The sequence below is a fragment of the Bifidobacterium asteroides genome, assembly GCF_030758775.1.
Taxonomy (GTDB): domain Bacteria; phylum Actinomycetota; class Actinomycetes; order Actinomycetales; family Bifidobacteriaceae; genus Bombiscardovia; species Bombiscardovia kimbladii.
On the sequence record NZ_CP132384.1, the window covers coordinates 1,840,095 to 1,897,765 of the forward strand.

Consider the following 57,671-nt stretch of genomic DNA (forward strand, 5'->3'; position numbering starts at 1 on the left):
ACAGGCCGGAAACAACGGCCAGCCAGAAAACGTCATTGGAAGCAGACAAAAGATGGGCTGGGAAGTCATCGATCTGCCGGTCCAGGCCAGCCAAGACCCTGGTCGCACGAGCCATCAGGCCGGTGCTCAACGGCTGCAGCAACGTGATGATCAACGGCAGGACCCAAGTCGATCGCAGGGAGAACATCTTGCGCAGCTCCCCTCGGACCGCCCCGGAAAGGGTCAACTGACCGGATGGACGACGCGAATCCAGGAAGGGCAGCCCCGAGGTTCGACGCAGCCGAGTGAAGTCGGAACCATGCCGTGGAGTTGCGTAATCAGTTCCTGCGGGTACCTCTCGCCGGCTCCGACGGGCTCGGCGACCGTTGTCGGCACTCATGGCCGTGCCTCCGGATCACTCTGCCGCGCATCCTTTCTGCCGTGGATGACGTCCTTGTAGGCCTGCTCCAGGGAAACCTCCTCCTGCTGAAACTCGTAGAGCACCACACCCTCCTGGGCCAGAATCGAGGCTGTGGAAGCCAGAGGCGCACCCTGGATGCGGAAGCGGACGGCATCCGGAGGACAGTTCTTGTCTGGGGGCAGACGGGTGATGCTGATTCCGGCAGCCGTGGCCAGGGCGGCCTTTAATCGGTCAGGCTGCGGCGTCACCGCATAAATGGAGTCACGGGAGTGCTCACCGATGAATCGGGCCACGGTCGTTCTCTCTAAGATCCGTCCCTTGGCGATGATGACCAGATCGTCAGCGATTTGAGCCACCTCGTCAATCTTACGGGAGCTTAGGAGGACTGCCTTGCCCTGTAAGGCGAGGCTGCGGCAGATATCTCTCACCCGGTCGGCTCCCTCCGGATCCAGACCGTCAAGGGGATCATCCAGAACCAGGTTGTGCGGCTCACCCAGCAGGGCAGCGGCCAGGGCCAACCGCTGACTCATCCCCAGAGAAAGGGATCCCGTCGGCCTGTCGGCGACCGATTGCAGACCGACCATCTCAAGCACTTGGTCCACCCGACGATGATCAATGCCATTGACCGCAGCCAAGGCCAGCAGGTGATCCCTGGCCTTGCAGGCAGGATGGGCGTTGCGTGGATTCAGTACCGCTCCCGCTGTCCGCATGGGCGATGAAAGCCGGACGAAGGGCTGGCCATCGAACAGGGCCCTGCCTGCATCAGGGCGAACCAGCCCCAGAGCGATGCGCAGGGTGGTCGACTTGCCAGCGCCTTTAGGCCCCACAAGCCCAGTCACCCGACCGTCCCTGGCCGTGAAAGAGACACGGTTCAGTGCCTTGTGGGAGCCGTAGCGCTTGGTCAGCGAGTCGACGACAATCATGAACCCGCCACCCCGGCATGCTGGCAGATCCATGAGTGCATAGCTACGGCAGCCGCAGCCCCGGCGTTGATGGAGCGCACCGATCCGAACTGGGAGATGTAAACCACATCGTCCGCCAGCTCCAAGGCCTTCTCGGACAGCCCCGGCCCCTCGGCGCCGAACATGAGCAGACAGCGACGGGGAAAGCGATAGGTCTCCATGGGGACGGCCCCGGGGACGTTGTCGATGGCGATCATGCGGGGGGTGGACTCCCCCTGCCCGGCCGCCTCTTCTCGCAGGGTGGCCGTCATGGTTGCTATGTCGGGGTCGTGGACCACATGCTGGTAGAGCTCGGTCATCAACGAGCCCTTGCGGTTCCATTTGTGAGGACCGACTATATGGACGCGGCGGGCGGCGAAGGCGTTGGCGGTTCGGACCATGGAGCCGATATTGAAGTCGTGGGTCCAGTTCTCCACAGCTACTTCGAAATCATGACGGCCCCGGCGATCCAAGTCGTCCCGGATGGCCTCTACCTTCCAGTAGCGGTATCTGTCCAGGACATTGCGGCGATCCCCTTGATCCAGCAGTTCGCAGTCATAGCGCGGGTCCGTCGGCAGGGGCTGCTCAGGATGCTCTTCCTGCCAGGGGCCGACCCCCACCTGGCGGAAGACCGGCTCATCTGAGGCCATGGCCGCTCTGGTCACTGGATCAGGCTCCCTCATGATCGCTCCAGGGAATCGTCAGCCGCGCCGACGAACTGATCCTCCTGGTAGGCGCAAATGAAAGGCAGCCGTTGCCGGGATCCGTCCACCGGATCGACCACCTGAATGCTGCCATCGGTCCGGCCACCCACCAGAGATGCGATGGCCAATGTCTTTGCACCCTGCCGCTGGATGATCCCGCAGTCAAGATTGAGCTCGTTGTTCTTGTCCAGGGTGACCAGGGATGAAGTCTGCACGTAGGATTTCCTGCCCAGCCAGGCATCCAGCAGGATGACCCGCCTGCCCTCGATGGATGGGCCCTTGATGGAGGGGTAGACGAAGTCCATGACGAAAGCGTCCAGATCCTGACCGCGTGAGGCTGCGGCATGGAGCATGGCATCGGCCAGCGGCACGGCAGCGGCGGTCAGGGCTCCGACTGCATCGAAATCATCGACTGAATAGCCCGCATCTTCCAAAGTATCCAAAAGAACATGCCCGGCCAGTTCAGCCCCGCGGTGGTGGAAGGTGACCCCGCTGAGCTCGGTGAAGGGACGCCCACCGATCTCCTGGGCCAGGAGTTCGCGCAGCTGATCGACCGGCTCAGGCAGGTCCGTTCCAGATTCGCGCCCAATCAGATCCGGCGACCCGGTGGGCCTGAAGGATGAGCCCTCTTGTCTCTTCGTTGCCTCATTCATGCTTATCACACTAGCGCCGGAGGCCCCTAAGCGGCACTCACTGCCCTTGGTCGGAAAGAACCTCCGGGGCAGTCAGCTCCCTGATGTTGCCCTTGTCCGAATCGATCATGTCGACCGAATCGATGACCTTGGCAGGATCCATCTGCTGCAGCTTGCGGGCAGTGACCAGAACCCGCGACTCCAAGGAGGAGGCGAACTTGTTGTAGGCAGTCACCGTGGCAGTGATGGAGCGCCCCAATTTATTGGCACGATCGCCCAGCACCACAAAGCGGTCATAGAGCTCGTGGGTGAGCGTGAAGAGGGTGCGGGCGTCCTCGGACAGGTTCTGCTGCTGCCAGGCGTAGGCCACCGACTTGAGCACAGCCCAGAGGGTCACCGGCGAGGTCAGGGCCACCTTTTGGGCAAAGGCGTCGTCCATCAGGGTGGGATCCACCTCCAGGGCGGCCTGCAGAAGGGAATCGTTGGGAATGAAGGCCACCACGAAGTCCGGGGCCGTTTCGAAGGCGTTCCAGTACTCCTTGTCGGCCAAGGCCTTGACGTGCTCGCGCAGGGCCCGGGCATGCGCCTTGAGCAGCTCGTCCCGGCGGTGCAACTCGTCATCCGAAGCGGTGTCGGGGATCTCCGCAGGCCCGCTGGTAGTCGGAATAGGGGGCCTTGGCATCAATGGGAATGGTCTTGCCGCCGGGCAGGTGGACCACCATGTCGGGACGCAGAACACGTCCATCCGAGGCGGTGACCACCACCTGGGTGTCAAAGTCCACATGCTCCAAGAGCCCTGCAGACTCGACGATATTCCTGAGCTGAGCCTCGCCCCAAGCGCCGCGCACCTTGTTGTTGCGCAGGGCCGAAGCCAGGGAGCTGGTCTCCTTGTCCAGCCTCCCCTGCTGCTCGCCCAGACTCTTCAGCTGCTGTCCCAGGGAGCCCATCTCCTGCTTGCGGCCCTCCTCGATCTGGGCCACCTTGTGCTGGAGGGCGTCCAGGTTCTTCTGTACAGGAGCCAGGGCCGAGAGCACCTTGCTCTGCTCCTCCAGATTCTGAGCCTGCCTGCGCCGTTTCTCCTCCTCCTGCGCCTGGGCACGGCGGCGCTCCTGCTCGATTCTGATCTGCTCGGCCTGCTGGGCCTGGGCCAGCTGGGATTTGACGAAGGAAAGCTCTCGGTTCAGGCCATCCACCTTGGTCCGCGCCTCCACCAACGCCGCCTCGGATCCATGGAGCCGATCCTGGGCCTGATCCAGCTGCGAGCGCAGCTCATCCACCTGGCTATCAGACCCCATGCCGACGGCCCTGCGGCCCTGGGTGCGACCCAGCGCATACCCGGCCAACCCTCCCAGGACCATACCGATCAGCAGGAGAAGCACCACCATGACCACTGATGACGTAGAATCGAACATATGTTCTAGTAAACCCCCAAGGCTGGACCCCGGGGCCCCCGGCCCGGCAGGCTGTCGACGGCAGTTCGAAAATTCGTTTTTTCCGCAAGGAATCGGCCTTGAAGCCAGTGCCAGGCCCCGATGACGGGCAGAATAGAGAATATCAAGGGGTTGGAGCAAGACCGAAGGAGATCCGTGGGTATCGATATCTTCCTGGCGATAGCCGATCTGGTCGTGGCCTGTGCGGTCACCTGGCTGATCATCTGGTACTTCCTCATGCCGTCGGCTCATGTCCGTGACCAGAATGCAGGCGCAGGCTCTCCTGCCAACCGTCCCTGGCACGATCCCGAGGATTGGGGCCGGTGGGGGGCCGATCTGGACTCGCGCAGCCACCGTCTGCTCAGGCCGACCATCGTCAGCGCCCTGCTCACCGCGCCCGTCCTGGTTCTGGATCTGTTCGATCGTTTCGGCCCCGATTTGATACCCTCTTGGCTGACCAGCCCCTGGGTGCAGGCTATTCTGATAACCCCAGTCATGTTTTACTGCGGCCGGGGAATACTCATGGACGGCTGGAAGGCCATGACCGAGCACCGCTGCAGCTCCGACCTCCTGGCCATGCTGGCCACAAGCCTGGCCTACCTGTACAGCCTGGTCACCTGCCTGGCCGGATCCCAGTTGCCGGAGGGCTCCCGATCCCCCTACTTCGATCTGGTCGGCGTGGTCATCACCCTCCTCTTGCTGGCTCGGGTCATCGGCACCAGAATGGAAGCCTCCCTGGTGGCCTCCTTGAACCACCTGACGGAGATCCGCCCAGATTCAGGCCTGGTGGCCGATCCCGGGCATCCGCAGTCAGTCCCCGCTCAGATCCTTGCACGTGACCGCATTCGCCCTGGCGATCTGCTTCTGGTCCGAACAGGTGAACGGCCTGCTGCTGACGGAGTTGTGGAATCCGGATCGGCCCTGGTGGACGACAGCGAGCTGACAGGTGGCGACAGACCCCGGTCATGCGGCCCCGGCGACCGGATTCTGGCCTCCAGCAAGATTCTGGAAGGTCGCCTGTCCATCCGCGTTGATGCCGTCGGCGACAACACCTACGCAGCCAGGCTCGCAAAGATCATTCCCCAGGCCCTGGTCGAGCGATCCCCCGACATGCGCAGGATGGATCGGATCGTCCACACAGCCATCGCCATGATCATGATCCTGGCTGTCTGGGCCTTCATGCTCTGGCTCATGCTGGGTCCGCAGCCCCACCTGGCCCACGCTGTAGGCAATGCCGTCTGCGTACTGACCATCGCCTGCCCTGCCGTCGCGGCCATGACCATCCCCATGGCCTTCCGAACCAGCCTGGAGACGGGCCTGGCCCACGGCCTGCTCTTCACCTCGCCACGAGCCATGAACCGTCTGGGCCGGGTGCGGACCCTGATCCTGGACGACTCCTCTCTGCTGGATCCCGATGACTCGGAGGGCCAAGGAGTGCATACGGAATCCCTGACCCGAACCGCCACCCATCTACGCGCCCTGCGGGTAAGTAGCCTGATCCTGGACGGGAGCCGCCAGCCGGACGACAGGATCGAGCGTGCAGCCCGTCAGGCAGGCGTGGATATGTTGATCACCCAGCTGACCCCCGAGCGCAAACGCGAGTGCATGGATAGGCTCAACCACGACCTGACCCGGACCAGCAGGGGGGTTCCGGCGGATCGGACTGGTCAAAACGCCACCTCCACCCTGGAACGGGGCCGAACAAGCCTAGTGGCTTTGGCAGCTGCGACAACCGCTGATCATGAGCTGACAGACAAGGCCCGAGTAAGCATCGCTCTGGGTCCCCAATTTCAAGCAGATGCGGAGGGTACAGACCCGATGCAACCGGATCTAATCCTGCACCAGGACGACCTGGACGGAACCGGCAGGGCCATAGAACTGAGCCGGGCCACGACCCAGGTCATCAGGCAGAACCTGATCTGGTCCACTGTCTACAACATCATCGCCCTGGTCGTTGCCACCGGAATTTGCCAGCCTTTCCTTGGCTGGATGCTCAACCCCATGATCGCGGCAGCAGCAGGGGCCCTGTCCACCATTCTGGCCATGCTCAACATTCGTCGTCTACACCGGCTGCGGCACCTGCGCCGTCGCTGGCTACACCTCGCCCTGATCGACACGGACCAACTTCCGACAGTCGCGGCACGACGCCCCCAGGTCATCGTCGACAGCCAGTGGGAGTCCATGCAAGAGGGCAAGGATCCGGCGGCCGCTCTGCACTGAATCCATAAGGGCACAGTCTGTAATACAGAAAGGGTCGGCACCCGGAATTATCCCCGTGTGCCGACCCTAATTGATCTCAGTGAGACTGGGCCTGATCCTGATCGTCGCCACGAGCGGCATGACGGCCACGGCCACCATCACGTCCGCCATCGCCGGCATCAGCATCGGCATCGCCATCAGTTGTCACATCGTCGACCGTGACCGAGTCATCGACCAGATTCTCGGTGGGCCAGGCAGTCAGCTCCAGGTGGTCGCCACCGGTCTGATCCACCAGAACCGTGTCGCCGTCGTGGACCTTGCCGGCCAGCAGCATCCTGGCCAGCTGATCGCCAACCTCGGTTTGCACCAGCCGACGCAGGGGACGAGCGCCGAAGGCCGGGTCATAGCCCATGTTGGCCAGCCACTCCCGGGCGGAGTCGGTGACATCCAGGGTGATGCGCCGATCAGTCAGCCGCTGGGCCACCTGCTTGACCTGAATGTCTACGATGGAACCCAGCTCGTCGCGGGTCAGCGGGTGGAAGATGACCAGGTCGTCCAGCCGGTTGATGAACTCGGGCTTGAAGTTGGCGTGTACGGCATCCATGACGGCCTTGCGCTTGCCCTCCTCGTCCAGGTCGTCCCGGACCAGGAACTGCGAGCCCAGGTTTGAGGTCATGATCAGGATGGTGTTCTTGAAGTCCACCGTCCTACCTTGGCCATCGGTCAGCCTGCCGTCGTCCAGAACCTGCAGGAGCAGGTCGAAGACCTCGGGGTTGGCCTTCTCCACCTCGTCGAAGAGGACCACCGAGTAGGGCCGCCTACGCACGGCCTCGGTCAGCTGACCACCCTCCTCGTAGCCTACGTAGCCGGGAGCAGCACCGATCAGACGAGAGACCGAGGCCTTCTCCATGTACTCTGACATGTCGATGCGGACCATGGCCTTCTCGTCGTCGAAGAGGAAGTCGGCCAGAGCCTTGGCCAGCTCCGTTTTGCCCACGCCGGTGGGGCCCAGGAACATGAAGGATCCGGTGGGCCTGTCAGGGTCGGCGATGCCGGCACGCGAGCGCCGGACCGCGTCGGATACTGCATGGATGGCCTCCTGCTGGCCGACCACCCGCTTGCCCAGGTAGTCCTCCATATGCAGGAGCTTCTCGTTCTCGCCCTCCATGAGCCGTCCTACGGGAATCCCGGTCCAGTCAGAGACGATCTCAGCCACGGAATCCGCATCAACGTGGTCGGGAACCATGGGCTCCTGGGCTGGGCCCCCGGCGATGTCAGCCCCATCGGGACCAGCATCATTGGCGGCGTTCTTGGCCTGCTCGGCCGCGTTCTCCGCCTGGGCCAGCTGCTTGCGAATGCCGGGGATCTCTCCATAGAGGATGCGGGAGGCCTTCTCCAGGTCGCCCTCACGGGTGGCCTTGTCGGCCTCGACCCTCTTGGCATCCAGCTGGGCGCGCAGGTCGCCGACCTTGTTATGGCCAGCCTTCTCATTCTCCCAACGGGCCTTGAGACCCCCCAGCTTCTCACGGGAGTCCGCCAGCTCGGCCTGCAGCTTGCTCAGCCGGTCCTTGGAGGCAGGATCATCGGCCTTCTTCAGCTGCATCTCCTCCATCTCCAGACGGGTGACGCGGCGTTGAAGCTCGTCGATCTCCTCAGGCTGGGAGTCCAGCTCCATCCTCAGGTGGGCAGCGGCCTCGTCAACCAGATCGATGGCCTTATCGGGCAGCTGACGACCAGAGATGTACCGGTTGGACAGCGTAGCTGCCGCGACCAGGGCATCATCCCCGATGGTCACCTTGTGGTGGGCCTCGTAACGCTGCTTGAGGCCACGCAGGATGGCCACGGTGTCCTCCACGGAGGGCTCGCCCACGAAGACCTGCTGGAAGCGGCGCTCCAGAGCCGGGTCCTTCTCGATGTTCTCACGGTACTCGTCCAGGGTGGTGGCGCCGATCAGGCGCAGTTCACCCCTGGCCAGCATGGGCTTGAGCATGTTGCCTGCGTCCATGGATCCTTCGGCCGCACCAGCTCCGACGATGGTGTGGATCTCGTCGATGAAGGTGATGACCTGACCGTTGGCGCTCTTGATCTCATTGAGGACGGCCTTGAGGCGCTCCTCAAATTCGCCGCGGTACTTGCTGCCAGCCACCATGGAGCTCAGATCCAGGGAGATCAGCCTCTTGCCCTGCAGGGTGGTGGGTACGTCGCCGGCCACGATGCGCTCGGCCAGACCCTCGACCACAGCGGTCTTGCCCACACCGGGCTCGCCGATAAGGACCGGGTTGTTCTTGGTCCGCCGGGACAGGATCTGCATGACACGACGAATCTCCTGGTCCCTGCCGATGACCGGGTCCAGCTTGCCCTCCTTGGCCTGGGCAGTCAGATCGGTGGAGTACTTCTCCAGGGCCTTGTAGGTGCCCTCGGCATCCGGGCTGGTCACCTTGGCGCCGCCGCGCACCTGGGGCACGGCCTTGCGCAGGGTATCGGCCTGCAGACCATTCCGGTTCAGAATATCGGCGGCCTGCGAGGGACCCTGAGCGATGGCAATGAGCAGATGCTCGGTAGAGACATACTCGTCCCCCATGGCCTGCATTTCCTTCTCCGCCTGGGCCAGGGCCATGCTGAGCTGACGGCTGGCATCGGGCTGCGAGGCCGTGGACCCGCTGGCGGACGGCAGAGCCACCAGGGCCTGACGGACCTCTGCTCCGACTCGTTGGCTGTCACCACCAGCGGCCTGGATCAGTCCAGGCACCACTCCGGACTGCTGACGCAGCAGAGAGTCCAACAGATGGAGCACATCCACCTGGGGGTTGCCAGCCGCCGAGGCCGACTGGATAGCATCGCCTATGGCCTGCTGGGCCATGGTGGTGAAGTTTTCGTTCATAGAGCATCCTCCAACATTCTTCGGCGGGGGCTGCCGAAACACTCGACCAGACCCCGTCACGGGTTCATCTGTCTTCTACAACAGCAGAAGGAGGACACCTATTCCCAAACTTGAGCCCATTCGACTCAAGTTTTTGACTTGCTTGTTGCTCCTCTTATTCGCTACTCGTCGATGACCACATTGCGCAGGTAGCCGATCCCCTCCACCTGGACCGTGGCCTCGTCCCGGTTTTTCAACGAACCTGTGGCGTTAGGGGTACCGGTCATGATGACATCGCCGGGCAGCAGGGTGGCGAAGCTGGAGATGAAGGCGATCTGCTCAGGAATGGAGTGGATCAGGTTCGCGGTGGTGCCGCTGGCCTCGGGCACCTCTTCCCCGTTGAGCTTGAAGGAGATCTTCGCATCCCGATAGTCCAGGTCGGTCTCGATCCAAGGCCCAAGGGGGCAGGCGGTGTCAAAGCCCTTGCAGCGGGTCCACATAGGATCATTCTTCTGCAGGTCGCGCAGGGTCACATCGTTGACGCATGTGTAGCCCAGCACATAGTCCATGGCCTCATTGACGCTCACTTTCCGTGCCATCCTGCCCATGACGACGGCCACCTCGGGCTCGTAATTCATGTCCTTGCTGTAGGAGGGCTTGACGATGGGGTCGTCAGGGCCAATGACCGAGGTGGAGGGCTTCATGAAGAGCATGAGCTTTTCCGGTGGTTCCGGGTTCGAGGACTGGCCATGCTCGGCCATGTAGGCGGCGTGGGCGCGGTAGTTCTTGGCTGCCCCGTAAATCTTGGAGGGGATGACCGGAGCCAGCAGCCGCACATCCTCGTCGTCCAATGGGTAACGCTGGCCGGTGGGTTCGACCTGCTGGCCGGTCAGGGGGTAGCCGCTCAGCTCGACCAGGTAGTCCTTGCCGTCCTGCTTGTCAGTTTGGACGAAGGCGTATCGTGGGGTGTCCTTGTAGGAAAAACGCGCGATTCTCATAGGGCACAGTCTAGCCCCAGGCCGGGCCTCTTGACAGGTTCGGGTCCTGAAACAGACAGCAGTTGGTCAGATAAAAGCCCGAGGGCCGAAGATGGCTGTGCCTACACGGACCTCGGTCGACCCCTCGGCCACCGCACACTCCATGTCTCCGGTCATGCCCATGGACAGCATGGTGCAGGTGTCCGTGCCCGGCTCCCCCGAATCCCTGATGCGGTCTCGCAGGCCGCGGAGATGGGCGAATCCGCTCCTGACGACGGCCTCATCATCCACATGGGCGCCGACGGTCATCAGACCCTTGAGCCTAATCCCCTCCATACTGGCCAGCTCATAGGCCAGATCCAGGGCCTGGTCGGGAGCGCAGCCCGACTTGGCCTGCTCGCCGGACTCGTTGACCTCCAAGAGGATGCCCACAGTTCTGCCCGCCGCCAGTGCCCGCGTGGCCAGCTTTCGAGCCAGCGAGGGCCCGTCGACCGACTCGACCGTGTCGACATATGGCAGGATCTTATTGATCTTGTTGGATTGGAGCTGCCCGATCAGATGGAAGCCCACGCTGGGTGAATCATTGTCTGCCGCATCGGTGCCAAGAGCCAGTCCCCTGTCCCGACAGAGCTCCAGCAAACCCTGGGCCTTGGCGGTGACCTCCTGGGGACGGTTCTCGCCGATCCGACGCACCCCGGCATCAATGGCTGCCATGATCTCGCCCACATCGCGGGTCTTGGTGGCCGCCAGCAGAGTCACCGAGCCTTCTTTTCGGCCGGCGGAGTCCTCCGCTTTGGCGATCCTGTCAGCCACGCGCTTGACCCCATCCGCGATCTGACCCGCTCGCTCCTGGCTGATCTGCCGATTGCCCAGATCCTTGTGGTCCATATAGGCGACCATGACCCGCTACCTCCTTAAAAATCCGGAAGCCTTGACTGAGGCCATGGTAGCCAGTGGCTCATACCGGCAAGCTCACAAGCCCGGGAGAAAGCTGATGCCAGAAACGAGCAAGGAAAGCAAGGAAATTCAAAATCGAAGAGCTCACAGATCCGGCCTTACGTCAGAAACGTTCAGCTTGCTCAGGTCAAGCTGCCGATCCTTGCGGTCAGCGGCCAGCGTGTTCCACGTGAAACCATCCAGCAGCTCCCGCGCACTTGCAGGTCTGGGACAGTCCAAGATTCCCAGGAGCCAGCCGCAGATCCCCAGCACCTGCTTGGCCGTCCATCCGTCTCTCCTAAGCAACCCCAGGTCCGGCGATCCGAAGCGTTTGGACATTCTCCTGCCGTCCACGCCATCGATCAGCGGCAGATGCGCATACTGAACACGAGGTGCCTGCGGCTGAAGGTGATTCCGGATCCACATCTGAATGGCCGTGGACCTTAGGAGGTCCCGTCCTCGAACGATCTGATTGACGCCCATGGCCAGGTCATCCACCGTCACCGCCAACTGATAGGAAACCAAGCCGTCCGAACGTCTGACGACCACATCGCCGACCTGCCTGGGCAAGTTGAAGGACTGCAGGCCAAAGATCAGATCCCTGAAGCGACAGGCGGCACCTGACTCATCGGGTTGATCAGGGACTGCGATTCGCAGGCTGTGCCGCTGCCCCCGAGCCAGCCTTTCACTGACTGTCTGATGGGAAAGTCCTCGGCAGGTGCCCGGATAGACGATGAATCCGTCGCCCTCATTCGGCGCCGATGCCGCACGGATGTCGGCACGGGAGCAGAGGCAGGGGTAGACCAGGGGCTGCCCGCCAATTAATTGCTGTGATTCAAGTAATTTCAATGCCTGGCTGTAGGCATCGGCGCGCTGGGACTGGTAGACCACCTCGCCGTCCCAGTCCAATCCCAGCCAGGCCAGGTCATCCATGATCCAACGATCAGCGTCCTTGACCACCCGCGGCGCATCTATGTCTTCGATGCGAAGCCGCAGAACCCCGCCAGATCCTTGCGACCTGACACCCAGCCAGGCCGCCAGACATGCATAGATATTGCCAAGGTGCATTCGCCCAGTCGGCGAAGGTGCCAACCTTCCTACGACCTTGGCTTGGTCGCCCTGATCCACTCTCGGTTCTCCCTTGTGCATACCGACATGCTTGCATACCATCCGGTCATCGGGAAACCATCAGGCAGCCAAACTACTACTTGCTCCTGAATGGTCGCACAAGGCAAATGCTCAGAAGCTGTCGAGCAAGCGATCGATTTCCTCGAAGTGCTTGACCTTAGGACGCCAGACCGGCTTGCCACGAACGATGACCAGCTTGGGATCAGCCAGTGTCCGCACATTCTTGGCAGGGTCCTCGTCAAGGACGATCAGATCCGCATCCTTGCCCGTATCGACCGAGCCAGTGACATTGTCGAAGCCCAGGTTTCGGGCATTGACCTGGGTAGCGGCGTGGAAGGCCTGCGCCGGAGTGAAGTCAGCGTACCGCACAAGATAGTCGAGTTCCCGCCAAGTGCTGTACTGAGGCACGAAGGTCATGCCGGTGTCGGTTCCGACGCCGACGGCAATGCCGTTCTCGTGAGCCTGCTTGGCGCTCTTGACCATGCCGTCAACGACCAGTTCGGAGTTGCCGCGTACTATGTCGCTGATTCCCAGCTCCTGCTGGCTGATCTTGACCAGCGGCAGTCCGGCGGACAGTGTGGGGTCCAGGGCCGAGAAACCACGAAGCGAGCGCGGATTGTCAAGGAAGAGCCCAATCATCTCGTCATCCAGAGCACTGCCGTGTTCTATGGTATCCACGCCTGCCTTGAGAGCGGCCTTGACCCCCTCGGGGCTTTGAGCGTGTGCTGCGACGAGCACGCCAAACTCATGGGCTTCATCGCATACGGCGGCCATTTCCTCCTCGGTCATCTGCGGGCTGCCGGCCTCGCCAAGCTTGGTGGCATCGGTGACGCCACCGGTCGCAGCCACCTTGATGGCATTGACGCCATGATCCAGGTTCTCCCGGGTCCGACGCCTGGCTTCTTCGGGAGAGGAGCAGGACAGGGCGATGAAGGGATCACCGTGCCCTCCTGGAATCGCCAGGAGCGGACCGGCAGCCAACATGCGCGGGCCGGTCAGCTCGTCGGCATCAATCTTGTCACGCAGACGAACCGCCTCATAACCCACATCACCCAGGGTACGGATGGTCGTCACTCCAGAATTCAGCAGAGTGGAAACGTTGCCTTTGATCCTGGCATCCATAAGGACTTTGCCGGCAGGGCTGTGCACCACTTTCAAAGCAGCGTCGACCACGCGCGGCGACAGGTCCGTACCGCCAGACAGGGGCTTGCCGTCGGCAAAAAGATGGGTATGGGCATTGATGAGTCCAGGCGCCACAAACTTGCCCGTAGCGTTGATCCGGTGATATCCGGAAGGCACGTAGGCCAGCGGGGTCGGGCAGACCTGCTCTATCCGGCCGTCCGCGGACACCAGAACAGACATATCCTTCTGGACCGTGCCTTGCTCATCTCCGGTCGCGATACTGGCATGCTCGAGCACAAACGGCTCGCGCTCTTTCCTGCCTTGAAGACGCCCCATGGTCGCACCTGCCTTCCCATCTCCGATACACTCATTGCGAGGAATCGGGCATATATGGTCAATCATATCCATGGCAGGACGAACCATTCAAGCGCGACAAACACGACACACAGACAGGAACCGGACCGAAATTTTCGAGCAGCGACATGAAAGGTCATCCAAGGGCCGACAAACATGCATGGTCATTGCCGGATGCCGTTGCCGGCCTCCCGGAGCAGACAACATTACCTGGAGATTACCTGGAGTCCGGCACGCCGTTGATGACGAACTCTATTTCGGAATATGCAGGCGGTTGGAGCGCCACACCGAATGCCACCACCGAGCCGAATCCGTCGAAGACGGTGGAGTCCATAGCCAGCACAGGTCGACCCTTGTCCACATGAAAGTACCCGGCGATCCGTGAATCGACATTCTCGATGCGAACTACAACCTCATTTCTGGCGAGTCTGACATCGTATCGACCTTCGATGAAGTCATAGAGGGATCCATCGGAGAAATCATGCTCAAGTATCTCCGGAAACTGGGCATTCGGCAGGTAGGTGCAGACATATTGCTGCAGGTCGCCATTGACATAGCGCAGTCGCTCCAGCTCGATCAGGTCCGCTTCAGCCTCCAGACCCAGCTTTGATGCAATATCAGCTTTCTTGACAATCCTGTTGCCCAGCACTCGGGTCTTGACCGTTCTGCCCAGGTCATGCTGCTGGCGCCAGAATCCCCTGATGCGGCCGTTGATCACCTCGCGGGAGGAAGCGGGCGACTTCAGCTTGAAGGTTCCCTTGCCCTGGCTACGAACGATCAGCCCCTCTCGAATCAGATCTTCTATGGCATGGCGAACTGTGATGCGACTGACCTTGTACCGTGCGCAGAGTTCAGACTCAGTAGGCAGCTGCGCACCCTCCTTCATACGTTTGATGCTTCCGCGCAAGTGGTCTCGCACGGACACATACTTGGGAATTCCATCTACCATTGCAGAACCGACCCCCCACCCGACTTCATTGCATTCATGAATTGCAATCCCGCCATACGCGCCAACCAAGGATTGTCATCTTCCACGATATAGTACAAGCTTCGCGTTTACGCACTGCTGCAGACCAAGATGAAAAATCCGGCTGTGGCAAAGGGGCCATGGTTTCGATTGCGGAAAGCCCATCGAGCACCATGGCCCTTCATGCTCATCTCTTCTCTGTCTACTTCAGACAGGATCAGGTTTCGTCCTTAGGCAGCTGCCTTGGCCTTGTCAGCCACATCAGCAGCGGCCGAAATGGCCTTCTTGCGCTTGTTCATGAAGTAGGAAACCACATAGACCAGGACCAGCACGACAATGATTCCCACAATCATGGCAATCTGTCCGCCTGCCTTATCGAGATACCCCAGGAAAAGACCTGCAACGCCGAAATCAGGACCGGAATACGTGGCGGCCCCCTTGCCCAAGGAGCCTAGCACCGGCAAGAGCAGGTAAGGCAGGAAGGTGATGGCCAGTCCGTTGACAAAGGAACCGAGAACGGCTCCACGTCGCCCGCCCGCGCCGTTACCGATCACACCTGTGGCGCCGCCGGTCATGAAGTGAGACACGACGCCGGGGATGATGACGGTCGTACCGGCCAAAGCCAGGATGGCCATGCCTACGATGCCACCGACGAAGCTGGACAGGAACCCAATCAGAACGGCATTGGGAGCAAAGGTGAAGGTGACGGGAACGTCCAGGGCAGGCTTGGCGTTCTTGACCAGGTGCTCGCTGATGCCCTTGAAGGCAGGAACGATCTCACCCAAGACCACACGAACACCCGCCAGGATGATATAGACGCCGGCTGAGAAAGTAGCTGCCTGAATGATCACATAGACGATGAAGTTCTGTCCACCGCTGAGCTTGCTCTCAATATAAGCAGAGCCTGCGAAGAGTGCCACAATCACATAGATCACGGCCATAGACAGGGCCACGATGACCGTGGTATCGCGCAGGAAGCCCAGATTCTTGGGGAAGTTGATCTCCTCAGTCGATTTGGATGGATGCTTCTTGCTGCGGGTGAGCGTTGCTACCAGACCACCCAGGGCGATGCCTGAGCCGCCGGTGTGCCCCAGGGCCACATCATCGGTGCCAGTGACTTTTTTCATGAAGGGCTGCACAATTGCAGGGGAAAGAGTCACGACCAGCCCTTGGGCGATGGATCCCCAGAGCAAAGTCTGCCAGGTGGGGAATCCGGCTGTGACGAAAATGACGGTTATCATCGTGGCCATATAGAAGGCTACGTGGCCCGACAAATACACATATTTGAAATATGAAGTAGCCGAAAGCAGGATGTTGACAATCATCCCGAAGAAGAAGATCAGAGCAGCGATAGAGCCGTATTTGACCAGGACCGTGCCAACGATGGCCTCATTGTTGGGGACGACGCCCTGAACATGGAAGGCATGCTGGAACATATCCCCAAAGGGAGTCAGTGCGTTGGTTACCACGCCTGCGCCTGCGGTCAGAACCAGAAAGCCTACGAATGTCCTGACAGTCCCCTTCATGACGTCCGTAGCAGACTTGCGCTGCAGGGCCAGACCGATCAGGGAGATCAGCGCGACGATGACGGCAGGCTGTCGGAAGATGTCCAAAAGTACTTTTAACGCACCGTTCATGCCGCCTGCCCTCCTTGGGGAACATCCACACCGTGACGCTTCAGGGCCTCGGCCAGCTTTTCTTTGATCTCATTCATATCAATCAGGCTGTTCAGAACAACCACGTCGCCCAGATCCTTGGCAGCATCAGCGATGTCACGCCCGACAAAAATAACATCGGCATCGCCCTTGTTGACAGAGCCCAAATCGCTATGGTCGGTCTCGACACCGGTCACACCAAGCTCTTTCAAGGCCTTGTCAATGTTGAGCTGGGTGATGAAGCTCGACCCCAGTCCAGTGCTGCAAACCGTCAGAATCTTCATATTGATTACCTTTCTTCCTTGAGGATCGTCCTCAATTCCTCAACGTTCGCGGCCTTGCCCAGCCGTTCCTGATTCTTGCCGTCACTCAGGAAGGTCGCCAGCGATTGCATCAGGCTTAAATGGCTGTTCGAGTCCTGCGCGGCCAGACAGAAGAACGTGCTGATTGGGTGGTCCTGTGAATCGGCCAGCAGAAAGGGCCTGCCAACCTTCAGCACCGATAGGGATGTGGTCACCACGCCTGCCTCTGGCCTGGCGTGGGCCATGGCGATGCCTTGTCCCAGATCAATATAGGTGCCACCTGGTTTGCGTATCGAAGCCTTGATGGCCTCGACATAAGAGGGCTTGATCCTTCCCAGGTCAACCAGCGGAGCAGTAACCACATCCACTGCTTCCACCCAATCGGCCACGCCGTCCCTGTACATGACAGTGCCTTCCGGGAAATACTCGTCCAGCAATTTGCCTCCTCGCATACGATGAAGCCCATCCGCTTCGTAGCGAATGATCGTGGGAGAATGCCTCCCTCCGGAATCTTCAACATCGAATTTCGCAAACATTATAACAACATGACAATATGATGTCTACACTTGCGTGTTCAACTGCCGAATCCCGGGCCTCCGAGAAGAAGCCCGGGACCTTGAAGCTACCTGTTGATCAGGCGGCGAAGAGGACCTTGAACATCACGGCTCCGACAATGGCACCAATGACGGGTGCCACCACTGGAATCCAAGCCTCGCCCCAGCGTGAGTCCCCCTTGTTGGGCACGGGCAGAATCCAGTGCAGGAAGCGCGGCACCAGGTCACGCGCAGGATTCAAGCCAGGACCGGTGGGACCACCCAGAGAGGTGACCAGCCCCCAGACGATCAAGCCAACAACGATGGAGGCAGCAGCCAACCCCTTAGACCCCCATGGGCCCTGCAGGCAGCAGAGGGCTCCCAAGACCAGCACCAGCGTGCCAAAGAACTCATTGATGAAGTAGTTGACCAGCGAACCCGAGGCATCAGTGGTGCAGAAGGTACCCAAAATCGGCAAAGGGTCTTTGGTCATGCGGTAGTGCGGGAAGTAGCAGGCATAGACGACCAGCTGGCCCAGTGCCGCTCCGACCAGCTGCGCCAGAATATAAGGAAGAACCAGGCTCCAGGGGAAGATGCCGATGACGGCTTGCCCCAGAGTCATGGCCGGGTTGATGTGAGCTCCTGACACCCCGCCGAACATGAGCACGGGAAACATGACTCCGAAGCCATATCCCATGGCGATAGTCAGCCAGCCTGAATGGTGGCCCTTGGTGCCCTCCAGATCCACGTCGGCAACTGCGCCGTTGCCGAAGATCATCAATATGGCGGTGCCGACACATTCTGCGGCCAGCTTGGTCATAAGCGAATATTCCATTCGACCCTTCACCCCTCTCTCAATGCCGCCGTGGCACCCCTTTCCCCAACCGGTCATACAGGGGCCAAGACATGGGCATCATTCAATAGAAACAGGTGATGGCACTAGGCCGAGAAGCGCTCATGATCTCCATTGATTCAGGTGATTCATTGAAATCCGATATAGCGCCAGCCCCAACCGCGTGTCACCATCAACACGACTGCACTTCAACCGGCATAAATATTCTATGCCAACTACCACTGATCATGACGCATTGAGAATCGCATGGAGTGCACTACCTCTAGGGGAAACGAGCAGAGCCCCCTCCACTCAACCAGGCACATAGACTTCATAAAACGCTGGAACCTTATCCAGTGGGGGGGGGGGCAGTGTCACTGATTTGTCAGTAATGATGTCTGGGGCAGGGCCGCCATGAAATCCTCAGAGGTGAGCACATCGTGGAAGCCCCAGGCCTGGGCCAACTGTGCCAGATAGGGACGGGCCAGATGAGCCTGTTCAAGCAGATCATCATCCCTGAAGATCCGAGCGATGGGCCCATCCATGAGGATCTGTCTGTCGGCCATGACAATGCCCCGCTGGAAATGACGAGTGACGAACTCCATGTCATGACTGATGGTGATGACCGTCTTGCCCATTGCCGTCACCTGCTGGATTATCCCTGCCAGCAGGTCCGTAGCGGCCCTGTCCTGACCAGCGGTAGGCTCGTCCAGAATCAGCACCTGAGGGTCCATGACCAAAGCCGAGGCTATGGTGACGAACTTGCGCTGCGAAAAGGGAAGGTCATAGGGATGAGAATCCAAGCTGTCATCTAAACCGCAGACTTCAGCGGCCCAGGCGACCCGCCCCCCGATACGGTCCCGGGCAACACGCTTTTTCACCAGCCCATAGGCTATTTCCCGACGGATGCTGTCCTGGAAGATCTGATCATCCGGATTCTGAAAGACATAGCCGACCTTGGCTGCCACATGGGCGGCATCCTCTTGATCGGTTGCGGTCCCGTCCACCATGACGCGACCATGAGTGGGCTTGAGCAGTCCGTTCATGAGCTTGACCATGGTGGTCTTTCCGGCCCCGTTGCGACCGATGATGGCAACAGCTTCCCCAAGTTCGCAGGACAGGCTGACCTCCCGCAGAGCCTGATATCCGTTTGGATAGGTATATCCGACCCTGTCCAACTCAAGATAGGCCATCTTCAGGCCCCTTTCCGTCCGTAACATTTTATGGCATCCTCAACCGAGAGCGGCACGGGATCATTCAACCCCAGCTTCTGGTTGCGTTCCAGGAAGAAGCGGGTGACCTCGGGCAACTGACCGCCGTGATCCAAGACCTGCGGATCGGTGAGCACACGACGCGCCGGCCCACTCATGGCCACCCCGCCATCTTCCATGAGGATGACCAGGTCACTGTAACGGGCCACCAGATCGATCTTGTGCTCAACCAGGATGACGGTCTTGCCCTGGCGCTTGAGCAGAGCGATGATGTTGAATACATCCTCTGTGCTCTGCGGATCCAGCTGAGAGGTCGGTTCATCCAAAACGACAATGGGTGGGTCCGTCACCAGCACCGCGGCAATGGCCACTCGCTGCCGTTGCCCTCCGGAAAGCTCCAGAGGATTGGCATCGGCGATGTCGTCCAGGTGAAGCAGATCAATCATGGCATCCACGCGCGCGACCATCGCCTCCCTCTCTATGCCGAGGTTCTCCAGCGCATAGGCGATCTCCTCCCGCACATTGTCTTTGACACCGGACATCTGCGTAAAAGGGTTCTGAAAGGAGTAGCCGACGGTTTCAGTCAGTTCCGCGTCATCGTATTGCTCCACAGGCCTTCCGGCCAGCTGAACCTGACCCGTCGGCTCTCCCCGGTAAAAGCGCGGTATGAAGCCGCGGATCAGATTGCAGATAGTGGTCTTCCCCGACCCATTGGCACCCAGAAGCGCGCAGACCTGCCCCTGCTCCACCTGGAAGGAGACATCATGCACGGCATCCTCATAGCCCAGAGGATAACGGTATCCCACATGTTCCAGACTGATGACACTCATTTCCAGACCCTCCAGACGATGAACAGAATCAACAGCAGCAGGCAGATCACCTGAATCCCCCGATCGATCGTGTGCTTGTCGAGGCGATAAAGGGAGGTCTTGGGAACAGGCGCCAGAAAGGCCCGTGACTGCAATGCCAGAGCGTGTTCCTCGGTCTGCTGAATTAGGGAGAAAATCAATGGTCCCAACATGGGCACGAAGGACTTCACCCGTGCCCAGGCGTTGCCCTCGGTCTCGATGCCGCGGGATTTCTGCGCATCCATAATGGTCCTGGAACGATTGATCACCTGAGGAACCATGCCAATGGTCGACATGATCACAAAGGTAACCTTCTTGGGCAAATGCGCTTGTTCCATGGCGTAGACCATGTCCTTGGGCGTGGTCACCTGGAAGTACCACATGATGGCCGAAGCGCTGGATACGATTCTGGAAGTGATTCCCAGGCTCTTGTCCAGACCGGTAGGAGACAAAGCAATGAACGCCCAGATATGCGCGCTGTCTGGATAGCGGACAATGAAGACCTGCACCAGGAAGATCACCAGGACGACCGTACCGACGGACGAGAGAAAGGCCTTGAAGAACCTCATGCCGTTACCGGCCATGATTGCCAGCAGCAGAAAGACTGGGAACATGGCATATTGCAGAATGTACCCAGGAGTGAAGATGCCGACAATGATGGCAAGCAGCACCATGGCTGCCTTGGAGGAGGGATACAGTCGATCTATGAAACCAGTCATGATGCCGTGGCGACCTTCCTGACATAAGGGGATCCGTAATTGAACTTGATCAGGAACCTGTCCGGCAATTTGCGCAGAATCACCCAACTGACCGAAACATCGATGGCTGTAGAGGCCACTGCGGTGAAGATGCTGGTCGAAAAAACCGACTTGATCAGGCTAGTCCCCGTCACCAGCAAGGCTGCCGTCAGCAGATCGCTACCGGCGCCAGTAACTCCGCCAAAAACAGCTATGGTGACCGGCGCCTTGACCACGGCCGCCGCAATGCTGATCACGAAGCAGGCGGCCACTGCGCCAATGATGTTCGTATACCACCGCCAGCGGGAGAGCAGTCCGGCCACAAACCCTGTAGTCATGGCAACCAAAGCATAGGGGAAGGCCACAGGATTGAGCATGCCGTTGATTACATTGCCCATGAGTCCCGTCACCAAGCCCACCCAGGGCCCGCCGAGCATTGACACAAAGAGAGTACCTATCTGATCGATGAAGATAGGGAATTTCAGAATCGAGGACAGCTGATAACCCACCACGTTGACCGAAACGCCTACTGGTATGAGCAGGAGGGCCAGCAGCGAGAAGTCATATCGCAAACCACGTTTCATCATGGTTCCTTCCCGCGCCAAGAGATACACTCCCAGCGCTACGGGTCCATGCCAGGTTCCCCACCAGTCCAAAGGACAGCAGGGAACCAGTCATGGAATGCCGATGAATTCGCAATATTCTCGTTAGGCCTGCTGCTTGTCCTCTTCCACGTTCTTGAAGACGAAGTAGTAGGACACCATGCCTATGACAATGACCACCGCAAAGATGAAGCAGACATTGGAATAGATGAATGATTTATCCGTGTGGCCCATGGTCGGCACCAACCGCTTGCCTAGGGCACACCCGGAAATGAGCACACCTGAGGCGGCGATCATAGCCGTAAGCACCAGTCGCTTTAGCAGATTGTTGACCGCCATACCACGTCCGACTACCTCATTGGGTAACGCATTAGGCAGGATTGAATTGTAGGCAGGATAAATGATGGTGTACCCAACACCGAAGAGCACCAACGCCACCCACATAAAGGCGATATTGCCACCCATGAAGAAACCGAACATTAGCTGCGAGAGCAGAATAACCGCGCACCCGATCTGGAAGCCTTTCTTGGCACCGACCTTATTGGTGATAAAACCTGAGGACATGCCTGACAAGAAGGCACAGATATTAGCCGGCAGATACATCATGCCGACTGTGGCGCTGCTGACATCATAATTGGCCTGCATCAGGAACGGGAAGACGAAGAAGAAAGCCGACTGCGTCCCATAGACGATGGCACCCACCAAAGAACCCGTTACCAGCTTGGGCACCTTGAACAGCGCAATATCAATAATGGGATTGGAAACGAGTTTCGAGCAAATCACGTAAACAACCACACCCAGCACGGCTATTCCCCACCATAGAAGAGTGTTCTTGTTAATGGCCAGCAAGATCAATGCGAACGCTGCAGAGAAAACAATGACCGATGGAATATTGATTCGCTGAGATGTATGTCCCTCATCAGCTTTGGCTGTGTCAGGCAAATATTTGCGCAAAGCAGGAAGTGCGACCAGCACCAGAACAGGGATGATCATCGTAACCTGCCAAGACATGTACTTGCTGATCATGCCGCCAAACACAGCGCCTAGAGCGGCTGAGAGCTGGAACATGGCTGTATTGAAGCCTAGATACTTCGCTTGTTTATCAGCAGACAGATACTTGCGCACAAAAACCACGAAGCAGCCCGGTATAACCGCTGCACCCACTACTTGGATGGACCTGGCGACGATAATCAGCCAGAAGGAGAACTGCAAGGCCACCATCAACAGAGACCCCAAGCCGAACATCACAGTTCCAAAAGTAAATAATTTCCGAGGTGACACATCATCTGACAGAGTCGAGTAAATTGCTCCTCCGACCCCGAAAACCAACGAGGCGATAGTCGTCAACCAACCTACCTGAGCCGGCGTCAGCGTAAAAGTTTTGGCGATATCAGGCGACACGATCCCAAACATCTGATCGCTGAACACCTGCATGAAGCAGAGAAAAATCATAAAAGGCATCGCTTTGAGAATCAGCGACTCCTCACGCTGCTTTTGAGTTGTCTCGTTCATTGCATTCCCTCTACTCACTGCAGGGCCGCGTTGACGTGGCCATAGAAATCCTTCATGAACCGGTCGGCATCGACCAGCAGTGCGACTTTGGTCGTCGGTTTTTCCGCGACCTTGTCGAGATTTTCAATAGTGTTCCCAATCGCCTCGCCGGTTGTGGTCACAGTCATATTCATGGGAATTGTGGTGACCAGACTCGGATCAATGGCCACGCCGACGGCCAGGGGATCATGCAATGCACATCCAGCCAGATACGGGTGATACTTCTTATACTCAGCTAGGTAGAACTCAACAGCCGTGCTCAGCACATGCGCCATGGGCGTATCGTAACCTTGCCAGACTTCCAGATTTTCCTTGGTCAGCAGAGTCTTCCTAGTGACATCCAAACCAACCATGGTGAGGTTTACACCAGACTCCAGCACGATTTTAGAAGCCTCCGGATCGGCCTTGGCGTTAGCCTCCCCATAGGGGCCGCTGTTACCGGGCGTAATAGCCGCACCCGCCATACTCACTAATGTAAAAGTTGGTATAGTGCCTTCGGGAAAGCGCATGAGCACCTTGGCCATATCAGTCATGGGACCTGTGGTGATAATCTGCAGATCATCACCATACTGTTTGATGCTGTTGATGATGAAGTCTATGGATTCTTCGGGCTGGGCGTCACCACTGATGTCGGGCAGATTTTGATTACCCAGACCATCCATGCCATGAAACATGCCGTTGTATTCACGGGTACGGCTCAAGGGCTTCTCACTACCCATATAGACTGGGATGTCTTCTCGACCCATCATGCTCACAATGTGCTTGGTGTTGGAGTAGGTCTTGGGGACAGTAGCCATGCCATAGGAGGCACAGATCCCGATCAGGTCAAGATCCTCGTGAGACAGGGCATAGCAAAGTGCGAGGGCATCGTCCACACCCGTGTCAACGCATAGAATTGATTTCTTCCGGCTCTCCATTGATTTCCTCGTTTCCGTTCCTCTCGGAACTTCCGTCAACCGGAATCAGACGAGCTGTCACGCGACATTCTCGTCAGCATCGATTCCCGCATCAGCGGTCATCCACCGCTCGGTCGCCGTGACCGTGAGGTTGATGGCCGGCATTACTCTCCCCCGCAATTCCACGGAAAGTCGACGCTTCATCATCATCCGGTGTACAGCGTTCACGCCATTGGTTTAACGTTTTATCGCTGTCGTATGATTACGATAAAACGTTAAATCATCGCTGTCAACAGCGGCGCGTCAATACCGGATATCCAATATCAGGTATGGTATAAGGCCTTGCAATCAGTTCCGATGCATCGGGCCGATCGAATCCCTGGCAATGAAGATGGTAGGAATAGCGACCATGTGCCGCTCCCTGCTGTCGTTGGCCTCTTGTGGCGAAGCAACCTTCCCGTCATCGTCAGCGGCATCCTCACGGGCCCCGATCAGCTCCAGCACCTCCCGCACACCTCGGCGACCCATCTCCTGGGCCTGTTGGGATATGACCGACACCTGCGGAGTCATAAGCCGAAAGACCTCGATGTCATCAAAGGAAACCACCGAGATGTCCACGCCAATGACGAGCTGACGCTTCTGCATCAGCCCGATCATGGTGATGGCGTCCGGCGAGTAGCCGAAGATGACAGCCGTGACCTGGTGGGCCATCAGCACATCCAGCCCCGCCACACGCGAGTCATACTCCCCCTGGCAATCCACGACCGGGCAGTCACAATCCGGCATCATCTCGGCAGTCAGCTCACGGAAGGCGCTCTCCCGCTCATAGAGGGTGGTCGAAGCCAGCGAGGAATGCGAGACGAATCCGACGCGTCGATGACCTTTCTGAAAAAGGGCCTGCAGGGCCTGACGTATACCCTGGCTGGGGTCCGAAACGATGTAAGGCACCGAAGCCAGACCTGGCACCCGTCGATCCACGAAGACCAGGGGCAGCCCCCACCTGACTACATCCTCGATGCCATGGGTGGGCACCCCCTTGGGCACAACGATGGCCCCATCGATCCGCTGGCCCATGATGTTGCGCAAAAAAGAGTCCTGTCGCGCCGAATCCTCGCCGAAAGAACCAATCAGCGTCGAAATGCCGCGGGCATAGAGCTCCTCCTCCATGGAGGCGACCATGTCGGCGAAATAGGCGTTGCGCAAGTCCGGCACCAGCAGCCCCACGGTCTTGACCGGATCAGAGCGCATGGCCCGGGCCCGGGAGTCAGGCACGTAACCCATGGACTTGACCATGCTCAACACAAAGTCTCTGGTCTTTCGTGAAAAACGGCCTTTGCCGTGCAGGATCTGCGAGACGGTGGTAGGCGATACCCCCGCCCGCTCGGCCACATCGCGAATGGTCACATACGTCAACGCCAGCCCCCTTATGCCTACCCAAGAGAGCAGGCCCCCTGCTCTTCTGCCATCATCAAGATACCTCACGACCACCGCCGCGTAGGTAAAGGGCGGCAGACAGGCAACGTGAGGAACACGCCAGCCGATTAATCAACAGACCTCAAAGCGTCCCGCTTCGGCAAGGTCTCATCTTAGGTCGAGAGTGCCAGAATTCCCCTGCTGCAATTTAGTATACATTTAGTATACATTTTGGAGCTTGCGGGCCTTGGTTCGAATAAAGGAAAAGCCCTGCAGCCTTTGCGGCTGTAGGGCTTTGACTCTGTGCCCCCACGGGGGCTCGAACCCCGGACACGCTGATTAAGAGTCAGCTGCTCTAGCCAACTGAGCTATAGGGGCAGGGCACTTTCAAGAGCCAAGTAGATACTATACACGGTTTCTGCGGACCCGCAACACGGCGCGTCACGGGTCTGCCGAATCCATGCATAGCCCGCTCAGACGATCTTGGGCATGGGCGTGGTCAGGGAGGTGGTCAGGTTCACCTGCAGGAGACCGGCCCCCGTATGGGCCTCAACCTTCTTTAGAGTGACTGTGCGCTTGTCCTGGTCGGCTCGGTCATCGTCGGTCATGGTGGCCGGCGACTTGACCGCCACCACCACCAGATCCTCGAGAGAGATGCCTGCCTTGCTGCACAAGTCTGAGGCCGCCTGGAGGCTGTCCTGGAAGCCCTCACGCTCAACAACCCGATCAGCCGGCACCCCGTAGGCGCTCTTGGCGATCCAGCGAATCCGATCCGGCACGGACATATCATGCAGGCTGGCCGTATCCGCCTGGCCCTTCGCAGGCTCCTGCAAGGCCTTGATCAGATCATCCAGCTGAGGCTCAAGGGCCTTGCCCCCATCACGGAAGAGGTTGCCCGCCATAGGCCTGCGGAAGCCCAGACCGTCGGCCGTCTCCCGCAGGGAATCCACCTGATCGTCCTCGCCTTCCCAGAGGTTGATCAGCGGGAAGGTGGGGATGCCCAGTCCCTCCAGACGATGCACGTGGAAGGGATAGCGCCAGCGCAGCTTGGGATCGTCCCGCCAAGTGGTGGCACGGGTGACGACCACTGCGGCGGCAGGCCACTGGGCCCCATATTCGCGGGCGGCGATGTCCAGCCACTTCTGGGCACCGGCATCAGCTCCATAGCCCGCCTCGACGACGACCACGTCGTGCCGGGCGCAGGCCATCTCCACGGACACCAGGCTGGGGATGCCGATGGAGACGTTGGCGAAAGGCCCGCCATGCACATAGACCGGTGAACCCTCCAGGGTCTGAGTGAAGGCAGGCTTGACCGCGTCGGTCAGAATGCCGGTGATCCGCCACAGGTCCACAAACTCACCAAAGGTGACCGGGCGACCGTCCAGGGTCCCCGCAACCATGGCGGCAACACGCCGTTCTATCTCCTCCATGCTCCGGGAGAGCACGACGATCTGCATGAGCTCGCAGGTTGGCGTCAGCACGGTCCGCTCGGGCAGATCGCCCTTGCCTCGGTCCACAGTGATCTGCCGCAGGGACCGCGAAGGCACCTCGCTGACCCGGGGCACCAGGACGGTGTCCAGCCGGCCCTCGTCCACAGCCTTCTCTGCAAAGGAGACCAACAGGTTCTGTGCGGATTCGATAGCCGCCATCTCCCCGCACAGACCCCAGTCCACCAGCTCAGGATGCGTCAGGGAAGACTTGCCGCCACCGGAGGCGCCACCCTTGGATCCAGCTGCGGTGATGCCCATGCTGGGCTGACGCAGGACGGCCGCAGCATCCACCCCCCGGGCGCGCAGAGCGTCGATCAGGGCGATGGTGGTCGTGGTCTTGCCCTCCCCTCGCGAAGCCTTGAGCGGGGTGTCGGCGGTCACCAACAGCACTCGGCCCTGCTTGCGCGGCATATCCGGATGCTCCCTCAGATCCTTCAAATAGCCGAAGGCATCGATCTTGTCAAACAAGCCATATGGCCTGACATAATCATCGAAACCCCTCATGAGGCTCTCCTCCTTAATGGTTTTTGCAAATCGGATGGCTCAGTTGTCGGACAGGTGGTAGCCGTTGCGCATGCCCATGCTGACCGTGTAGAGCACCTGGCCAAGCAGGTCATCGGTCTGTTTGCGCAGACGGTCGGCCATGTCCTGGTTGGCGGCCTCCAGCACCTGGCGCACCTCGGCGTTGTCGGTGCCCTGGTCGGCGCCCTCCAGCCGTGCCACCTGCTCGTCAGCGGCGGCAATCAGCCGGTGGCCCTCGCCGCCCACGCTCTGCTGGTAACGCTCGACAGCCGCCGAGGTGCCTGCGAATTCGGAATCGCACAGGGCGGCGATCAGCCGATCCGACCAGTAGAGGCTGTCAGTGGAGACCCGGTCAGTGGCGTTGGCCAGATAGTCGGGCGTCCGATCCACATTGGCATAGAAAGGAACCAAGGCATTGAAGGCGTTGGATCCGTAGGACATCCATTGGATGGCCCGGCAGGATTCAGGCCGGTAGGGGCGCAGCTGGATCAGGGCCAGCTGGTCGTTGCGGTTGATGCCGATGGGCCGGTAGAGCCCTTTGGTGTGCTCGTCGCCGGTCCGCCCATAGGGATCGTAGGGCGTGCCCTGGTAGTGGGAGCTGAGCAGATACTTGACATCCTCCACGGTAATCAGACGCTCGGGCTGGCGGCACCAAGGGATGTTGTCACTGGTGGGGGCATGATCGGCATCCGGTCCGTCCCAGATCTCGTCATAGGGGTTGAGGAAGCGCTGCATATACCAGGCCCGGGGCGTGTTGTAGACATGATCCGAATCGCTATGGGATCCGAAGGCATCACGCGGATTGAAGGGCGAGGCCGACTCCACGGCAAGATTCAGGTGGTTGTCGGCGATGAACTCCCGCAGGTCGGCCGAGCAAAGGTGATCGGTCTGTTCCCCGAAGGCGTCGTCCAGATCGAACTCGTCAATGCCCAGCTGGTTGGGCATGGTCACATAAGAGTCATCGGGCACCCGCTTGGCGATCCAGTGATGGCCGCCTATGGTCTCCATCCACCAGATCTCGTCCACGTCGCTGAAGGCAATGCCATTCATCTCATAGGTGCCGTAGCGCTCAAGAAGGGAACCCAGCCGCAGGACACCCTCCCGCGCCGAGCGGATATAGGGCAGGACGATGGTGACCAGGTCCTCCTCGCCGATGCCCCCGGGTACCTCGGCCAGGTAGCCTTCATCGCCCGGACGGCCCTGGGCGGGGGTGAGTTCCACCAGCGGATCGGCGCCCAGCACACGCTCGTTGGTAGTGATGGTCTCAGTGGCTGACATGGCCACGTTGGCGCTGTTGACGCCTGCTTCGGCCCATAGCCCTTGGTCGAGCACGGCATTGGGCACCGAGGTGTAACGCATGGGGTCCTCGGGCAGATCCATCTCCAAGTGGCTGATCACGCTGCGGTAGTGCCGTGGCTGCTGGTCGGGAGCGACCAGGACGAAGCGCTTGGGACGGAACTCCCCGTTGGCTGAATCCTCATTTCGGGCGATGATGGTGGATCCGTCATAACTGGCGTGCTTGCCTATCAGAAGCGTGGTGCAGGGCATATAAGCGTCTTCCTTTGTCTGATTGCGGTCAACTGTCATCACCAGTCCGGATGCCGGGGAATGCCGTTCCAACCGACTGCGTGGGCAGGCAGGGATGACGGCCGTCTGCGCACTTGGGGCATGGCCTCACTCTAGTGCCAGACCGCCCCAATATCGGTCCCAATATCAGGGGATGTGCGCTAAATCAAATTCTCATGCATCGGCTGGCAGCCAAACCCGAGCTGCAGCGGCTACAGGCTGGGCGGAATGAACGGCATGGACCAGGGCGTTCAGCCAGAATCCCTCCTCCAGATTCGGCAGAGCTTCCTTCGTGGCCCAGACCGACAGCACATAGTCATGAACCTGATCTGGAGGGGTGGGGCCGTTGTAGCGCATGAGCACGGCGGGATCGTCGGCGATCTCCTCCTCCATGACCAGCGGGGAGGCGGCCGAAGTCCGGCCCTGAGGCACACCGGGAATCAGATTGGGCAGGTTTCTGGAGAAGTCCTCGGGAATGGCCAGAACAGAACTGTCAGCCTCATCAGGCTGCAGGGCGGCCAGAGCGCCAACAGGCAGATTGGCCAGGGACCAGTGGATCCAAGGGAAGCCGCAGACCGGCACGGAATCAGGATCCACCAGCATCCAATGCAGGTAACGAGCCTCCTGGGGTACATCCTCAAGCCGGAAGGGGAAGGAGACTACAGGACGTCCCTTGCGCGTAAGGGACTGCGGGGCACGCTTGGCGTACCGATCGGGAATGGTGCCGAAATCTGTGATAATCCTCATGGTTCGATTCTCGCCCGCTCCAGTGACGGGGTCAAGTTCATCCGTTAAAGACGCTTGGAGCAATAAAGCCCATCGCGCTGGGTCAAAATACAAGAGTCGCCCGTTTCCCTCCACGCAGAAAGGAAACGGGCGACTCTGAGTTGGGACGGAGAAAGAAATCAGCAGGACCTTTCTCCTGGCGCCTGCAGGGCGCGCTTGCACATGCCTATTCGGCTTTTGCTGCCTTGGCGGCCTTGGCCTCGGCGCGGGCGGCCTTGGCGGCTGCACGAGCCTGAGCCTTGGCCTCCTTCTCTTTAGCCTCGACATCAGCGATGAACTCAGCATGCTTGGCGGCAGGCATCCATCCGGTGTTGACCACCTTGACCTGCCAGATCCAGGCCAGGGCGAAGATCACCACAGCCAGGACCACCAGGACCACGGCCCCGGCGGGGATACCCAGCTGGGCCAGCTTGCCGACCACGGTGCCGTACCAGGCGAAGTCGGCATCGCCGAAGGTGGCGTTGGACAGGCCGAAGCTGCCCAGAACCGTCATCAGGATGGCCGGCAGGAAGGTGATCAGCAGACCATTGATGAAGCCGCCGACCACGGCTCCGATGCGGCCGCCGGTCGCATTGCCGAAGACACCGGCACCGCCGCCATCGAAGAAGTGGGGCACCATGCCCGGCAGGATCAGGGCCAGACCCCAGACAGGCCCGAGCCAGACGGCGATGATGACCAGAGCCACCAGACCACCGGCGAAGGAGGCCAGGAAGCCGATCAGGGATGCGTTGGCACCGTAGGGGAAGACAATGGGGATGTCCAGTGCAGGACGGGCGCCGGGGACCACCTTGTTGGCGATGCCCTGGAAGGCGGGCACCAGCTCGCCCAGGATGATGCGGACGCCGTAGAGGATGATGCTCACGCCGATGCCGAACTGCAAAGCCTGGGCGAAGGCGGCCATGAAGAAGGCTCCCCAGTTGGCCGGGTGCGATGGGAAGACCGCGAAAGCGGCCTTGGCCGGCACCACAAAGGCGGTCCAGACAGCGAAGACCAGGTAGAGGACGACCATGAGCAGGGTGGTGGAGACCATGGAATCACGCAGGAAGCTCAGCCCCTTGGGGAAGTCGATGTCCTCGGTGGAACGCGACTTCTTGCCCACAGCACTGCCGACCGCGCCCGAGACCACGTATCCCAAGGTGTTGAAATGGCCGATGGACAGCTTGTCGCTGCCGGTCACCCGGTTCATGTACGGCTGGGCGAAGGCTGGCATGGCGACCATGATCACGCCCATGAGCAGGGAGCCGATCAGCACGATGAGCAGGTTGTTGCCCTTGCCGAACCCGATCGAAAGGACCAGGGCCAGCAGGGTGGACATGAAGACCATATGGTGGCCGGTCAGGAAGACGTACTTGAGCGGAGTGAACCGTGCCAGCAGGATCATGACGATGAAGCTGAGCACGATGATGTAGGCAGAGGCAGCGCCGAATTGGCTGGAGGCCTGGGCCACGATCACCTCGTTGGTGGGGACGACCCCGTGGGCGCCAGTGGCCTTGAAGACCAGCTTGCCGAAGGGATCCAAGGCGTTGGTCACCACAGTGGCGCCGGCACCCAGAATCAGATAGCCCATGGCCGCCTTGAGGGCACCTGAGATGACCTGGCCTGCGCTCCGTTTCAGGGCGATCAGGCCGATGGCCGCCACAATGCCGATCAGGTAGGCGGGCACATTCAGAATCTCCTGGCTGATGAAGTTCAGCACCGCAAGGAAGACATTCATTATTTGTCCTTAACTATTCTCTCTAGTTCTCAACTCGAAAGAGCGGGCGTTCCATCGGCCTGGCGATGATGAATGCCCGCCGGGGGGCATCAGTCGGCGTACTGCTCCAGAATGCCCTTGATCTCGTCCTTGTCCATGAAGTTCTGGACGGTCTCGACCGGAGTAGTGGTCCCCTCCAGCTCGGGCGCCAGCTGAGGCGAGGTCAGCACCAGGTCGTTCATGTTGGCCGTGCCCTTGGCGCTGCCCGCGTCAGAGGTGGTCACAGTCACATCCATGCCCAGCTCCGATGCCACCTGCTCGACGTTGACCTTGAGCAGGACCGATGTGCCGATGCCGTTGCCGCATACGCAGAGAATATCCATGAGTTGCTCCTTTGTTCCTTGTTTGCTCTTACTGCTTCTTGTTCACGATTGAAGAATGGCGCGGACCTCGCCAGGGGTGCCGGCCTTGGCCAGTTGCTGGGTCTTTTTCGCGTCGGTCAGAGCACCGGCGATGGCGGACATCACCTGCAGGTGCTCCTGCTCATCCCGTCCGGCCAGACCGATCACCAGGGAGACCGGATCATTGGCCTTGTTGCCGAACTCGACAGGCGTGGACAGCCTTACCCAGCTCAGGCCGGTTCCCAGGACCGCCTCGCTGGGCCGGGAATGGGCCAGAGCCAGACCGGGGGCGATAACAATGTAGGGACCCATCTTCTCGACGGTCTCAATCATCTGATCCGTGTAGGCATCGGTGGTGAACCCGGAGGCCACCAGCCTATCGCCCGCCTCGCGGATGGCATCCCGCCAGTCAGTCGCCGGCACATCCAGGGCGAAGGATGTGTCGGGAAGGAAGGCTTGGAAATCCGTCATGTCTGCTCCTTGCTCGTGCTGTTTGACTTGCTCGATTGCACCGGATCCGGTGGATTTGTGTGAATCCGGCCGACTGCTCACCACCCCTGGGGATGATAGAACTCCCCGTCCAGAGCCCTGGCGGCCAGCGCCTTGGCCTCGTCCATGGTGTGCTTGGCCAGTTCGGCGCGGACATCATCCAGGGCGACCGGAGTCATGGACAGGCTGGTCACGCCGATGCCGGCCAAAACTACGGCCAGGTCCGGATCGGCAGCAGCCTCGCCGCAGACTCCGACAGGCATGTTATTGGCCTGACCGGCATCAGCGATGAGCTTGATGGCCCTGAGGACGGCAGGATGCCAGGCGGTCTGATAGGAGGCGACCGAACCCAGCGTGCGGTCGGCGGCCAGCGTGTACTGGGTCAGGTCGTTGGTACCGATGCTGACGAAGTCGGCCACCTTGGCCACCTTGTCGGCCATCAAGGCAATCGAGGGAACCTCGGCCATGACGCCCACGCGCTTGAGCCCCTTGCTCTTGCCCAGACGGACGAAGTAGTCGGCCTCATGCTCGTCGGCAACCATGGGCGCCATGACCCACAGGTCGGCATCGGTCTCGGCATCGGCCCGGGCCAAGGCCTCCAGCTGATCCTCCAGGACCTGGCTGTGGACCTTGAGTGTGCGCAGACCACGCAGCCCCAGGGCGGGATTGGGCTCGTCGGCCTGGGTCAGGAAGGGCAGAGGCTTATCGGCCCCGGCATCCAGCAGACGGATGACCACCTTACGGCCAGGGAAGCGTTCAAGAAGAGCACGGTAGGCCTTGGCCTGCTCCTCGATGCCGGGCGCCTGCTCGTTGCCCAGGAAGAGGAACTCCGAGCGGAAGAGTCCGACGCCCTCGGCTCCGTACTCCAGGGCCGGATCAGCATCCGCAGGCTTACCGACATTGGCCAGGAGAGGGATCTTGGCTCCATCCTTGAGCTGACCGGGACGGCCTCGCAAAGCCTTGGCCTGATCAGCTTCGCGACGGGCCTGCTCAGCCTTCTCGATCTGCTCCGAGGTGGGATCGGCCGTCACCTTACCGGCTGCGGCATCGACGATGACCGTCTGTCCGTCGGATAGCCCTGCTGCATCCTGGGCGCCTACGACAGCGACGATCCCCCTGGACCGGGCCAGAATGGCGGTATGGCTGGTCGGACCGCCCTCGATGGTGACGATGGCCAGCACCTTGGTCATGTCCAAGCTGGAGGTGTCGGCCGGGGACAGGTCAGGGGCGACCAGGACGAATGGCTTGTCGCTTTCCGGCACGCCCGGGGCCGGTACCCCGAGCAGATTGGCGATGACACGCTGGCCCACGTCATGCAGATCGTTGGCCCGCTCCCCCATGTAGCCGCCGATGGCCTGGAGCTTGCCTTCGAAGTCGGCGAAAGCCTCATAGACGGATCGCTCGGCGGTTTTGCCACCATCCAGCAGGGATCGGATCGAAGTCTTCAGGGCCGGATCCTGGGCCATCTGTGCCAGAGCAGTCAGTATCGGAGCGGCATCCTTGGCCCCCTGCCCGTCCTGGGCCGCCTTGGCGCGCGCAAGCAGATCCTTGTTGACTGATGCCAGAGCGGATTCGACCCTGCCGAATTCAGCATCCGCTGTCAGGTTCTCAGGCCTAGTCTCATCACCGGGCACATCCAGTCCGGCCGCCATATGGATAACCGGGCCAACGGCAACGCCGCGGCCAATGCCCACGCCTTGGATCTCCATGTCGCACTCCTTAGTGCCTGGCCACTGCGTGTAGGCCGCCCCTGAGGCGAGCTGAGCAACGGCAGTGGAAACGTTCTTTAAGCAACGATGTTCAGTATACACAAATTCATTTGTTTTTCAACGGTAATCGTTTTCTGTAATTCCTTTTTGACAGTGGTAAGATAACCAGCGTATTCATCACTCGACATGCCGGTTCAACAAGACCGGCCGTATCTTCAGGAGAACTGGTCATCATGGCAACAGCACAACGTTCCACCGTCATCACCGACCCGGTAGGCATTCACGCCAGGCCCGCTTCGGAATTCTCGCAGGCCGCCGCATCCAGTGGATGCAAGGTCACCATAGCCAAGGGCGAGGGCAATCCCGTGGACGCCGGCAGCATTCTGATGGTCATGAGCCTGGGCATCGCCAAGGGCGACAAGGTCACCGTGACCGTCGATGGTGACGATGCCGAGTCCGTGGCCGATTCCTTGGTCACCAAGCTGACCCAGGCCGAGTAACGCCACCGCCAGCCGCAGCCGACATCCGTGGAGAGGACCTTCGAGGGAACCAATGGGAAACACGGCGGACAATAAGCCTTCCATTGCCAACGTCGCAGCTCTGGCCGGAGTTTCGACGGCGACTGTGTCCCGCGTCCTTTCCGGCCATAGACGCAAGAATGACGACATCAGCCGCCGGGTCAGAGCTGCGGCCGAGAAGCTCAACTATTCGGCCAACTTTGCTGCCAGCGCGCTCCGCTCGGACCGTAGCAGAACCATAGGGTTGGTTCTGTGCGGCACCTCCACCGGCCTAGACGGGTCCATCCTGGATCTGCTCAGCAGAAGGCTGACCGAGCAGGGCCGCTACCTGCTGGTCATATCCGTCAGGGGCGACCAGGAGCGCGAGGCGGCTATCAGGTCCATGGCGGCCCGACAGGTCGAAGGAATCATCGTCGTTCCTTCGCTGGACGACGATCCGGTCGGCATGCCCGCCGACCTGCCATCCGGGCTGCCCATCGTTCAGGTCGGCGGCAGACCGGTCTCCTACCACACCAGCTGGGTCGGCACGGACCAGGCCGCCTCCATGCGGCTGATCATCGCCCACCTAGCAGAACAGAACGCGCACGCTGTGGCCTATCTGAGCCGCGAGCTGAGCACCAGCGCTGCCACCGAGCTCTTCACGACCTTCTCCACCCTGACCAACACCTTGGGGATGACTCCTCAGCCGGACTGGGTCCAGTTCGGCCCATGCAGCATGCAACGCGGCCACGATGCCGTCGTAACCATGCTCAGCGGGGGAAACGACCGTCCCGATGCCATCATCTGCGGGGACGACTCGCTGGCTCTGGGCGCTCTGATGGCCTGCAACCAACTGGGCTTCCGGGTTCCCGACCAAGTCAAGGTGGCCGCCTTCGTGGACAGCCCGGCCTGCCTGGTCAGCAGTCCGACCTTGACCGCAGTCAAGACTCCCCTGGAGGGCATCGTCCAGGAGGCCCTGCGGCTGATCGACGCCAAGGGACAGTCCATTCTGCCATCCCACGTGGCTCTGCCGCCGGCACTGGAGTGCAGGGAATCGACCTGGTCGCCAAGGATCGGCAGCAGCGACATGACCTCGCCAGGCACTTTCGCCTGATGAACCCTTGGGTTTGCACTCAGACCAGCAGGGTGCAGAAAAGGGCCTCGAAGTCCAGGAGTGGCGAACCGTTGGCAGCCAGTCTCCTGCGAGCCCGGGCGATCAGCTGAATGCGGTCGATAGCCCCCTGCCTGGAGAGTCTGACGGACAGATCGGCAATTGCCGCCCGATTCTCCAGGTTGACCAAGCCGGCCTTCTCCTCGGCACCGTTCTGCAGGACGCCCACATCCCGGTAGACGCTGGCCAGGGTGCTCAGATTGCGGTCCAGCACATCCCGGGTCAGCCTGGTGACCCGCCGACGGACCTGATCCTTGCCCCCCAAGGCATGGTAGGCCCCGCGCAGCTGCCGGGGAATGCGCTCCTTGTCCCTGAGCCCGTTGATCTGCCGAAACTCCCGCTCGTCCCTGGCCACCTCATCGTCCACGGTGGCGGTGGCCTGATCGCGGGCCGCATCAACCACCCGAGCTGCCAGGATCACGGCATCCGAGGCACGCCGCAGACCCAGCAGACCTACCACCAGCTCATCGCGGTCGGCCAGGACCTGACTCTTGGTGGCATAGAGACGGGCGATGCCGATATGCCCCTGAGCCAGACGGGCGGCCTTGGCGGCCAGAGGCCGGTCCACACCCACCTGATCGGTCAGGAAATCGGCCACAGCAGTGTTGGACGGCACCGCCAGGTTGAGCACCCTGGTCCGCGAGCGGATGGTGGGCAGCACATCTTGGGCGCTGGGTGCACACAGGAGCCAGATAGTGTGCTCAGCCGGCTCCTCGATCTCCTTGAGCAGCACGTTGGTGGTCCGCTCCAGCATCCGGTCCACGTCTTCGATGATGATGACCCGCCAGCGCGAGGTTGAAGGCATCTGCTCCGAGGTCATGATCAGCTCCCTGACCTCGTTGATGCCGATAGTGACCTTGTTGGTGGACAGTATGGTCACATCCGGATGGGTTCCTGCCAGGACCTGCTGGGTGACGCGGGTGGGTTGGTCGCTCAGCCCCTGATCCGGACTGATCAGGGCCGCCGCGAAAGCCCGGGCCAGATTGGAGCGCCCTGATCCAGGAGGGCCGCAGATAAGCCAGGACTGCGCCACCTCGTCATGGCCCTGCGCCTGAGCGGCCACCGTCCGCTTGAGCAGATCGACCGTGGGCTGCTGGCCCACAATGGCATCCCAGACGCTCATCGGGTCTTCCGCAGGAGCCGGGACCGGAGCAGCCAGCGGGCCGGTGAATCCGCAGGAATCGAATCGTCGTCAGCATCCCCGCCGACTGTGCCCGCATCCATGGACTGGTCGTCCTGGCCTAGACCAGCCTCCGGTGTCTGATCGGACGCATCCGCAGCCTCAGTCCAGTCCGACTCGGCATCCTGCTCATCGTCCTCGTATCCTGCAGCCGATTCATCATCGTCGACATCGTCCTGCGCATCATCATTCTCATCGTCAACCTGCGGCAGATCCGGCTCGCGTCCTTCGACCAACTTGTCCAAATCATCTTGGATGATCTGCCAGACTTGGTCGATGGGCTGGGTAGCGTCGATAACCAGGAACCGGTCGGGCTCATTGTGAGCCAGCTGCAGAAATGCCTGACGCACATGCTGCTGGAAATCGTCGCCAGCCGACTCCAGACGATCAGGCTCATGATTCAGACGCGACTTGGACTGAGACGGATCCGCATCCAGCAGGTAGGTGCGCTTGGGCAGCAAACCCTGACTGGCCCACAGGCTCAGCCGACGGATCACATCCGCCGACAGATCACGGCCTCCGGCCTGATAGGCCACTGAGGAATCCAGGTACCGGTCGCAGAGCACAATGTCTCCTCGCTCCAGAGCCGGACGCACCACCTGGGCCACATGCTCGGCACGATCCGCTGCATAGAGCAGAGCCTCGGTCCTGGGGGCCAGATCGTCGGAGGCGTCAACCACGTCGGTACCCCCGGTCACGGCAACAGAAGGAAAGGCGGCCAAGCCGTGCAGAACGAGTTCCCGGATGGTCAATCCGACCGGAGTGCCTCCTGGCTCGCGGGTGACCAGGGACCGCAGGCCGCACTCCTGCAGATAATCGTGTGCTCGTTGGACCTGGGTGGTCTTGCCTGCCCCGTCCACACCCTCGAAGGAAATGAACAAACCATCGCTCATGCCTGATGCTCCGTAGTCTTGGAAGTCTTGGTGGCCTTGGCCTTCTTTGTGGTTTTGCGGGCTCGAGTGGCCGACTTGCGGGCAGTAGACTTTCGTGCGGTCGTCTTGCGAGCGGTCCGGCCGCGCCGCTTGGCAGGTCCGGCCGCACGCTTCTCTGCCAGCAGTCGGAAGGCCACCTCCGGTTCGATGGACTGGGCCGTGTACTGCTTGGGCAGGGTCCTGTTGGTCTGCCCGTCGGTGATGTAGACGCCGTAGAATCCGTCCTTGATGGTGACGGGTTTGCCGCTGTCAGGGTCCGTACCCAGCTCACGAAGAGGAGGCTTGGCCGCGCTCCGGGAACGCCGTCCGTACTTGGGCTGGTCGAAGAGGGCCTTGGCCCCGGACTGGTCAATGGTGAAAATCTGGTCCTCGTCGGTCAGCGAACGCGTCTCGGTGCCGCCGTCGGCTTTGGTGGCCGTCAGGTAGGGACCATAGCGGCCGTTGCTGGCTGTGACTGTGGCCTGGCTGGTTGCTCCAGTCTTGGCATCGGTCAGCTCGATGCTGCCCACCGTCCTGGGCAGGCTGAGCAGCTTCAGGGCATCCTCCAGGGTGACCGTGTCCGGATCCATGGTTTTGAAGAGCGAGGCCATCTTGGGCTTAGGACCTGTTCGCTTGGCCGTCCGTGCAGTCTTAGTGGCAGGCTTCTTCTGTTCGGCCGCATCCTCTTCGGGGCTGATCAGGGCCACGTAGGGCCCGAATCGGCCCTTGCGCACCTCGACCCGACCGCCGGTCTCCGGATCTTTGCCCAGCTGACGAGGACCGCCTGCGTTGGCTGCAATCAGCTCATGGCCCGCTGCCACAGTCAGCTCGTCCGGGGCCATGGTTGGTGGCAACGAAGCCCGCTTGGGGTTGCCGTCGGCATCCAAGTCGGCCGTATCCTCAAGATAGGGGCCATAGCGGCCGACCCTCACCTGCAGGCCATCGCCTATTTCGATGGTGTTGATCTTGCGAGCGTCGATGTCTCCCAACTGGGCCACCTGCTCCTGCAAGCCTTGATGAGCCTGGTCAGCGTTCTGAGCGGCGCCAGGGCCCGAGCCGAAGTAGAACCGGGTCAGCCAGTCCTTGCCTCGCTCCTTGCCATGGGCGATCATATCCAGGCCGTTCTCCATTTGCGCCGTGAACTGGTAGTCCACGTACTTGGGGAAATTGGTCTCCAGCAGCCTGACCACTGAAAAGGCCAGCCAAGAGGGGATCAGCGCGCGACCACGCTCGTAGACGTATCCGCGATCGATGATGGTCGAGATGATGCTGGCATAGGTGGAAGGCCTGCCGATCTCCTTGGCTTCCAGGGTCTTGACCAGTGATGCCTCGGTGTAGCGTGCAGGCGGCTGGGTCTCATGCCCCTCAGGTTCTAGGGAGGCGGCACGAAGCACGTCCCCCTGCTGGACCGGAGGCAGGGAAGAATCCTCATCAGTCTGTTCAGAGCCTGCACCCATGGCTTTGAGGAAGCCAGGGAACTTGATGACGGTGCCTGAAGCCTGGAAGAGGGCTGTGCCCTCCTTGCCCGCCTGCGCCGACAGGCGAATGGTGGCTGTGGAACCGGTGGCGTCAGCCATCTGCGAAGCCAGGGTGCGCCGCCAGATCAGGGTGTAGAGCTTGAGCTGGTCAGGGGCCAGACGGTCGGCCAGCTCCTGGGGCCTGTGGAAGGTGGAACCGGCGGGCCGGATGCATTCGTGGGCCTCCTGGGCCCCGGCAGTCTTAGTCACATACTGCTTGGACTCAGCCGACAGGTACTCGGCCCCGTACTCACGTTCGACCCCCTTGCGAGCAGCGGCAATGGCCTCCTGGGAGAGAGTGACCGAATCGGTACGCATATAGGTGATGAACCCGTTCTCATAGAGCCCCTGGGCAGCGCGCATGGTGGCCCGGGAACTCATGCCCAGCCGGTTGCCTGCCGTCTGCTGCAGGGTAGACGTAGTGAAGGGGGGCTGGGGGCGCCGCCGGTAGGGCTTGGTCTCCATACCCGTCACCGTGAAGTCCTGATTTTTCAGCGTCTCAGCCAGGCTTCGGGCGTGCTGCTCATCCAGCTGCAGGACCTGCTCCTTGGCTGCAGCCTGCGTCAGCTGACCCTTGGAGGTGAAGTCCTTGGAGACCGCCAGCCGCTGATCCCCCAGGCCGATCATCCGCGCCTGAAAACCGCCCGACGATGACGATTCCCTAGCATCCTCCTGCACCAGATGCGCTAGCAGATCCCAGTAGGAGGCCTTGACAAAGGCCATGCGCTCACGCTCGCGCTCCACAATCAGCCGAGTCGCCACAGACTGGACGCGCCCGGCGCTCAGCCCCGGACCCACCTTGCGCCAGAGCACCGGTGAAAGTTCATAGCCATAGAGCCGATCCAGAACCCTGCGGGTCTCCTGGGCATCCACCATGTGGGCATCCACGTCCCTGGTGTGCTTGAGCGAATTCTTGATGGCCTCTGGGGTGATCTCATGAAAGACCATGCGCTTTACCGGCACCTTGGGTTTGAGGGTCTGGACCAGGTGCCAGGCGATGGCCTCCCCCTCCCGATCCTCATCAGTGGCCAGATAGAGCTCGTCGGCGTTCTTCAGCGCCTTCTTGAGCTCGGACACCGTGTGCTTCTTCTTATCGTCCACGATGTAGTAGGGCTTGAAGCCATCGTTCACGTCCACGCCGAACTTGCCGTAGGCCTTCTTCTGGGAGGCCGGGATCTGCGATGGCTGGGCCAGGTCGCGGATATGACCCACCGAGGCCATGACCGTGTAGCCCTTACCCAGGTACCCGCCGATCTTCTTTGCCTTGGTTGGCGACTCAACAATGACGAGCTTATTGCCGGATGCCATGGCCTCTCCTTATATTGTGGTCTTTCGCACGCCATCTTACTCACGAGGTTCCGTCACCATGCAAATCAAGGGGTCATGTGCACGGGTGTGGATCCCTGGGGTCGACAGTGGATGAACCAAAGACGTTCGGTACGCTCAGAGACTGACTTCAGTCATTCTGGGGAGGAGCCGGAGGCCGACCGACAAGGCCCATCCTGGTCAGAGGCGAGGCCGTGATCTGCCTCAGCGCCAGAACCAGCCCCAGGGTCAGCGACAGAAGGGAGGCCATCAGTATGACGGCCGAGCAATGAACCCCGTAGGCCGCCCACCGAGCGCCGATCTCCAGACCAGGGCTGACCTGCCAAATGACATAGCAGGCATAGAGCATCCCCAGGAACCCTGCCACCAGCATCAAGGTGGCGACAATCTGGATCGAAGCCGAGGACATCCTGGTTCCAGGAACGTCCATCCCGGTGCCACGAGTGACGGCCAGAGCAATGAGGCAGAGACCGACCGAAATAAGCACGCCCATGACCACGTCTGAGGGGCGGTGCCAGCCTCCCTGCACCAACGAGCAGCCCACAGACAGGTCAAAGGCGAACCCCACCAAGGCGACCGGAGCCCTCCAAACACGCGGCACCACACAGAGCAGAGCCAGCACCACCGCCAAAGCCAGGATGGTGTGCCCTGAGGGGGCCGAATTGGCTGTGGAAGCCTGAGAATGGATCAGCACCGGGCGAGGCAGGAAGCGCTTGAGAATGCGCGCCGCCCCGTAGACTACCAGAGCATAAACGGCTACCTGGCCGAGCAGCCACCACCGGCGCCTGACCAGAACAACCACCAGGGCTGCAAGGCCCAGCACCACGCAGATCACCACAGTCACATAGGGCATGGCGAACAGTCCCAGATAAGCCTTGACAAGGGGCGCCTGATCAAGGAAACCGCGGAAGTTGGTCAGGGCCATGTCGTCATAGGTCTGCCCGGGAACAGTCCACACAGCTGCCCACCAGACCAGAGCCGCCAGACCCAGGCAGGCCAGGCCGGCGACCAGGCACAGAACCAGAGCCGAAATCCGGGGGCGAGACGTCAAAGGATCCCGGTCAACATGGCTGCCGTCCGCTTCGGTCTGCTCATTCGGATCCCTGTACCAGGTTTCCTGGGCCTCGCCCTGCTTGTGCTTGTTGGTCATACCTCAAGACTCTAACCAACCCCTGGGTCGACAGCCGACACCCCGTCCGACGGACGCGTTCCCTTCACGACTTCAGCCAGCCCAGGCAGGACAACTATGAAAAAACTCCCACGCACCCGCCAGAGGCCACTTACCCTTGCTGCATTCCTGCCCTGGGGGGATTGGGTGACATAACGCCACGTGAGAGCAAGTCACTATGATAGCAGACAGATTCCACTTGTCCACCAAGAAGCACCGAACCCTCCATGCCAGGTGCGCATTCAGTTGACATCACCGCCCGCCGTTTCCCCAACCAGGCCCGTACGCTAGCATGTAAACAACAGGATCGCCGTACTCCAGCGGTTGATCACGGATCATGCCGGACCCTGACAATAGACAATAGGCACCCCGGCATCACAGCGACAAGGGATGGATGGCAGAAGACGAATGGCTGACATGGATGCTGATTTGGTGATTGTAGGCGCTGGCTTGTTTGGCCTGACCGTGGCCCAGCAGGCGGTCGAGCACAGTGGAGCCCGGGTGCAGATCATCGACGTGCGCGACCACATCGGCGGCAACGCATACTCCTACATGGATAAGGAGACCGGGGCCGAAATCCACAAGTACGGCGCGCACCTCTTCCACACCTCCAACCGCAAGGTCTGGGAGTACGTCAATCGCTTCACCGAGTTCACCGACTACACCCACCGGGTCTACACCACCCACAAGGGCGAGGTCTATCCTCTGCCCATCAACCTGGGCACCATCAACCAGTTCTTCCACGCCCACTACACCCCCCAGCAGGCCAGGGATTTGATTCGTCAACAGGCCGGCGAATTGGCCGGGACCGACCCGGGCAACCTGAACGATCAGGGGATCAGCCTGATCGGCCGCCCCCTCTATGAGGCCTTCATCAAAAACTACACGGCCAAGCAGTGGCAGACCGACCCCTCACAGCTGCCCGCCTCCATCATCAAGCGGCTGCCGGTGCGATTCAACTACGACAACCACTACTTCAAGGACACTTGGGAGGGCCTGCCCAAGGACGGCTACACGGCCTGGTTCGAGAGGATGATCGACGACCCGCGCATCCAGGTGAGCCTGAAAACCGACTTCTTTGACGACTCCCAGCCCTGGAACCGGGATGCTCTGGTCGGACAGGTCCCCGTGGTCTACACGGGCCCGGTCGACCGCTACTTCGACTACCGCCTGGGCGAGCTCAAATGGCGGACCGTGGACTTCAAGGAGCGCCGCTATGACGAGGACGACCACTTCGGCTGCCCGGTCATGAACTTCTCCGATCCCGACGTGCCCTACACCCGCGCCATCGAGTTCAAGAACTTCAACCCCGAACGCTACGACCGGCAGAACCATGAGCGCACCGTGGTCTGGGAGGAGTACAGCCGCTTCGCCGGCAAGGGCGACGAGCCCTACTACCCCATCAACACGGGCGACGACCGCGCCCTCTACACCCAGTACAAGCAGCTGGCAGCCCAGCAGCCGAAGGTGGTCTTCGGCGGCCGCCTGGGCACCTACGCCTACTATGACATGCACCAGGTCATCAATTCAGCTCTGGATGCCTGGGACAAGCGGATCGCCCCCCTGGTAGGCCACACCAAGGACTGAAACCCTGATCGCACTCCTGACGATCTTCCAGGGGCAATTCAGAGGGAATCCTTGAAGGGAGCCTGAGACTGAAGAGACCAGCGCCAGGTTGAGTCAGCAAATCCGAAAACACTGTGCCCCGTTCAGAATACAAAGAGGCCGGCCGCCCATGAAAAGCGACCGGCCTCTTTCCAGACCAGGCATCTACCATTCATGCCTTCGGGACGACCTCGGAAGAGGCGCCCCCCAGACATCAATCAGGCAGAATCTGCAGGCTCAGGCGTGCCAGACGTCCTTGCCGTTCTCCTTGGCGGCCTTGACATCGGCATCCAGGGCGCTCTCGTCGCCCTCCACCTTGCCGGCGATGTAATCCTCGACCAGCTGGCGCGCCTCGTTGTCCTCATGCTGAACAGCCGGGGACTTCATGAAGTAGGAGCTGGGTGCCAGCACCGGGCCGGCCAGGTGGCGGTCCAGGGCGATCTTGGCGGCACGCAGGGCATCGATGACGATGCCGGCCGAGTTGGGCGAATCCCAGACCTCCAGCTTGTACTCCAGATTCAGCGGGACATCGCCGAAGGTGGTGCCCTCCAGACGCACGAAGGCCAGCTTGCGGTCATCCAGCCAGGCCACATAGTCGGAGGGACCGATGTGGACGTTGTGGGGATCCATATCGTGAGGAACGATGGAGGTGACCGCACGGGTCTTGGAAACCTTCTTGGACTCCAGGCGAGAGCGCTGCAGCATGTTCATGAAGTCCATGTTGCCGCCCACGTTCAGCTGGTAGGTGCGATCCAGACGCACGCCGCGGTCCTCAAAGAGGCGGGCCATGACGCGGTGCGTGATGGTGGCGCCCACCTGGCTCTTGATGTCGTCGCCCACGATGGGCAGGCCGGCATCGCGGAACTTCTGGGCCCACTCGGGGTCGGAGGCGATGAAGACAGGCAGGCAGTTGACGAAGGCGCACCCGGCCTCGATGGCGGCGGTGGCGTAGGCCTTGTCGGCCTGCTCGGAGCCGACGGGCAGGTAGGAGACCAGCACATCGACCTTCTTGTCACGCAGAACCTGGGCCACGTCCACGGGCTCGGCATCCGACTCGGTGATCATCTTGCTGTAGTACTCGCCCAGTCCATCGCCGGTCGGCCCGCGCAGGACCTCCACGCCCTTATTGGGAACGTCGCAGAACTTGTAGGTGTTGTTCTGCGAGGCGAAAACGGCCTCGCTCAGGTCCTTGCCGACCTTGAGGGAATCCACGTCGAAGGCTGTCACGAACTCCACGTCACGAATGCGGTAGCCCCCGAAGTTGGCGTGCATGATGCCGGGGATCTTGTCATCATCCTTGGCGTCCTTGTAATATTCGACTCCCTGTACCAGCGAGGAAGCGCAGTTGCCCACGCCCGCTATAGCTACACGGATGCTCATACAAACTCCTCTGATTTACTGAGTTATTTCCAACCTAAGCATACCTTCTCCCGGTGGATTGCATGATGGAATGGAGCCTCATATGCGTGCCAGCCGGCAGTACATACCTCCAGGGAGGGCACAAACGTACGAAAATGATGAACGTTCAGCCCTAGGTCGAACAGTTTTCAGCCCTGCCGGATAGCGTGGTTGGCATGGCCAATCAGACTCGTTCAGTCAGTTCGACCTCGCCCACCCGCAGGGCCCAGTCCGGGTCGCGCGGGGGCGGCAATCGCACCGACATCCCCACCTCGCGGCATGCCGACCGGAACCCCCGGGGTAACGGGCCCCGCCGGGGACGACGTCGCAAGTCACATCGTGTGCTTAAGTGGATCCTGGCCCTGTTGGGACTGGTGCTGGTGGCCGGGGCGGCGGCCTTCGCCTACCTGTATCTGACCACCGAGATCATCCCACCGGAGAAGCAGGCCCTGGCGCAAAAGACCACGGTCTACTATGCGGACGGCACTACCCCCATCGGAACCTACGCCGACCAGAATCGGGAAATCATCGACTGCACGGTCCTTCCCAAATACGTGGGCAATGCGGTGGTCGCCTCGGAGAATCGTTCCTTCTATAAGGACAACGGCATCGATCTCAAGGGCATCGGCCGAGCCCTGCTCAACAACGTGACCAAGGGCACCCGGCAGGGCGGTTCCACCATCACCCAGCAGTACGCCGAGCGCTACTATCTGGGCGAGACCACCTCCTACAAGGGCAAGCTGCGCGAGGCCATCCTCTCCCTGAAGATCTCCAGGACCGAGAATAAGGACACGGTCCTGTGCAACTATATGAACACCATCTACTTCGGCCGCGGCGCCTACGGGATCCAGGCCGCCGCCCAGAATTACTTCGGCAAGGACGCCAAGGACCTGACCATGCCAGAGTCGGCCATGCTGGCCGGCATCATCCCCGCCCCGGCCTCCTGGGATCCGGCGATCAACCCCAAGCAGGCCGAATCGCGCTTCCACCGGGTGCTGGGCATCATGGAAGAGGACCACTACATCAGCCACAAAGACCGGGTCGGCGCCCAGATGCCGCAGACCATCAAGTACTCGCCAGAGAACGTCTACCAGGGGCCCAACGGCTACCTGCTGCGCATGGTCCGCAACGAACTGTCCTCCGGCAAAAAGGCCCCCTTCACGGCAGACGACCTGGACACGGGCGGCTACCGGATCATCACCACCATTCAGAAAGACAAACAGGATCTGATGTTCCAGGTGGCCAGTCCAACCACCGGCAACAAGCACCAGCCGCCCACCCTGCAGACCGGAGGGCTCTCGGTCGACCCCAAGACCGGCGCCATCATCTCCTTGTATGCGGGGGACGACTATCTTACCCACCAGCTCAACAATGTGGACCAGGCCACCTTCCAGGTGGGTTCGACCATGAAGGCCTACACCCTGTTGGGAGCCATCCAGGATGGGGTCAGCCTCAACACGGTCTTCAATGGCAACTCTCCACGCACCTTCTCCAGCGTGGGCAAGTCCGTCGCTAATGCCGGGCAGGTCAGCTACGGGTACATCAACCTCTACTCGGCCTTCGCCAACTCGGTCAACACGGTCTTCATGGATCTGGGCGAGCACGTGACCTCCCAGAAGACGGCCCAGCTGGCACATACGGCCGGCATCACCGGCAAGATCGACGACACGACCACCTTCGACACCCTGGGTCTGGATGCTCTTTCGGTCTATGACGTGACCCAGGGCTACGCCACTCTGGCCAACGGGGGCAAGCGACCCCTGCTGCATCTGGTGGCCCAGGTCAAGGACGGCAAGGATCAGGAGCTCTACACCGCGGCCATCCAGTCGGACCAGGTCTTCAATGCCGACCAGGTGGCCCTGCTGCAGAAAGCCATGACCACCACGGTTCAGTACGGCACCGCCTCCTACGCACGTTCCCTGGGCCGGCCCATCGCCGGCAAGACAGGTACAGCCAACGATCAGACAGCCATCTCCTTCATCGGATTCACCCCCTCGCTTCTGACCACTTTCGCCGTCTGGAACCAAGGTCAGGATGGCAGTGCCCTCAAGGTGCCTGATGTCTATCAGAACGAGTTCTATCCGGTCCAGCTGTTCACCCAGTACATGAAGTCGGCCCTGGGCAACAGCCCGGTGGAGCGTTTTCCCGCGGCCGAGGACCATGGCAAGATCGGCGGACCGGACGGCAGCTGGGGCACCGGGTATAAGCCGAGCTACTCCTATACGCCCAGGCGCAACTACAACTATGAATACGTGCCTCAGCAGCGCAACCAGCAGCAGATAGTCCCGCAGGAGGAGTCAGGAGCCGGCAGCGGCTCGGGCTCAGGCAATGGAGGCGGGGCCGAAGGCGGCAACGGCGGAACCACCGAGGGCAACTCCGGGTCAGAGTCATCCCAACAGTAAGGCTGTCCGGACAGACCGGTCCGATCCGGACGAATCAGCTGCGCTCGGATCGGACCGTAAGGCTGGTCTAGCTGGTCTGGGGTTGCTTTTTATCCCCTATTACCGCTAGCCGCGCTGGAAGCGGTTGAGGGCCGAGATGATGGCCTTGAGGGAGCTGGTGGAGATGGACGAATCGATGCCCACGCCCCAGATCACCCGGGACCTGGCCGGTTCGCCCACCTGGCATTCCACGTAGGAGGCGGCCAGGGCATCCGTGCCCGCGGTCATAGCGTGCTCGGCGTAGTCCAGAACCGAAACGGTCTGATCCAGGGACTTGAGTGCATCCAGGAAGGCCGCAATAGGACCGTTCCCATGCCCCTGAACGCGACGGCGCTCCTCAGGATCGCCCGGGGCAAGTCCCCGGTCCAGCAGGGTGGCATCGAGAACCGTGTCGGAGCCGTCCTCGCCGGAGGTGACTGCCACATTCAGGAGCTTGAAGCGTCCCCACTGCTGCAGGGTCTCGTCGCGCTGATCGGCCATGGACTCGCCGCCGACCACGCTTCCGCCGGCCTCCACGGGCAGGTACTCGTCCTTGAAGAGCCGCCAGATGTCGGCATCCTTGACCTCGCGCTTGGTCCTGTCGGCATAGCTCTGGACCAGTCGTTCGAACTCCACCTGAAGGCGCTTGGGCAGATCCAGATGGTGGTTGGCCTTGAGCAGGTAGGCCATGCCGCCCTTGCCAGACTGGGAGTTGACCCGGATGATGGCCTCGTAGTTGCCGCCCACATCCTTGGGATCGATGGGCAGGTAGGGCACCAGCCAGAGGAAGTCGTCGGGGTTGGCGTTGGCGCGCAGAGCCGCCTGCTGCCGGGCATCCAACCCCTTCTTGATGGCGTCCTGATGGGAGCCGGAGAAGGCTGTGAAGACGAAGTTGCCCACATAGGGGTGCCGCTCGGAGACGGCGATCTGATTGCAGTACTCCACCGTCCGACGGATGCCGGGCATGTCGGAGAAGTCCAGCTGGGGGTCGATCCCCTGGACCAGCATGTTCAGCCCCACCGTGCAAATGTCGACATTGCCGGTGCGTTCGCCATTGCCCAGCAGGCAACCCTCGACCCGGTCGGCCCCGGCCAGCAGACTGAGCTCTGTGGCTGCCACAGCCATGCCCTCATCGTTGTGGGGGTGCAGGGAGAGCACCACCGCATCCCGGTCCTTGAGGTTGGTGGAAATATACTCCACCTCGTCGGCGAAGACGTTGGGGGTGGTCATCTCCACGGTGTTGGGCAGGTTGATGATCATGGGGTGCTCCGGCGTAGGCCGTATCACGTCAATGACCGCGTTGCAGACCTCCAGGGAGTACTCAGGCTCTGCGCCAGAGAAGGATTCGGGCGAGTACTCGTAGTAGAGATCGGTGCCCTTGGCATCGGCCTCCAGGGAGCGGCAGAGCTCGGCTGCGTCGGTGGCCAGCTTCTTGATGCCGGCCTTGTCCTTGTGGAAGACGACCTCCCGCTGCAGGACCGAGACCGAGTTGTAGAAGTGGACCACAGCCCTCTTGGCCCCACGCAGGGCCTCGTAGGTACGGCGGATCAGATGCTCGCGGGCCTGGGTCAGGACCACGATGGTCACGTCGTCGGGAATCAGTTCGCGCTCTATCAGGAGGCGGATGAAGTCATAGTCGGTTTCGGAGGCCGAGGGGAAGCCCACCTCGATCTCCTTGAAGCCCATGGAGATCAGCAGATTCCAGAATCTCAGCTTGCGCTCGGAATCCATGGGATCGACCAAGGCCTGGTTGCCGTCGCGAAGATCCACCGAGCACCAGCGAGGCGCCCGCTTCAGGGTCTTGCCCGGCCAGGTGCGCTGCGGATAGTCAAAGGGGACCTGCTTGTTGTAGGCCACATACTTGGTGTAGGGCATGGCGCTGGGCTTCTGCGGCGAACCCACAAACCTGGGGGGAGGCAGCAGCAGGTCGTTGTTCCCTCCATTGGACGCCGCGGCCTGGGCCGCAAGATCAAACACGGATGCACGATCCTGATCCATCTCTCCTCCTTCTTTCGTTCGTCGGAAACCACAATGTCGCCCGGCTATAGGCGTTCGGGCATGTCGAAACCGCACCGGGGGTGTCATTATCTTACCGGAGGAGGGCCGGGACATGCGGTCCGGGTCCGCATTACGACGCAGCGGAAGGCGAGCGCGCGGAGTCTGGCATAATTCGCAAGGTTGCCAAGGATGCAAATACCACACGATGCAAGCGCTGACAGAGTGCTCACTTCATAAGATTCAGTGGACAGGATTCACTGGAAGAGGGAGACGCCGCGACGGCCCTCGCAGTAGGCGTTGCCCAGCCAGGTGTGACGCGAGTTGGGCCAGACCGAACCCAGGCGGGGGGCGTTCTGGCTCATCCAGATGCTGGGCACACGTCCATCGGCGCTGTGGGAACCCAGCAGGTTGAAGCCGTTCTTGACCGCCAGCCAATCAGGATGCTGGGTGGCGATGGCCAGACCCTCCTCCAAGGTCAGAGGAAGGCGGTCGTCGGAGTCGATCAGCTTGCGGGCCACATCGGGCTCGCGGTTGGTGTAGCAGGTGCCGGTATGCGGTTCCAGAACGATGTAAAAGGGCCCCTCGGGCGGCTCGAACCCGTTCTGAGGCAGGAAGCTGGCGATGTCGCGCGGCGGCATGGTGGTGAAGCCGGCCATGCGGTTGATGCTGGTCCGGGCGATCAGCGACTCAGGCGAGACCAGCTCCCTGGTGGGGATAAGCAGGATCTGCTCGCCCAGCTCAGTGGACTCCAGCGCAGAGATCAGGGGCTGGGCCAAGGCTCTGAAGGCGGCGGCGCTGATGTCCGCCACATCCGGATAGCCCAAGGCCACGATCCGATCCAGTTGCCGCTGCACTTCTTGGGAAGATCTGGTCATGGCCTCCAGTCTAATTCGAATCTGCCGCGGCGAGCACCTACACTCTCGACACCCGCCTGTCGGGGCGGGACATCGCATTGAGATTCAGCGCTGGCCGTACACGTGTTGGTAGCGGTCGTTCAGACTGGCCACATCCTCGTCGGACAGTGGCACAGGCGTACCGATTTGCTCAGCAGCCCACACCGTACGCGCCACCTCCTCCGTCATCGCCGCCGCCTTGACCGCAGCCTCAGCATCAGCGCCGACAGTGAAGGGGCCGTGATTGCGCATGAGCACTGCAGGGCAGCCCGGATGCTCCGCCAGGGTTTCGACCACCCCACGGCCTATCTGGTCCGAACCGATCAAGGCGAAGGGACCCACCGGCACCGGACCGCCGAACTCGTCACCCATCATCGTCAATACACATGGAATTGACCGGCCCACTGCAGCAAAGGCCGTAGCAAAGGTCGAATGCGTATGCACCACGCCGAACACTTCAGGCATGTGCCTGTAGATGTAAGCGTGCGAAAACACATCCGAGGAGGGGGCGGCGGATCCGTCCACCACATGCCCCTCCAGATCCGTGACCACCATTGATTCCGGCGTCAACTGCTCATAGCGCACCCCGGACGGCTTGATCACCAGCAAGTCGGCTGAATGCAGACGCTGTGAGACATTCCCCGCCGTCCATACCACCAGCCCCCACTTGATCAACTGCGCATGCAGGGCGGCAATATGCTCACGGACCAGACCTACCTCGACACGCACCTCGTCAGGAAAATCAGCCAAGGACGTCATAAGAACCACCACCATTTCCAATATGGGGCCGGATCTTCCTGCGAAAAGCCGGCCCGGTTTGCTTACCTGCGCGTGCAGACCCTGCTGCGCATCCTCACAGGCTTTCCAGATCCTTGCCCTTGGTCTCCTGGGCAAAGAGATATATAACAGCGCCGATGACCAGGCAGACACCGAAGAAGGTGAATGCCGTGGTGACAACGCCGATGTTGATGTGCTGGGAGACATAGTCGCCGCCCACCAGGAGCCCCATGAATATAGGGCCTACGATCTTGGCTGTGGCGCCGATGCCGTATCCCAGCCCCAGTCCGGTGGAGCGGACATCGTTGGGGAACTGCTCGCCGCCGAAGGCGTTGAGAATGCCGAAGACACCGTCGGCGAAGGTCATGATGACCAGGACGGCGATGTAGAACTGCCAGCCGGAATTGTGGAAGAAGGCCGCGTAGAAGCATCCCAGAGCCCCGATGATGCCGAAGGAGAACATGGTCCAACGCCGACCGATGATGTCAGCCAGCCAGGCAGAGCCGAATCTGCCGATGCAGTCGGCCACGGAGACGCCCATGAACAGGTAGGCCACCATCTGTGTCGAGAAGCCGAAGGCATCCTTCATCAGCGTCTGACCCCAGGATTGGATAGCGAAGGAACCCAGAATGAAGCAGAAGGAGCCGACCGAAATGATGACCAGTGGCTTTAGATGCTTGGACAGAAGCAGACGATAACTGGCCTTCTGCTCCTGCTCAACCTTGGGCAGGGCACCGACCTGGTCCACGGGAAGCTCAAGAGCCCATGCCAAGGCCTTGCGGGCATCATCGTCACGGCCCACACTCTGATAGAAACGGGGGGACTCCGGCACCGTCGCCAACCAGAACAGCAGAAGGACGGGGATAACACCCAGGGCCACCAGCACGCGCCAATTGTCGCCAATCAGGCTCTGTGAGACGGATCCCAGGAGCAGTCCCAGAGGAATGAAGACCGAGGCCAGGCCGGAAAGCATGCCACGTTGCTTGGCCGGGACGAACTCCTGGACATAGGGGATGGAGATGATGTTAAGGCCGCCTACGCCGATGCCCACGCCGATGCGCAGGATGGCCAGCAGGATCCAGGCACCGTCAGGCAGGAAGACCGACAGAGCCGTGAAGACCACGAAGCAGAGAACACACCACTGGAAGGCATGCTTGCGGCCGAAGCGATCGGCCAAACGCCCCCAGAGGATGGATCCGATGACTGTGCCCAGCCCGGAGCAGGCCAGGATGATTCCAGCGGAGACCCCGGTCAGGTGCCAGGCCGAAGTCAGGAGGGAGACCACGAAACCAATCAGGAACATATCGAAGAATTCGGATATGTTGCCGGCTATGGCCAGGCCGATGATGCTTTTCTGATGTCCGGTCAGGGGGCGGGAGTCTATCTGCTCGTATGCAGTCAACGCGTCCCCGGCCTGTGTGACATGTGTATCACTCATAATGGGTGCTTTTCTTTCTCGGATGATCATGATGATGGCGGCCCGACCCCGGTACGGGTCCGACCGAAGGATCCAGGCCGCCTTCTCCGTCCTTGGAGAATACTGCGGCGAGCCTGAATCGTGAAGGAACGGTCAACGGTTGATATCCCCGCCCAGCGGAATATCCAGTTCCTGAGCGCGGATACGGGTCAGATCGCCCATATGCGTCAGGGCGTATTCGGCGGCCCGCTGTCCCCACCTGACACCGCACTCCACATCATCGGAGAGGAAGCCATGGAGGGTGGCAGCCACGAAGGAATCCCCGGCGCCGGGACGGTCCACCACCGGAACCGTAGTGGTGACGTATTTTTTGATTCCCTTGGAGGTCCTCAGATAAGGACCGTCCAGGTGATTGGTGGAAACAATGTACTCATTGCCGAAGCGCTGGTAGAGCTGTTCGCAAACCTCCTCGCCGGTCCCCTCGATTCCGAAGACGCTTTTGGCGTCCTTGATGGAGCAGAAAAGAATGCGGGCCTTATGAGCGATGGGCTCCAGAACCTTTCTGGCCTGGTCACCGGACCAGAGCTTGCTGCGGAAGTTCACGTCAAGGGCGATGTCAATGCCGCGCTTCTCCGCCTGCTCCGCCGCATAGGTCACCACCTGGGCCGTGGTATCGGTCAGGGCCGCCGTGATCCCGGTCAGGAAGAGCAGGCGGGTGTCCAGCATCCGGTCCCAGTCGTAATCCTCGATCCCCGTTGACCTGAAGGGGGTGTACTCGCGGTCATAGATGACGTTGGCCGGCATGGGGGGCTCGCCCGGCTCCATGAAGTAGAGGGCGATCCGGCTGGCCGGCTTGCGGACCATGGTGCTCAGATCAACGCCCACAGACCTGTACTCGCTCAGGATGTATTCGCCCAAATCCCCCTCCGGCAGTGAGGAGGTCCACAGGGTCCTGCGCTGAAGCTGAGCCAGGACTCCGGCTACATTGGCCTCGGAACAGGCAGGATTCATCAGGACCGACCGGGCGTTCATCAGCCGCTCTCCCCTTCTGACCGTGAGCCTGATCTGCCCCTCTCCTATGGTCGAAAGGTCATATGCATGTTCTGCCATCATTCGCTCCTTGTCTACACGGTCGTTTTCCAGCATGGACCACGACGTCCGTTTCAGTCCGTATTACGACCTTTTGCATTCAAACTCGCACCGATCGGGCCGACCCATCAAGGGTGACCGCTGGCATCATTGCCTCCCTGCCGATGCCAAGGGGGTGGAGGACCGGCACAACCACCCCCGGGTCGCAACCGTGACGGCTGCGACCTTTACTTCAGCCTCTGGGGCCAAGCACCTCCATGCCGGCCCCGCGCAACCAGGTTTCCACTTTCTTCCTTGCATTCGTGACGATCTGATCGGCCTGATCCGAATCATCGTTCCACATCTCCAGCATGATCCGCCCCGACCAGGACTGCCGGGCCAGCTCGGCGAAAGCCGTGGGAAAATCGGCACAGCCTTCGCCCATGGTGATGCGACGCGGCTGCCCCGGGAGCACATCCTTGACATGGATGGCCAGCATTCTGCCGGCTCCAGCCCTGAGCTCAGCCACGGCGTCCAGCTCCTGCTCATAAAGGTTGCCGATATCCGGGTACATGCTCAACCAGGAGGACCCGACCTGGTCGCAGATGGACAGCCCCCTGGTGATGGAGGTGATGTCATTGCCGTCCACATTCTCTATGCCCAGCATGACGCCGGCCTGGGCCGCATACTCAGCTGCCTTGGCCAGAACCTCCACATACCTGGCGCGCTGGTCGGGATCAGGGTTCTCGTAGTAGGCGTAGTAACCGGCTACCTGGATCAGGGGAATGCCCGCCTCATGAGCCAGATCGATTGCCTTGAGGAAGATCTCGTAGGCCTGACGGCGGATGGCCGGATCGGCCGAGCCGGGGCCCACCTTGCGGTGGCAGCTCAGGCAGATCCCTCCGACCTGGACGCCCTGGCGGTCAGCGGCCTGGCGGAAGGCGGAAGCCTGGGCAGCCGTCCAGTCCAAGCGGGCCATCCGCTTGTCGCTTTCGTCAATGGACAGATCCATGAAGGTGAACCCATCGGCCGCCACCTGGGACATGAACGCATCCCAATCATCCGGCTCGGCGGGGGACTTCAGGGCCTTCTCATAGATGCCCAGGGTGATGCTGCCGCTCATTGCGGCCACACCCTGCCGATGGTCTCCCGCAGCTCGGTCGCAGCGGCCAGTGGGTCGTCAGCCTTGACGATGCCTCGACCCGAGATCACCACTCCAACGGGGACTCCTTGGAAGAAGGGCAGATCCTTGGCCGTGACCCCGCCGGTCACAGTGACCTTGAAGCCCATCTGATAAAGCTGGCGGATGCGGTCCTTGTCGTCCTCCCCCCAGGTCAGCTTTCCGGCCGCTTCAGCGTCGCGGGAACGGTGGACGATGACCTGGGTGGCTCCAAGTCGCCGCCATTCGCGCGCCTGCTCGGGATCGTAGGTCTCGCCAAGCTCAATCTGGACCTCGCCGCCGAACTCCTGGGCCACCTTCACCACCTGCTCGACCGTGGTCATGCTGGCGCCGGCGACCACCGAAACCCAGCTGGCACCCGCTTCGAAGCAGGCGCGGGAGATGACCGCTCCGGCCTCGGCGATCCTGACATCCGCCAGGATGGTCTTATTGGGGTAGAGGGCACGAATCTCGCGCACGGCCCTCAGCCCTTCGGCGATGATCAGGACGGTTCCGCACTCGATGACGTCGACCTGGCTGATGGCCGCGTTCAGGGGCCTCAGAGCCGAGGGCATGTCAAAGGTGTCCAGCGCGATCTGCAGCTGGGGACGCTCCAGGGTCTTGTCTGCTGCCATTGCGCTCAGGCCTCCTTACGGAAGGAGAAGAAGTTGTGGGCGTTGCGGATGAGCAGCTTGTCCACATAGTCGGGATCGAAGCCTTCGGCGATCATGCGGGGGCCGTCCACTGCCGGGTTGTAGTCCACGCCGCTCACAGAGCCGTAGACCTTCTGGTAGGAGCGCTTGCCCGAGTCCGTGCCCAGGAGGATACGGTCCTCATAGCCGTCTTTCTTGAAAGCCCTGAGCTCCATCATCCTGTTGGAATCGGGCTGATACTTGATCCTGTTGGTGCCGTCGATCTCCAGATAGACGCCCAGATCCAGGATCTCCTCCAGGTAGTAGACATCAGCGTTGCGCTGGATGTGGCCGATGGCGATCTGGTCGGCGGGGACCCCCAGTCCGATCAGGGTCTGGGCCTGTTCCAGACCACAGGTTCCATAGGTGGTGTGCGTGTTGATGGGCGCGCCTGTCTCGATGGCCGCCTTGGCAGCCGCCTCCATGCACTTGTGCTCGAAGGGCGTGATCTCTCCGTAAGCAGTGCCGATCTTGATGACGCCTGCCTTATAGGGGCTGCGATCCACCAAGGGACCGGTGTAGTCGTTGCGGTCGATGCCCTCACGGATATCGGCGATGACCAGGTCGGCGATCTGATCCACGCTGTAGCGGTTGATCCAATGGGACTGGGTCTCCAGGTAGACATGCTCACGATGGAAGCCGGTGGCTCCGATGATCTGCAGATTCTCCACCGAGCGGGCCACCTCGGCCAGCTTCTCGATGTCACGGCCGCAGTTGATGGGGCACATATCCACCACGGTGCCGCCCTGCTTGCTCCACTTCAGCGAGGCCTTGGCGAAATAGCCGGCCTCGGTCTCTGCCTTCTCGACCGAATCCAGTTGATGGTCCTTGTCCAGGTAAACCTCACCGGCTCCCACCCGGATCAGATGGTCGTGGCTGTTGACTACGCCAAGAGTGCTCGGGTCGACATCTCCCAGAATGGTTCGTGCGAATGCCATGTGAACTCCTTTGTTGTTTGTACTTTGCGACTTCGCGGCACCGGTCTTCAGGCTCTTCCTCCCAGTGCCTTTGACAGGAGACAGACTATGTGAGCAGTCAATAAACAACAAGGATATTGATGAACATATGTACTTGAACTACGGGTTAAAACCCAGATAGATTGCATTTTTACCCATGACAACAAGTATTTTTTGACACTTAAAGGCAAATAAGCAGTTTTTACTGAATCTGATAACATGTACATATGTTCAGCGATTTACAGATGATGACCACTTCGGATGCCCGCAAGCGGGTTCAGCTGCTTCTTCGCATAGCCCGCATGTACTACCAGGATCACATGCTGCAGTCCCAGATCGCCGAAGCGACAGGCTATTCCCGCCCCTCCGTCTCCCGAATGCTGAAAGAGGCCCAGGAGCGAGGGCTGGTAAGGATCTCCATCGAGAATCCATTGGAACGGCTTGAAGACCTGGAGTCCAGGCTGATCCGACAATTCAATCTCCGTTGCGCCCGGGTCTCGGAGCCACCGCAGGGATGCACCGGGTATGATGTCGTGCCCCGGAGCGCGGCGTCTCTCCTGGTTGAGCAGACCAGGCCCGACTCTTTGATAACCGTCTCCAATGGCAACGCGGTCGCCTACACGGTTCGCGAAGTTCCCCTGCAAAATTGGACAAAGTCCAAGGTCGTGCAGATGATCGGCTCCCTGTCGCCGACCAATCCCATGACAGACTCACCGGAGATATGCCGCATGCTGGCCCAACGACTGGGTGGCAGCTATTCCACGCTGCCAGTGCCCATGATCCTGTCTTCAACCCCTGTGGCTGAAGCCATGCGCAAAGAACGCCAGATCGCCGACACCCTGTCCCTGGGCGGTCATGCCGACGTTGCGGTGGTGGGAGTGGGATCGGTCAAGGCGGGAAGATCAGGGCACATTTTCAAGGACTACGAAAATGCGGCCTTCATCAAGGAGGTGACCGAGCTCAAGGCTGTGGGACACATCTGCGGGCACCACATCGATGCCCAGGGCCGCCACATCCGAACCAGCCTGTGCGAACGCACTATATCGATTGAATTCGAACGTCTGAAGCGAATCCCCCTGGTCATAGGCGTGGCCTGGGGACCGCAAAAAGTCGCCAGTATCCTTGCCTGTCTGCGGGCCGGGCTTATCTCGGCACTGGCCACCGACCGCGACACGGCCCAGGGGATACTTGAGCTGGATCGACGGCAGAGGGGATCAGGTGGACCAGCCTCACAAGCTTCGATCCGAACAAAGGCCAAGCAAAGCTGACCCTATATGAAAGCCATCAGACAGACGGGGCTTGGCAGAGCCGGTCATCCCATGCTCAGGAGATGCACAGGACACTTTGGACATGCCACGCAATCAGCCCAGATGCGCAATCAGATCCTGTCGGCGAAGTGCTTGCGGGCGATCAGCTCGGCGATCTGCACGGCGTTGAGGGCGGCTCCCTTGCGCAGGTTGTCATTGGCCACGAACATGGACAATCCCCTCTTGCCCTCCACAGCCTGGTCCTGGCGGATGCGGCCCACGAAACTGGGGTCCTTGCCGGCGGCGTCCAGAGGAGTGGGTATATCCGCAAGACTTACTCCAGGAGCCTTGGACAGCAGGTCGCGGGCCTGATCTGGGGTGACGT

General features: G+C 60.8%; 47 protein-coding genes, 1 tRNA gene, 1 other RNA gene and 2 pseudogenes (2 of these 51 cut by a window edge). 6 read left to right on the plus strand and 45 right to left on the minus strand.

What is annotated here, in order from left to right:
• The 5 genes and pseudogenes from RAM15_RS07550 to rmuC all read right to left on the minus strand — a co-directional run.
• Positions 1–379 carry the start of an ABC transporter permease subunit gene (locus RAM15_RS07550; protein WP_306221384.1) on the minus strand. 611 nt of this gene lie to the left of the window's left edge, so 379 of the gene's 990 nt are visible here — the first part of the coding sequence; it begins with the start codon at positions 377–379; its stop codon lies beyond the left edge, outside the window.
• Positions 376–1,356, minus strand: coding sequence for an ATP-binding cassette domain-containing protein (locus tag RAM15_RS07555; RefSeq protein WP_306221385.1), 981 nt, complete (start codon positions 1,354–1,356; stop codon positions 376–378). The genes RAM15_RS07550 and RAM15_RS07555 overlap by 4 nt, the downstream gene beginning before the upstream one ends.
• The gene (locus RAM15_RS07560; RefSeq protein ID WP_306221386.1) at positions 1,320–2,024 is read right to left on the minus strand and encodes a TrmH family RNA methyltransferase; all 705 of its coding nucleotides are present in this window, start codon (positions 2,022–2,024) and stop codon (positions 1,320–1,322) included. Before RAM15_RS07560 ends, RAM15_RS07555 begins: the two co-directional genes overlap by 37 nt.
• Positions 2,021–2,698: an orotate phosphoribosyltransferase gene (locus RAM15_RS07565; RefSeq protein WP_306221387.1), complete on the minus strand. Its 678-nt coding sequence runs from the start codon at positions 2,696–2,698 to the stop codon at positions 2,021–2,023. The genes RAM15_RS07560 and RAM15_RS07565 overlap by 4 nt, the downstream gene beginning before the upstream one ends.
• Before the next feature lie 37 nt (positions 2,699–2,735).
• Positions 2,736–4,089: pseudogene (gene rmuC / locus RAM15_RS07570) on the minus strand (DNA recombination protein RmuC).
• A 174-nt stretch (positions 4,090–4,263) separates the two neighbouring features.
• Here rmuC and RAM15_RS07575 point away from each other — a divergent pair.
• On the plus strand, positions 4,264–6,327 hold the full coding sequence (locus tag RAM15_RS07575; protein ID WP_306221388.1) for a P-type ATPase: 2,064 nt from the start codon (positions 4,264–4,266) through the stop codon (positions 6,325–6,327).
• 76 nt (positions 6,328–6,403) lie between these two features.
• Here RAM15_RS07575 and clpB read toward each other — a convergent pair whose 3' ends face one another.
• The 25 genes from clpB to ptsP form a co-directional block, all read right to left on the minus strand.
• Complete coding sequence (clpB, locus tag RAM15_RS07580; RefSeq protein WP_306221389.1) at positions 6,404–9,187, minus strand: ATP-dependent chaperone ClpB; 2,784 nt, start codon at positions 9,185–9,187, stop codon at positions 6,404–6,406.
• A gap of 161 nt (positions 9,188–9,348) precedes the next feature.
• On the minus strand, positions 9,349–10,164 hold the full coding sequence (locus tag RAM15_RS07585) for a fumarylacetoacetate hydrolase family protein (RefSeq protein ID WP_101432943.1): 816 nt from the start codon (positions 10,162–10,164) through the stop codon (positions 9,349–9,351).
• Positions 10,165–10,230: 66 nt separating this feature from the next.
• On the minus strand, positions 10,231–11,043 hold the full coding sequence (locus RAM15_RS07590; protein ID WP_306221391.1) for a YggS family pyridoxal phosphate-dependent enzyme: 813 nt from the start codon (positions 11,041–11,043) through the stop codon (positions 10,231–10,233).
• 141 nt (positions 11,044–11,184) lie between these two features.
• Positions 11,185–12,228 (minus strand): tRNA glutamyl-Q(34) synthetase GluQRS, encoded by a 1,044-nt coding sequence (gluQRS, locus tag RAM15_RS07595; protein WP_306221392.1) that lies wholly within the window; start codon positions 12,226–12,228, stop codon positions 11,185–11,187.
• Positions 12,229–12,318: 90 nt separating this feature from the next.
• The gene (locus tag RAM15_RS07600; RefSeq protein WP_306221393.1) at positions 12,319–13,665 is read right to left on the minus strand and encodes a metal-dependent hydrolase family protein; all 1,347 of its coding nucleotides are present in this window, start codon (positions 13,663–13,665) and stop codon (positions 12,319–12,321) included.
• Between the two features lie 235 nt (positions 13,666–13,900).
• Positions 13,901–14,632, minus strand: a complete 732-nt coding sequence (locus RAM15_RS07605) for a GntR family transcriptional regulator (RefSeq protein ID WP_306221394.1) — start codon at positions 14,630–14,632, stop codon at positions 13,901–13,903.
• 248 nt (positions 14,633–14,880) lie between these two features.
• The gene (locus tag RAM15_RS07610; protein WP_306221396.1) at positions 14,881–16,287 is read right to left on the minus strand and encodes a PTS ascorbate transporter subunit IIC; all 1,407 of its coding nucleotides are present in this window, start codon (positions 16,285–16,287) and stop codon (positions 14,881–14,883) included.
• Entirely contained in the window at positions 16,284–16,589 is a 306-nt protein-coding gene (locus RAM15_RS07615) for a PTS sugar transporter subunit IIB (protein ID WP_121914986.1), read from the minus strand. The genes RAM15_RS07610 and RAM15_RS07615 overlap by 4 nt, the downstream gene beginning before the upstream one ends.
• A gap of 5 nt (positions 16,590–16,594) precedes the next feature.
• Positions 16,595–17,044: a PTS sugar transporter subunit IIA gene (locus RAM15_RS07620; protein WP_306221398.1), complete on the minus strand. Its 450-nt coding sequence runs from the start codon at positions 17,042–17,044 to the stop codon at positions 16,595–16,597.
• A gap of 196 nt (positions 17,045–17,240) precedes the next feature.
• Positions 17,241–17,975 carry an MIP/aquaporin family protein gene (locus RAM15_RS07625; protein ID WP_306221399.1) on the minus strand — a complete coding sequence of 245 codons (735 nt, stop codon included), beginning with the start codon at positions 17,973–17,975 and terminating at the stop codon, positions 17,241–17,243.
• A 371-nt stretch (positions 17,976–18,346) separates the two neighbouring features.
• Entirely contained in the window at positions 18,347–19,165 is an 819-nt protein-coding gene (locus RAM15_RS07630) for an energy-coupling factor ABC transporter ATP-binding protein (protein ID WP_306221400.1), read from the minus strand.
• A gap of 2 nt (positions 19,166–19,167) precedes the next feature.
• Positions 19,168–20,013: an energy-coupling factor ABC transporter ATP-binding protein gene (locus RAM15_RS07635; protein WP_306221401.1), complete on the minus strand. Its 846-nt coding sequence runs from the start codon at positions 20,011–20,013 to the stop codon at positions 19,168–19,170.
• The gene (locus RAM15_RS07640) at positions 20,010–20,750 is read right to left on the minus strand and encodes an energy-coupling factor transporter transmembrane component T (RefSeq protein WP_306221402.1); all 741 of its coding nucleotides are present in this window, start codon (positions 20,748–20,750) and stop codon (positions 20,010–20,012) included. The genes RAM15_RS07635 and RAM15_RS07640 overlap by 4 nt, the downstream gene beginning before the upstream one ends.
• Positions 20,747–21,352: a histidine kinase gene (locus RAM15_RS07645; RefSeq protein WP_029678228.1), complete on the minus strand. Its 606-nt coding sequence runs from the start codon at positions 21,350–21,352 to the stop codon at positions 20,747–20,749. The genes RAM15_RS07640 and RAM15_RS07645 overlap by 4 nt, the downstream gene beginning before the upstream one ends.
• Positions 21,353–21,475: 123 nt before the next feature.
• Complete coding sequence (locus RAM15_RS07650; RefSeq protein WP_306221403.1) at positions 21,476–22,882, minus strand: MFS transporter; 1,407 nt, start codon at positions 22,880–22,882, stop codon at positions 21,476–21,478.
• 14 nt (positions 22,883–22,896) lie between these two features.
• Positions 22,897–23,838, minus strand: a complete 942-nt coding sequence (locus tag RAM15_RS07655; protein WP_306221404.1) for a nucleoside hydrolase — start codon at positions 23,836–23,838, stop codon at positions 22,897–22,899.
• Between the two features lie 327 nt (positions 23,839–24,165).
• Positions 24,166–25,221, minus strand: coding sequence for a LacI family DNA-binding transcriptional regulator (locus tag RAM15_RS07660; protein WP_306221406.1), 1,056 nt, complete (start codon positions 25,219–25,221; stop codon positions 24,166–24,168).
• Positions 25,222–25,534: 313 nt separating this feature from the next.
• Positions 25,535–25,608, minus strand: a tRNA-Lys gene (locus RAM15_RS07665).
• 95 nt (positions 25,609–25,703) lie between these two features.
• Positions 25,704–27,224, minus strand: coding sequence for a formate--tetrahydrofolate ligase (locus tag RAM15_RS07670; RefSeq protein ID WP_306221407.1), 1,521 nt, complete (start codon positions 27,222–27,224; stop codon positions 25,704–25,706).
• Between the two features lie 39 nt (positions 27,225–27,263).
• Complete coding sequence (locus RAM15_RS07675) at positions 27,264–28,790, minus strand: C69 family dipeptidase (protein WP_306221408.1); 1,527 nt, start codon at positions 28,788–28,790, stop codon at positions 27,264–27,266.
• Between the two features lie 192 nt (positions 28,791–28,982).
• On the minus strand, positions 28,983–29,555 hold the full coding sequence (locus RAM15_RS07680) for a YbhB/YbcL family Raf kinase inhibitor-like protein (RefSeq protein ID WP_306221409.1): 573 nt from the start codon (positions 29,553–29,555) through the stop codon (positions 28,983–28,985).
• Positions 29,556–29,760: 205 nt separating this feature from the next.
• Complete coding sequence (locus tag RAM15_RS07685) at positions 29,761–31,308, minus strand: PTS ascorbate transporter subunit IIC (protein ID WP_144084940.1); 1,548 nt, start codon at positions 31,306–31,308, stop codon at positions 29,761–29,763.
• Between the two features lie 89 nt (positions 31,309–31,397).
• The gene (locus RAM15_RS07690) at positions 31,398–31,670 is read right to left on the minus strand and encodes a PTS sugar transporter subunit IIB (RefSeq protein WP_024626949.1); all 273 of its coding nucleotides are present in this window, start codon (positions 31,668–31,670) and stop codon (positions 31,398–31,400) included.
• A gap of 42 nt (positions 31,671–31,712) precedes the next feature.
• On the minus strand, positions 31,713–32,159 hold the full coding sequence (locus RAM15_RS07695; RefSeq protein ID WP_306221410.1) for a PTS sugar transporter subunit IIA: 447 nt from the start codon (positions 32,157–32,159) through the stop codon (positions 31,713–31,715).
• A gap of 77 nt (positions 32,160–32,236) precedes the next feature.
• The gene (gene ptsP, locus RAM15_RS07700) at positions 32,237–33,886 is read right to left on the minus strand and encodes a phosphoenolpyruvate--protein phosphotransferase (protein ID WP_306221411.1); all 1,650 of its coding nucleotides are present in this window, start codon (positions 33,884–33,886) and stop codon (positions 32,237–32,239) included.
• A 233-nt stretch (positions 33,887–34,119) separates the two neighbouring features.
• On the opposite strand from ptsP, the gene RAM15_RS07705 reads away from it, so the two are divergent.
• The gene (locus tag RAM15_RS07705; RefSeq protein WP_024626952.1) at positions 34,120–34,386 is read left to right on the plus strand and encodes an HPr family phosphocarrier protein; all 267 of its coding nucleotides are present in this window, start codon (positions 34,120–34,122) and stop codon (positions 34,384–34,386) included.
• Positions 34,387–34,438: 52 nt separating this feature from the next.
• The gene (locus tag RAM15_RS07710; RefSeq protein WP_306221412.1) at positions 34,439–35,497 is read left to right on the plus strand and encodes a LacI family DNA-binding transcriptional regulator; all 1,059 of its coding nucleotides are present in this window, start codon (positions 34,439–34,441) and stop codon (positions 35,495–35,497) included.
• Positions 35,498–35,516: 19 nt separating this feature from the next.
• Here RAM15_RS07710 and RAM15_RS07715 read toward each other — a convergent pair whose 3' ends face one another.
• From RAM15_RS07715 to ffs, 5 genes and pseudogenes are all read right to left on the minus strand, one after another.
• On the minus strand, positions 35,517–36,677 hold the full coding sequence (locus RAM15_RS07715; RefSeq protein WP_306221413.1) for a DNA polymerase III subunit delta': 1,161 nt from the start codon (positions 36,675–36,677) through the stop codon (positions 35,517–35,519).
• A 290-nt stretch (positions 36,678–36,967) separates the two neighbouring features.
• A pseudogene (gene tmk, locus RAM15_RS07720) lies at positions 36,968–37,627 on the minus strand (dTMP kinase); the annotation flags it as partial.
• On the minus strand, positions 37,624–40,470 hold the full coding sequence (topA, locus tag RAM15_RS07725) for a type I DNA topoisomerase (protein WP_306221414.1): 2,847 nt from the start codon (positions 40,468–40,470) through the stop codon (positions 37,624–37,626). The pseudogene tmk and the gene topA, both read right to left, overlap by 4 nt.
• Before the next feature lie 148 nt (positions 40,471–40,618).
• Entirely contained in the window at positions 40,619–41,638 is a 1,020-nt protein-coding gene (locus tag RAM15_RS07730) for a phosphatase PAP2 family protein (RefSeq protein WP_306221416.1), read from the minus strand.
• Positions 41,639–41,737: 99 nt separating this feature from the next.
• An RNA gene (gene ffs, locus RAM15_RS07735) (signal recognition particle sRNA small type) lies at positions 41,738–41,828 on the minus strand.
• 236 nt (positions 41,829–42,064) lie between these two features.
• Here ffs and glf point away from each other — a divergent pair.
• A complete protein-coding gene (gene glf / locus RAM15_RS07740; RefSeq protein WP_306221417.1) occupies positions 42,065–43,243 on the plus strand; it encodes a UDP-galactopyranose mutase in 1,179 nt (392 codons plus the stop codon).
• Between the two features lie 255 nt (positions 43,244–43,498).
• On the opposite strand, the gene RAM15_RS07745 is transcribed toward glf, so the two are convergent.
• Positions 43,499–44,641, minus strand: a complete 1,143-nt coding sequence (locus RAM15_RS07745) for an inositol-3-phosphate synthase (RefSeq protein ID WP_306221418.1) — start codon at positions 44,639–44,641, stop codon at positions 43,499–43,501.
• Positions 44,642–44,835: 194 nt separating this feature from the next.
• On the opposite strand from RAM15_RS07745, the gene RAM15_RS07750 reads away from it, so the two are divergent.
• Positions 44,836–47,061 (plus strand): transglycosylase domain-containing protein, encoded by a 2,226-nt coding sequence (locus RAM15_RS07750; protein WP_306221419.1) that lies wholly within the window; start codon positions 44,836–44,838, stop codon positions 47,059–47,061.
• 105 nt (positions 47,062–47,166) lie between these two features.
• On the opposite strand, the gene leuA is transcribed toward RAM15_RS07750, so the two are convergent.
• The 8 genes from leuA to RAM15_RS07790 form a co-directional block, all read right to left on the minus strand.
• A complete protein-coding gene (gene leuA, locus RAM15_RS07755) occupies positions 47,167–49,077 on the minus strand; it encodes a 2-isopropylmalate synthase (RefSeq protein WP_306221420.1) in 1,911 nt (636 codons plus the stop codon).
• A gap of 254 nt (positions 49,078–49,331) precedes the next feature.
• A complete protein-coding gene (locus RAM15_RS07760) occupies positions 49,332–49,952 on the minus strand; it encodes a DUF5701 family protein (protein WP_024626962.1) in 621 nt (206 codons plus the stop codon).
• A gap of 84 nt (positions 49,953–50,036) precedes the next feature.
• Positions 50,037–50,729 (minus strand): L-ribulose-5-phosphate 4-epimerase, encoded by a 693-nt coding sequence (locus RAM15_RS07765; RefSeq protein WP_306221421.1) that lies wholly within the window; start codon positions 50,727–50,729, stop codon positions 50,037–50,039.
• 94 nt (positions 50,730–50,823) lie between these two features.
• Complete coding sequence (locus RAM15_RS07770; protein ID WP_372338656.1) at positions 50,824–52,215, minus strand: MFS transporter; 1,392 nt, start codon at positions 52,213–52,215, stop codon at positions 50,824–50,826.
• A gap of 102 nt (positions 52,216–52,317) precedes the next feature.
• Entirely contained in the window at positions 52,318–53,274 is a 957-nt protein-coding gene (locus tag RAM15_RS07775; RefSeq protein ID WP_306221423.1) for a sugar kinase, read from the minus strand.
• A 211-nt stretch (positions 53,275–53,485) separates the two neighbouring features.
• Entirely contained in the window at positions 53,486–54,355 is an 870-nt protein-coding gene (locus RAM15_RS07780) for an L-ribulose-5-phosphate 3-epimerase (protein ID WP_306221424.1), read from the minus strand.
• On the minus strand, positions 54,352–55,026 hold the full coding sequence (locus tag RAM15_RS07785; RefSeq protein ID WP_306221425.1) for a 3-keto-L-gulonate-6-phosphate decarboxylase UlaD: 675 nt from the start codon (positions 55,024–55,026) through the stop codon (positions 54,352–54,354). The genes RAM15_RS07780 and RAM15_RS07785 overlap by 4 nt, the downstream gene beginning before the upstream one ends.
• 5 nt (positions 55,027–55,031) lie before the next feature.
• A complete protein-coding gene (locus RAM15_RS07790; RefSeq protein WP_101432973.1) occupies positions 55,032–56,021 on the minus strand; it encodes a phosphotriesterase family protein in 990 nt (329 codons plus the stop codon).
• 245 nt (positions 56,022–56,266) lie between these two features.
• On the opposite strand from RAM15_RS07790, the gene RAM15_RS07795 reads away from it, so the two are divergent.
• Positions 56,267–57,307, plus strand: coding sequence for a sugar-binding transcriptional regulator (locus RAM15_RS07795; RefSeq protein WP_306221427.1), 1,041 nt, complete (start codon positions 56,267–56,269; stop codon positions 57,305–57,307).
• 110 nt (positions 57,308–57,417) lie between these two features.
• Here RAM15_RS07795 and RAM15_RS07800 read toward each other — a convergent pair whose 3' ends face one another.
• A protein-coding gene (locus RAM15_RS07800) for an aspartate-semialdehyde dehydrogenase (RefSeq protein WP_306221428.1) crosses the window boundary here: on the minus strand, positions 57,418–57,671 show its final stretch. It continues 835 nt past the right edge of the window; the window shows 254 of its 1,089 coding nt (coding positions 836–1,089); its start codon lies off the right edge, out of view; it ends in the stop codon at positions 57,418–57,420.

Bases quoted from the DNA above. Each gene is read 5' to 3' on its own strand.
- RAM15_RS07555 (WP_306221385.1), bottom strand. From the start codon at position 1,356: ATGGATCTGCCAGCATGCCGGGGTGGCGGGTTCATGATTGTCGTCGAC.
- RAM15_RS07560 (WP_306221386.1), bottom strand. From the start codon at position 2,024: ATGAGGGAGCCTGATCCAGTGACCAGAGCGGCCATGGCCTCAGATGAG.
- RAM15_RS07565 (WP_306221387.1), bottom strand. From the start codon at position 2,698: ATGAATGAGGCAACGAAGAGACAAGAGGGCTCATCCTTCAGGCCCACC.
- clpB (WP_306221389.1), bottom strand. From the start codon at position 9,187: ATGAACGAAAACTTCACCACCATGGCCCAGCAGGCCATAGGCGATGCT.
- RAM15_RS07585 (WP_101432943.1), bottom strand. From the start codon at position 10,164: ATGAGAATCGCGCGTTTTTCCTACAAGGACACCCCACGATACGCCTTC.
- RAM15_RS07590 (WP_306221391.1), bottom strand. From the start codon at position 11,043: ATGGTCGCCTATATGGACCACAAGGATCTGGGCAATCGGCAGATCAGC.
- gluQRS (WP_306221392.1), bottom strand. From the start codon at position 12,228: ATGCACAAGGGAGAACCGAGAGTGGATCAGGGCGACCAAGCCAAGGTC.
- RAM15_RS07600 (WP_306221393.1), bottom strand. From the start codon at position 13,665: ATGGGGCGTCTTCAAGGCAGGAAAGAGCGCGAGCCGTTTGTGCTCGAG.
- RAM15_RS07605 (WP_306221394.1), bottom strand. From the start codon at position 14,632: ATGGTAGATGGAATTCCCAAGTATGTGTCCGTGCGAGACCACTTGCGC.
- RAM15_RS07610 (WP_306221396.1), bottom strand. From the start codon at position 16,287: ATGAACGGTGCGTTAAAAGTACTTTTGGACATCTTCCGACAGCCTGCC.
- RAM15_RS07615 (WP_121914986.1), bottom strand. From the start codon at position 16,589: ATGAAGATTCTGACGGTTTGCAGCACTGGACTGGGGTCGAGCTTCATC.
- RAM15_RS07625 (WP_306221399.1), bottom strand. From the start codon at position 17,975: ATGGAATATTCGCTTATGACCAAGCTGGCCGCAGAATGTGTCGGCACC.
- RAM15_RS07630 (WP_306221400.1), bottom strand. From the start codon at position 19,165: ATGGCCTATCTTGAGTTGGACAGGGTCGGATATACCTATCCAAACGGA.
- RAM15_RS07635 (WP_306221401.1), bottom strand. From the start codon at position 20,013: ATGAGTGTCATCAGTCTGGAACATGTGGGATACCGTTATCCTCTGGGC.
- RAM15_RS07640 (WP_306221402.1), bottom strand. From the start codon at position 20,750: ATGACTGGTTTCATAGATCGACTGTATCCCTCCTCCAAGGCAGCCATG.
- RAM15_RS07645 (WP_029678228.1), bottom strand. From the start codon at position 21,352: ATGAAACGTGGTTTGCGATATGACTTCTCGCTGCTGGCCCTCCTGCTC.
- RAM15_RS07650 (WP_306221403.1), bottom strand. From the start codon at position 22,882: ATGAACGAGACAACTCAAAAGCAGCGTGAGGAGTCGCTGATTCTCAAA.
- RAM15_RS07655 (WP_306221404.1), bottom strand. From the start codon at position 23,838: ATGGAGAGCCGGAAGAAATCAATTCTATGCGTTGACACGGGTGTGGAC.
- RAM15_RS07670 (WP_306221407.1), bottom strand. From the start codon at position 27,224: ATGAGGGGTTTCGATGATTATGTCAGGCCATATGGCTTGTTTGACAAG.
- RAM15_RS07675 (WP_306221408.1), bottom strand. From the start codon at position 28,790: ATGCCCTGCACCACGCTTCTGATAGGCAAGCACGCCAGTTATGACGGA.
- RAM15_RS07680 (WP_306221409.1), bottom strand. From the start codon at position 29,555: ATGAGGATTATCACAGATTTCGGCACCATTCCCGATCGGTACGCCAAG.
- RAM15_RS07685 (WP_144084940.1), bottom strand. From the start codon at position 31,308: ATGAATGTCTTCCTTGCGGTGCTGAACTTCATCAGCCAGGAGATTCTG.
- RAM15_RS07690 (WP_024626949.1), bottom strand. From the start codon at position 31,670: ATGGATATTCTCTGCGTATGCGGCAACGGCATCGGCACATCGGTCCTG.
- RAM15_RS07695 (WP_306221410.1), bottom strand. From the start codon at position 32,159: ATGACGGATTTCCAAGCCTTCCTTCCCGACACATCCTTCGCCCTGGAT.
- ptsP (WP_306221411.1), bottom strand. From the start codon at position 33,886: ATGGAGATCCAAGGCGTGGGCATTGGCCGCGGCGTTGCCGTTGGCCCG.
- RAM15_RS07705 (WP_024626952.1), top strand. From the start codon at position 34,120: ATGGCAACAGCACAACGTTCCACCGTCATCACCGACCCGGTAGGCATT.
- RAM15_RS07710 (WP_306221412.1), top strand. From the start codon at position 34,439: ATGGGAAACACGGCGGACAATAAGCCTTCCATTGCCAACGTCGCAGCT.
- RAM15_RS07715 (WP_306221413.1), bottom strand. From the start codon at position 36,677: ATGAGCGTCTGGGATGCCATTGTGGGCCAGCAGCCCACGGTCGATCTG.
- topA (WP_306221414.1), bottom strand. From the start codon at position 40,470: ATGGCATCCGGCAATAAGCTCGTCATTGTTGAGTCGCCAACCAAGGCA.
- RAM15_RS07730 (WP_306221416.1), bottom strand. From the start codon at position 41,638: ATGACCAACAAGCACAAGCAGGGCGAGGCCCAGGAAACCTGGTACAGG.
- glf (WP_306221417.1), top strand. From the start codon at position 42,065: ATGGCTGACATGGATGCTGATTTGGTGATTGTAGGCGCTGGCTTGTTT.
- RAM15_RS07745 (WP_306221418.1), bottom strand. From the start codon at position 44,641: ATGAGCATCCGTGTAGCTATAGCGGGCGTGGGCAACTGCGCTTCCTCG.
- RAM15_RS07750 (WP_306221419.1), top strand. From the start codon at position 44,836: ATGGCCAATCAGACTCGTTCAGTCAGTTCGACCTCGCCCACCCGCAGG.
- leuA (WP_306221420.1), bottom strand. From the start codon at position 49,077: ATGGATCAGGATCGTGCATCCGTGTTTGATCTTGCGGCCCAGGCCGCG.
- RAM15_RS07760 (WP_024626962.1), bottom strand. From the start codon at position 49,952: ATGACCAGATCTTCCCAAGAAGTGCAGCGGCAACTGGATCGGATCGTG.
- RAM15_RS07765 (WP_306221421.1), bottom strand. From the start codon at position 50,729: ATGACGTCCTTGGCTGATTTTCCTGACGAGGTGCGTGTCGAGGTAGGT.
- RAM15_RS07770 (WP_372338656.1), bottom strand. From the start codon at position 52,215: ATGATCATCCGAGAAAGAAAAGCACCCATTATGAGTGATACACATGTC.
- RAM15_RS07775 (WP_306221423.1), bottom strand. From the start codon at position 53,274: ATGGCAGAACATGCATATGACCTTTCGACCATAGGAGAGGGGCAGATC.
- RAM15_RS07780 (WP_306221424.1), bottom strand. From the start codon at position 54,355: ATGAGCGGCAGCATCACCCTGGGCATCTATGAGAAGGCCCTGAAGTCC.
- RAM15_RS07785 (WP_306221425.1), bottom strand. From the start codon at position 55,026: ATGGCAGCAGACAAGACCCTGGAGCGTCCCCAGCTGCAGATCGCGCTG.
- RAM15_RS07790 (WP_101432973.1), bottom strand. From the start codon at position 56,021: ATGGCATTCGCACGAACCATTCTGGGAGATGTCGACCCGAGCACTCTT.
- RAM15_RS07795 (WP_306221427.1), top strand. From the start codon at position 56,267: ATGTTCAGCGATTTACAGATGATGACCACTTCGGATGCCCGCAAGCGG.